This window comes from Diaphorobacter sp. J5-51, assembly GCF_001023515.1.
GTDB classification, from domain to species: domain Bacteria; phylum Pseudomonadota; class Gammaproteobacteria; order Burkholderiales; family Burkholderiaceae_C; genus Diaphorobacter; species Diaphorobacter nitroreducens.
Genome location: NZ_JSYI01000058.1, coordinates 1 through 54,570, shown reverse-complemented (window position 1 = coordinate 54,570; position 54,570 = coordinate 1). Strand labels below are relative to the sequence as shown.

Below are 54,570 nucleotides of genomic sequence, written 5' to 3'. Positions count from 1 at the left end.
GCCTATGACAGCGCGGTCAAGGCCCTGGTGTTCGGCGCGGAGTCCGACGTCGTCAAGGCCGGCCGCGTGGCCACGGTGCAGGCCATTGGCGGCACGGGCGGCCTGAAGATCGGCGCAGACTTCCTCAAGAAGATCAGCCCGAACGCGAAGGTGCTGATCTCCGACCCGAGCTGGGAAAACCACCGCGCCATCTTCACCAATGCCGGCTTCGAGGTGGGCAGCTACCGCTACTACGACGCCGCCAACCGCAAGGTGGACTTCGACGGCATGCTGGCCGACTTGAACGCCGCCGCGCCCGGCACCATCGTGGTGCTGCATGCCTGCTGCCACAACCCCACGGGCTACGACATCACCGCCGCGCAGTGGGAACAGGTGATCGCCGCCGTGAAGGCCAAGGGCCTGGTGGCTTTCCTCGACATGGCCTACCAGGGCTTCGGCTACGGTATTGCCGAGGACGGCGCCGTGATCGGCAAGTTCGTCGCGGCCGGCCTGAACATCTTCGTGTCCACCTCGTTCTCCAAGAGCTTCAGCCTGTACGGCGAGCGCGTGGGCGCGCTGTCCGTGGTGGCCAACGACAAGGACGAGGCCGCGCGCGTGCTCTCGCAGCTCAAGATCGTGATCCGCACCAACTACAGCAACCCGCCCACGCACGGCGGCGCCGTGGTGGCGGCGGTACTGAACAACCCCGAGCTGCGTGCCCTGTGGGAAAAGGAGCTGGGCGAAATGCGCGTGCGCATCAAGGAAATGCGCCAGAAGCTGGTGGACGGCCTGAAGGCCGCCGGTGTGAAGCAGGACATGGGCTTCATCACCACGCAGATCGGCATGTTCAGCTACTCCGGCCTGTCCAAAGACCAGATGGTGCGCCTGCGCAATGAGTTCGGCGTGTACGGCACCGACACCGGCCGCATGTGCGTGGCCGCGCTCAACAGCAAGAACATCGACTACGTCTGCCAGGCCATTGCCAAGGTGATGTAAGTATCACGTGCACAAAAACCGCCCTCCCGGGCGGTTTTTTTTTTGGCATATCCGAAGCCATCTCGCACGGATCTCACACTTCGTTACAAGCCTTGCATAATTCGGACGCCCTGCGCATCTGAACAAATCCATAGACGCCCGCCACTGCACATCATGAATCACTTCAAGATCTCGACCCGCCTTGTGTTCCTCATCGGACTGATGTCCGTCCTGCAGCTCATCGTGGGAGGCATAGGCCTCTATGGCACAGACCAGACCAAAGAAGGCCTGCGCACCGTGTACGAAGACCGTGCCGTGCCCCTGGGTCAGCTGTCGCAAATCCAGTCCAACCTGCTGGAAAACCGTCTGGCGCTGACCAGCGCCCTTGCCAACTTCACACCCGAAGAAGTCACACGCACTGCTACAGAAATCGACCGAATCCTGGCGGAAACCAGCAAGATCTGGGTAGCGTACGCTGCCACCAGCATGACTGCCGCCGAGAAGGTGCTGGCCAACAAGTTCGAGGCCGACCACACCAGATTTGTGAATGAAGCCCTCAAACCTGCAGTCGCCGCGTTGCAGGCGGGTGATTTTGACAAAGGCAAAAGCCTCAACGACACCATGGTGCGCCCGGGCTATGCCCCCCTGCGGGAAGGCATACAGGCCCTGGTCGATCTGCAGCTGAATGAAACCAAAGCCGAGTTCAATGCCGCCACCAGCCGCTACAACACGCTGCGCGCTCTCTCGATCGGCTCCATTGTCCTCGGGATCGCCTTTGGTGTGCTTTTTGGGCTGGCCGTGATGCGCAACATCACCCGCTCCCTGAAAGAAGCCGTGGAAGCCGCCGACGCCGTTGCCCATGGTGACCTGAGCCGCAGCATCCCAGTCCATGGCAAGGACGAAATATCGCTGCTCTTGCGCTCGCTCGCTGCCATGCAGGAATCGCTGGCACATGTCGTGCAGCGGGTACGCAGCGGTTCCGAATCTGTGGCGATGGCCAGTGCCGAAATTGCCCAGGGCAATCAGGACCTGTCGGGCCGCACCGAAAGCCAGGCCAGCGCACTGGAAGAAACCGCCGCCAGCATGGAGCAACTGGGCTCCACCGTGCGCCAGAACGCCGACAACGCGCGTGCGGCCAACCAGTTGGCCCAAAGTGCCAGCATCGTGGCTGTTCAGGGTGGGCAGGTCGTTGCCCAGGTGGTGGACACCATGAAGGGCATCAACGACAGCAGCAAGCGGATTGCCGACATCATCAGCGTCATTGATGGCATCGCCTTCCAGACCAACATCCTGGCCCTCAATGCGGCCGTGGAAGCCGCCCGGGCCGGCGAGCAGGGCCGGGGCTTTGCCGTGGTGGCCAGCGAGGTGCGCAGCCTGGCCGGGCGCAGCGCCGAAGCGGCCAAGGAAATCAAGAGCCTCATCACCGACAGCGTCAACCGTGTCGAGGCCGGCAGCGCCCTGGTGGATCAGGCGGGCACCACCATGCAGGAGGTGGTGGGCTCCATTCGCCGCGTGACCGACATCGTGGGCGAGATCAGCGCGGCCAGCAGCGAGCAGAGCGCCGCCGTGACGCAGGTCGGCGAAGCCGTGACACAGATGGATCAGGTCACGCAGCAGAACGCAGCACTGGTCGAGGAAATGGCCGCCGCGGCCAGCAGCCTGCGCAGCCAGGCGGCCGATCTGGTCAACACCGTGGCCGTCTTCAAGCTCGGTGCGCAGGGCGGCAACACGCCCGTGCGCCCGGCAGCCCCGCAGGCTCCCGCAGCACAGGCCCCGGCGCCCATGCCCGCACCAGCCCCCCGCCCCGCTCTGCGCACGGCGGCACCCGCAGCCAAACGCGCGCCCGCCCCCGCCAAAGCCAAGGCGGTGGCCGCACTTCCGCCCAGCACGCCCAAGGCGCCACCCGCCAGCGCGGGCAAGGACGATGAATGGGAGTCCTTCTGAGCATGAACGCACCGCTTGCGCATACCCGCGTCCTCAGCCTGGCACTCAACCTGCCGGGCCCTGCGGCCCTGTTGCGCTGCGCCCAAATGGGTGCACAGTGCACCAAGCTTGAACCGCCCCCGGCCCCGGGCCAGCCCAGCGCCGACCCCATGGGCATCTACAGCCCGGCTGCCTACGGTGAACTGCACCAGGGCGTGCGCGTGCTGCATGCCCACCTCAAGACAGACGAAGGCCAGGCCGCGCTGCATGCCGAACTGGCGCACACCGACGTGCTGATCACATCCTTTCGCCCCTCGGCGCTGACCAAAATCGGGTTGGGCTGGGAGGCGCTGCAGGCGCGCTACCCGCGCCTGTCGCTGGTGCGCATCGTCGGCGCCCTGGGCGAGCGCGCCGAGGAACCGGGCCACGATCTCACTTACGAGGCCGAGACCGGGCTGCTGGCCAGCCTGCAGGTGCCCCCCACGCTGTTTGCCGACATGGCTGGTGCCCTCATGGCCAGCGAGGCCGTTCTGCAGGCCCTGCTGGCACGCGCGCAGCAGGGCACGGGGGTCTGCATCGAGGTGGGACTGGCCGAGGCCGCGCAGTGGCTGGCGATGCCCCTGCACTGGGGCCTGACCACACCGCAGGGCGATGTGGGCGGTGCCCACGCGGGCTACCGCGTCTACCCTTGCGCCGACGGTCGTGTGGCCGTGGCTGCTCTCGAGCCGCACTTTGCCACGCGCCTGTGCGAGGCCGCAGGCCTCGCGGCCCGGGGCGACATGGAGCACATGCGCGACCAGGCCACCCACGCAGCCATCGCCCGCTTCCTCCTGGGGCATACCCGTGACGAACTGACCGCGCTGGCGCAGTCGCGCGACATTCCGCTGCACACCCTGCGCTGAACTGGCCATGCAAGGCACTGAGCGGCGCAGGGATGGCGACAAAAACCCGCGCACCACGCAGGTGCGGCCCCGGTCTGCGCGCCAGCAGAACACGTCCCCTGCGGGCGCCCGCCTGGCCATGCTGCTGATGCTGGGCTGGCTGGCCCTGCTCGCCTGGGGTGCCTGGGCACAGCGCCTGCCACTGTGGCTGCTGGTGGCCGTAGCGGGACTCAATCTGGTGACTTTTTTCGCCTATGTCCTCGACAAAAGCGCTGCCCAGCGCGGCGCCTGGCGCACCCGGGAGAGCCACCTGCACCTGCTCGCCCTGCTGGGCGGCTGGCCTGCCGCATGGTGGGCCCAGCAGTGGCTGCGCCATAAATCGCGTAAACAGGACTTCCGCGCGGTGTATTGGGGCACGGTGGTGTTGAACTGCGCCGCACTGGCGGTGTGGACGCTGCGGCCGCAGACGCTGCGCGAAGTGCTTTCTTTTTTATAGCTGCTCGCGCTTACCAGCATTGCGGCGGGGCCGGTTTTTATCGGGATCTGCGGCATGCCCTGCGGCCACGTCCGACAGCGCGGCCTTCCATCACCCGACAGCCAGGCGATGCTGCTGCGCCTCCAATGGGTCCAGTTTTTTGCCGCATTGGAGAACGACGCCATGAAGCCTTTCGCCCTCGACCCGAGCATGACCACGGCGACCGGGACTTTCTACCCCACGGGCCATGTGTTCGCGCTGTTTGCGAACGAGGAGGCGGCGCGCTCCGCAGGCCAGGCGCTGCAGGCCCAGGGTCGCGATGACGTGGCGCACGCCACGCCGCCGATGATCCTGGAACATGTGGTGCGCACGCTGGGCAATGCCGATGCACCCCTGCCCTCGGTCGGTGCGGAGGGCGTGATCGTGCGCCGCATCGCGCAACTGGCCAGCGACGGCGCCCACGGCCTGTTGCTGCGTGCCACGGATTCCGACGCTCCGGAGACGCTGCGCGACCTGCTGCAGCCGCTGGGCCCGCTGGCGGCGTTCTACTACCGCCGCCTGGTCATTGAGGAGCTGGTGTCCGCCCCCGCCGGTCCCGCGCGCTGACGGCCGGGTGCCGCCCCGTCAGCGCCGCCGGCCCGTACCCTTGCCCGACGCCGGGGTCCCGGCCCCGCCCTGGCGGCGCCCCAGGGCGCCCGCAACGTTGCCGCCGGCATTGCCACGGCTGCCAGTGCGGGCACCGGTGCCGGCACGTGGCGGCAGGCCGGTGTTCTGCGTGAGCATGCGGCCCGGCTGCGGCGCACTGCTACGAAAACGCACGTCTCCCTGCGGCTCCTCCGGCTCCTGCGGGCGGCGGCGCAGCGCCACGGCCTTGCCGTCCTTGTTGATGGTGTAGCCCACGCCGGCCCCGCCACCCTTGGGCCCGGTGCTGTTCTTCTTGCGGGCACTTTGGTAGCTGCCGTCGACCAGCGGCTGGAAGGTGGGGATCAGGTGGTGCTTGCCGTTGCCGATCAGGTCGGCCCGGCCCATGCTTTTCAGCGCCTCGCGCAGCAGCGGCCAGTTGTTGGGGTCGTGGTAGCGCAGGAAGGCCTTGTGCAGGCGGCGGCGCTTTTCGCCACGCACCACGTCCACCTGTTCCTCGGCCACGTCGCGCATCTGCCGTCGCACGCGCGTGAGCGGGTTGCGGCCCGAGTGGTACATGGCCGTGGCGCTGGCCATGGGGCTGGGGTAGAAGGCCTGCACCTGGTCGGCGCGAAAGCCGTTCTTCTTGAGCCAGATGGCCAGGTTCAGCATGTCCTCGTCGGTGGTGCCGGGGTGGGCGGCGATGAAGTACGGGATCAGGAACTGTTTCTTGCCCGCCTCTTCGGTGTACTGCTCGAACATCTGCTTGAAGCGGTCATAGTTGCCGATGCCTGGCTTCATCATCTTGGACAGCGGCCCCGCCTCGGTGTGCTCGGGCGCGATCTTGAGGTACCCGCCCACGTGGTGCTGCACCAGCTCCTTCACGTATTCGGGGGACTTCACCGCCAGGTCGTAGCGCAGGCCGGAGCCGATGAGGATCTTCTTGATGCCCGGCAGCTTGCGCGCACGGCGGTAGATGTTGACCAACGGCGCATGGTCCGTGTGCAGGTTCTGGCAGATGCCGGGAAACACGCAGCTGGGCTTGCGGCAGGCGGCTTCGATCTCTGGGCTCTTGCAGCCCAGGCGGTACATGTTGGCCGTGGGGCCGCCCAGGTCGGAGATGGTGCCGGTGAAGCCCTTGACCTTGTCCCGGATGTCCTCCACCTCGGCAATGATGGAATCTTCCGAGCGGCTCTGGATGATGCGTCCCTCGTGCTCGGTGATGGAGCAGAAGGTGCAGCCGCCAAAGCAGCCGCGCATGATGTTGATCGACGCGCGGATCATCTCCCACGCCGGGATCTTGGTCGGCCCCTCGTAGCTGCCCTGCGCGTCCAGGTACTGCGGGTGCGGGTTGCGCGCATACGGCAGGCCGAACACCCAGTCCATCTCGGCCGTGGTGAGCGGGACGGGCGGCGGATTCAGCCACACGTCGCGCGCCGTCGCGCCCTCGCCATGCGCCTGCACCAGCGCGCGGGCGTTGCCGGGGTTGGTCTCCAGGTGCAGCACGCGGTTGGCGTGGGCGTAGAGCACCGGGTCGGCCTTCACCTGCTCGTAGCTGGGCAGGCGGATCACGGTGCGCTCGCGCGGCGGCAGCGCCCGCCCGCTGCGCCCCTTGGAGGGCAGCGCCGGGTTGGGCACGATCTGCACGGTCTGCAAGGGTTTTTGGCCTCCAGCGCTTTGTGGGTCAGCGCTGGCAGCTATTGAATTTGCAGCATCTTCCTGCGAACACGTCTGGCCCTGGGCCGCAGCCTGCTCGCTCGTGGTCATGTAGGGGTTGATCAGCTCATCCACGCGGCCGGGCTCGTCCACCTCGGTGGAGTCGATCTCGAACCATCCGGGCTCGGACGCGCGCCGCACAAAGGCCGTGCCGCGCACGTCGGTGATGGTCTCCACCGGGTCGCGCCGCGCAATGCGGTGGGCCACTTCAACCAGGGCACGCTCGGCGTTGCCGAACAGCAGGATGTCGCACTTGCTGTCCACCACGATGGAGCGGCGCACCTTGTCGCTCCAGTAGTCATAGTGGGCAATGCGGCGCAGGGAGCCTTCGATGCCGCCCAGCACGATGGGCACGTCCTTGTACGCCTCGCGGCAGCGCTGGCTGTAGACCACGGCGGCGCGGTCGGGCCGCTTGCCACCCACGTCGCCGGGCGTGTAGGCGTCGTCGCTGCGGATCTTGCGGTCCGCCGTGTAGCGGTTGATCATCGAATCCATGTTGCCCGCGGTCACGCCCCAGAACAGGTTGGGCTTGCCCAGCACCTTGAACGCGTCGGCGCTCTGCCAGTCCGGCTGCGCGATGATCCCCACGCGAAAGCCCTGCGCCTCCAGCACCCGCCCGATCACCGCCATGCCGAAGCTCGGGTGGTCCACATAGGCATCGCCCGTCACCAACACCACGTCGCAGCTGTCCCAGCCCAGCTGCTCCATCTCGGCACGGCTCATGGGCAGGTACGGCGCCACGCCAAAGCGCTTGGCCCAGTAGGGGCGGTAGCTGGTCAACGGCTTGGCGTTGCGCGGGAAGAAGGAAACATCGATCGGGGCGTTCATGGGCGGGCCTGCAGGGGGGGCCGGGCATTTTAGAAGCCATGCCCCCTTTGCGCCTAACCGCCCCCGCATGGCCCTTGTCGCCGTCGGCCCATGGGGTAAGCTCGGCCGCCCCCATGCCCTACACCCTCAGCGCCCCCGTTCACAGCGAACTCATCATCAAGAAAAGCCGCTTCATCGGCTGCGTGCAGCCCATGGCCGACCGCGCGAGCGCGCAGGCCGTGGTGGATGCGCTGTGGCGCGAACACCCGGGCGCGGCCCATGTGTGCTGGGCGCTGCTGGCGGGCGGCCAGTCCGCCGCGGTAGACAACGGCGAGCCCAGCGGCACCGCCGGGCGGCCCATGCTGGATGTGCTGCGCCACCAGGACCTGGAGGGCGTGCTGGCCACCGTGGTGCGCTATTTCGGCGGGGTGAAGCTGGGCGCGGGTGGCCTGGTGCGCGCCTATACCGATACCGTGGCCCAGGCGCTGCTGCAGGCCGACAAGGTGCCGCTGCAGCGCATGCGCACCCTGGAATGCAGCGTGCCCTACGCCCTGGAAGGACTGCTGCGCCGCATGATCGACGGTGCTGGCGCGCAGTTGCTGCAGGTGCAGCATGGCACGCTGGTCACGCTGCAACTGCGCCTGCCCGAGGCCGAGGCCGAGGCTTTCGTCCACCAGGTGAACGAAGCAGGCCAGGGCCGCGTGGCCTGGGGCGAATCCACGGACTGAAGACCGGGGGCGGGCCGCGCCCACGCAAGCCCAACAATGCCTGCGCGCCTACATGCCGCGCCGGCGCGCGCGGCGACACTGGCGGCCCGCATTGACAAGGAGCCCCCTCCATGAGCCAGCCGCTGGACGTGATCATCCTGGGCGCCGGGTCCGCCGGACTGGCGGCGCTGCGCGAGGTGCGCAAGCGCACCGACCACTGGCGCATCGTGAACGACGGCCCCTGGGGCACCACCTGCGCGCGCGTGGGGTGCATGCCCTCCAAGATGCTCATCGAGGCCGCCAACGCCTACCATGCGCGGCGCGCACTGCACACCTTCGGCATCGAGGGCGCGGATGCGCTGCGGGTGGACCTGCCCGCCGTGCTGCGCCGCGTGCGCGCGCTGCGCGATGACTTCGTGGCCGGCACGCTGGCCGCCACCGACGCGGGCGAGCGCGCCATCAGCGGCCACGCCCGGCTGCTGGACGCGCAGCGCGTGGAAGTGAACGGCCAGGTGTACACCGCGCGGCGCATCATCATCGCCACGGGCTCGCGCCCCATCGTGCCGGAGGACTGGCTGGCTTTTGGTGACCGCATCCTGACCACCGATACGCTGTTCGAGCAACCCACGCTCGGCCCGCGCGTGGCCGTCATCGGGCTGGGGCCGCTGGGGGTGGAAATCGCGCAGGCGCTCGCGCGGCTGGGGGTGGAGGTGATGGCCTTCGCGACGGGCAAGACCGTGGCCGGCCTGAGCGACCCCGCCATCAACGACGCGCTGCTGGCGCGGCTGAAGGACGAATTCATCGTCAACGTGGGCGACAAGGCCGAGCTGCGCGAGGTGGCCGGCGGCATACAGGTCACCAACGGCAGCGCGACCGTGGTGGTGGACCAGGTGGTGGCCGCCATGGGCCGGCGCCCGAATCTGGAGCACCTGGGGCTGGACACGCTGGGCGTGGCGCTGGACGACAAGGGCCGCCCGCCCATCGATCCGTGCACCCTGCAGGTGAGCGATCTGCCCGTCTTCATCGCGGGCGATGCCGATGGCGACCGCCCCCTGCTGCATGAGGCCGCGGACGAGGGCCACATTGCGGGGTTGAACGCCCTGGCGCCCACGCCGCGCGGCTTCGCCCGGCGCACGCCGCTGGCCATCACCTTCAGCCAGCCCCATGCAGCCGTGGTGGGACAGCGCCATGCCGATCTGCCCCAGGGGCAATGGGTGGTGGGCACGGTGGACTTTGCACGCCAGGGCCGCGCGCGCGTGGCGCAGTGCAACCACGGGCGCCTGAACGTGTACGCCGAACACGGCAGCGGCCGCCTGCTGGGCGCCGAGCTGTGCACGCCAGCGGGCGAACACATGGCTCACCTGCTGGCGCTGGCCGTCGAGCAGCGGCTGACGGTGCACGACCTGCTGCGCATGCCCTTCTACCATCCGGTGCTGGAGGAAGGCCTGCGCACGGCGCTGCGCGACGCGGCCTCGCGCCTGCCCAAGGCCAGCGATTCCGACCTCGCCGCCTGCGAGGCCTACGGCGCGAGCGCGCTGGACTGATACAAAAACAATAGCTGGCTGCGCTTGCCAGGATGGATTTTCAGCACCAAAACAGCTTGAAATTCTTACGTATCAAGCGCCAACAGCTATGTTTATAGAAGCACCCTTGAATCCGCGGTGAACTGGCCGATAACAAGAGGTACACCGGAGATCACCATGGACGTCGCCCTCACCCAATCCATCGTCAGCACCGCCAGCGCCCTCGCCAGCCGCGAGACGGCCGATGCCGTCCAGGTCACCGTGCTGAAGAAGGCCCTGGATACGCAGGAAACGGCCGCCGCCACCCTGCTCGCCGCCCTGCCCCAGCCGCCGCTGGCGACCGAAGGCCCGCTGGGCACGCAGCTCAACACCTACGCCTGACGCGCACGGCGCGCTGGCTTTTTTCGGCGGCTCAGGGCAGCTTCAGCTCTGGCCTTGCTCAGCGCAGCCGCGCAGGCGACAGGCCCGCCACGTCCACACCCTCGCGCGCCAACTCGGGGGCCAGCGGCTCGCCCAGTGCCAACTGCCGCGTCAGCAGCGCCGCGCCCGCCGCGCTCTGGATGCCATAGCCGCCTTGCGCGGCCAGCCAGAAGAAGCCGGGTACATGGTTGTCCCGGCCAATGACCAGGTCGCCATCGGCCACGAACGAGCGCAACCCCGCCCAGGTGTGCGAGGGGCGGCGGATCTGAAAGCACGTCACCTGCTCGATGCGGTGGATACCCAGCGCCACGTCCAGTTCCTCAGGCACCACGTCGTGCGGCGCCACGGCATCGGCATTGGCGGGGGAGCCCAGCATCTGCCCCGCGTCGGGCTTGAAATAGTAGTCCTCCGCAATGCCGATGACAGCCGGCCAGTGGGCCGCTTGCATGCCGGCCGGCACGGGGAAGGTAAAGGCCGTGCGCCGGCGCGGCTCCAGCCCGATGGGCGGCACGCCCGCCTGGGCTGCCACCACGTCGGCCCAGGCGCCTGCGGCATTGACCACGGCGCGCGCGTGCAGCACCTCGCCATCGGCCAGGGTGATGTGCCAGCCCTCCTCGCCCCGCTGCAGGGCCGTCACCTCGGCATGGGTGCGGATCTCGCCGCCACGCTGGCGCAGGCCGCGCAGGTAGCCCTGGTGCAGCGCATGCACGTCGATGTCGGCGGCGCCGGGCTCGCTCATGCCCGCGGCCACGGCCTCGGGGCGCAGGCACGGGGCCTGCTCCAGCAGCTCCTCGCGCGTCAGGCGGCGCACCTGCGGGTTGCGCGGCAGCGCCTCGGCGTAGGCGGCTTCCAGCAGGTCGAGCTGGTCGGGCCCCGCCAGGTACACCACGCCGCGCGGCGTGAGGATGGGGGCGCTGCCGAATTCGGGCGGCGGCGCATCGTAGAACGCGCGGCTGGCCCGTGTGAGTGCGCAGATGTTGGGCGTGCCATAGGTGGCCGAGTACAGCGCAGCCGACCGGCCGGTGGTGTGGTAGCCGGGCTGGGCCTCGCGCTCCAGCAGCAGCACGCGGCGGTGCGCGGCCAGTTCCCAACCGGCGGAGGCGCCGGCAATGCCCGCGCCGATGATCACAAAGTCATAGGGTTGCATGAGTTCCCTCGCCAATCACTGTCAGACCGCCGACGCCTGCTCCGCGGTACCGCGTGCGCCCAGCCGCGGCACGCCGCGCGCGTCATCGGGGTCCGGCGCGTGGGTGACGATGGAGGTGAGCGCGGGTTGCACCGGCCCCAGCCGGGCCAGGTCGGGCCGCGGGCGCTGCAGGCCATCGATGCGGGCAAAGGCTTGCTCCAGCCCCAGGCCGATGGACAGTAGGCGATGGTCGTCGCGAAAGCGCCCCACCACCTGCAGGCCGAACGGCATGCCGGCCGTGTCGCGCCCGCAGGGCACGCTGAGCGCGGGGTGCGTGGTCAGCGTGGTCACATAGGTCAGTGCCAGCCAGCGGTAGTAGTTGGCCTGGGGTTCACCGTTGATATGGCTGGCGTACAGCGCGGTCCACGGGAAGGGCGAGACCGGCGTGGTGGGTGCCAGGATCACGTCGAAGTTGGCAAACGCCTCCTGGAAGCGCGCCAGGATGCGCGTCTGCTCGGCCTGTGCCCAGGCGCTGTCCAGCAGCGACATGGCCGCACCCATCTCGTAGTTGGCGCGCGTGTTGGGCCCCAGGCTGGCGGGGTCGCGCTCGTAGGCCTCGCGCATGCCGGCCACGAAGCTCTCGGCCCGCAGCACGTCGAAGCAGCGGTGCACGTCGCCCAGTTCCAGCCGGACTTCCTCGCAGGAGCGGAACAGGTGGCGCATGGCGCCGATCTTGGCGCGGAACACCGCGCGGATGCCGTCGTCCACCGCGCAGGCGCCGAAGTCTTCGGTGTAGCCCACGCGCAGGCCGCCCAGGTCGGCCGGCTCCAGGTGCAGGAAGCTGTGGGGGTCCAGGGGGTAGGTCAGCGGGTCGCCCGCCGACAGGCCGGCCGATGCGGCCAGCTGCAGGCAGGCCTCGGCCATCGTGCGGCCCATGGGGCCGACCACGGAGATCGGCGTCCAGCCCAACAGCTTGCGCGAGCTGGGCACCACGCCGGGCGACGGCCGAAAACCCACCACGCCGCACTTGGCCGCGGGGATGCGCAGCGAGCCGCCCGTGTCCGAGCCCGTGCACACCGGCAACATGTCACAGGCCAGCGCCGCGGCCGACCCGCCGGACGAGCCGCCCGCGTTCAGGCGCGGATCGAACGGGTTACCCGTAGCGCCCCAGACCACGTTGCGCGAATTGGCGCCCGCGCCCATCTCGGGAATATTGGTCTTGCCCGTGACGATGGCGCCGGCCGCGCGCAGGCGCGCCACCAGCACGTTGTCCTGCGCAGGGATGTTCTCGCGGTAGATGGGCGAGCCGTAGGTGGTCAGCAGGCCGGCGGTGGCCTCCAGATCCTTCACGCCCATGGGCAGCCCGTGCAGCAGGCCGAGGGGCTCGCCGGCGCGCACCGCCCGCTCGGCGGCATGCGCCTCGGCGCGGGCGCGGTCGTAGCAGGTGGCGGTGACGGCGTTCACATAGGGGTTCACCGCCTCGATGCGGTCGATGCAGGCTTGCAGCAGCTCGACGGGCGAGATTTCGCCCGTGCCGATGCGGTGGCGCAGTTCATTGGCGGACAGTTCCACCAGCGTGGGATCAGCAGTCATGGTCGTGAAGAAGGTCCAGGGGCCATTGTGGATGAGCCGCGCCTCAGTCGGCGGTGATGCCCGCGCGCTGCGCAATGGCACGCATCAGCGGCAGCTCCCGCTCGATCAGCGCGGCCAGCTCGGCCGACGAGGCGAATGCGGGCTCAAAGCCCAGCGCGAGCAGGCGCTCGCGCGTGTCCGGGTCGGCCACGACCTCGGCCAGCGTCTTCTCCAGCCGCGTCTTTACCGCGGCAGGCAGGCCTGCGGGCGCCACCAGGGCCAGCCAGGTGTCCATGTTCAGGCCGGGGTAACCGCTCTCGGCCAGCGAGGGTACCTGGGGCAGCAGGGTCGAGCGCTTCTCGGTGGTGACGGCAATCGCCTTGACCTTGCCCTCCTTGAGCTGGGGCAGCGCGGCCGACACCGTGTCCACGGTGAACGGAATCTGCCCGCCGATCAGGTCCACCATGGCCGGCGCGCTACCCTTGTAGGGCACATGCTGGATCTTCAGGCCCGCGGCATGAAAGAACATCTCGCCCGCGAACTGCGAGGTCGTGCCCGCGCCGAATGAGCCGTAGGAATACTTGTCGGGCGCGGCCTTCACGGCGCTGACGAATTGCTTCACGTCGTTGACCGGCACGCTCTTGCTGGCCAGCAGGATCAGCCCCGTGCGCCCGGTGATGCCGATGGGATCGAAGCTCTTGACGGGGTCATACGGCAGCCGGGGCCGCACCGCCGGGTTCACCGTGAAGGTGGTGCCTGAGCTCAGCAGCAGCGTGTAGCCGTCCGGCGCGGCCTTGGCCACGTAGCTCGCGCCAATCACCGTGCCCGCGCCGGCGCGGTTGTCGATGACCACGCTTTGCCCCAGCTTGTCGCCGAGCTTCTTGCCGATCAAGCGGCCCAGCACGTCGGTGGCTCCACCCGCGGGGAATGGAATCACCAGCGTGATGGGCCGGGAGGGAAACGCCTCCTGCGCATGCGCGGGGGCGAAAGCGGCGGCGCCCAGTGCGCAGGCCAGCATGGACAACATCGTCTTGCGGTTCATGGCGTTCTCTCCAGTCAAGCCAGTCAAAAAACAGATCCTTTCGCGGGGCCAGGACTCGGCGAAGGCGCGTCAACCCAGGGCCCGGCCACGTTCCTCGAAGCGCGCGTAGGCCTCGGGCGGCACGTACAGCCCGCCGGTGGTCCACACCAGGTGCGTGGCCTGCGCCAGGTGGGGCCACAGCCCTTGCGCGTGCAGCCAGGTGCGGCCCGTCTCGGTGCCCGTCAGGAAACCGGGGCCGCTCAGGCCCGCCGCTGCGGACGGCTCGATGCGCTCGCCCGTGGCATCCAGCACCTGTACCAGTTGGCGAAACAGGGTGTCGTCGCACACGGTGAAGCAGCCCGACAGCAGCGGCTCCATCAGCTCGGCCGCGGGCAGGGACGCGCGTGGCACGGCCAGGCCGTCGGCTTCCGTCCGGTTGGTGAGGCCCCAGTCGTACACCGAGGGGTGTGCGCCCTGTCCGGCCATCATTTGCACCATGAAACACGGCGACTGCACGGGCTCCGCGAAGAAGCAGTGCACATGCGCCCCCAGCACCTGCCGCAGGCCGAAGGTGATGCCCGCCGGCGCCCCCCCACCCCGCAGGGCAGGTAGACGAACAGGGGGTGCTGCGCGTCCACGGCGATGCCCGCGTCCTGCAACTGCTGGCGCAGGTGTAGCGCCGCGGCGCTGTAACCCAGCAGCAGCGACAGCGAGCGTTCGTCGTCCACGAAATGGCTGAACGGGTCCTGCGCCGCCTGCGCACGCCCCGCGGCCACAGCGCCCTCGTAGTCACCCGCGTGCTCCACCACCTGCACGCCGCGCTGGCGCAGACGCTGCTTCTTCCATTCCTTGGCATCGGCCGACATGTGCACCACGGCACGAAAGCCCAGCGCCGATGCCGCCACGCCGATGCTCAGGCCCAGGTTGCCCGTGGAGCCTACGGCCACGGTGTAGCGCGCAAACACGGCGCGCGCAGCGGGGTTTGCCAGGGCGCGGTAGTCGTCGGCACCGGACTGCGGCGTCAGCAGGCCGTGCTGCAGTGCCAGGTGCTCGGCCAGCTCCAGCACTTCATGGATGCCTCCGCGTGCCTTGATGGACCCGGCCACGGGCAACCGGTGGTCCGCCTTGATCCACAGCGCGCCCTGGCCCGCGACGAGCCCCGCCGCGGCATGCAGGCTGGATGCGGGTAACAGGGGCGACTCGATCACGCCACCCGTCGCCTGCAACTCGGGGAACACGCCCTCCAGCAGCGGCGCAAAGCGCGCGAAGCGTGCCGCTGCCTTCTCCGTATCATCCAAACTAATGTGATCACCGGCCACGGCCTGCCGGGCGGCGGGTATGGGCTGCCTGTGCGGGTTGAGCCATAGGCAGGGCTCGGCGCGGCGCAGTTGTGCAGCCGGGGCGTCGTCCTGCAAGTGGTACTGTGGGGAAACAACGGAGGGCATGGGCTGCGGTCGGTGGAAGGTGGGTATAGACGGCATTCTTGGCATGCCCCGGCACCGGTACAACGCATTTATATTGACGAGTGCATTAGTTTGAATAATGAATTCACGGCTTTTTCCTTCCCTGCTCGCGTGGCTGCGCTGCTTTGAAGCAGCCGCACGCCACGGCAGCTTCACGCGCGCGGCGGCGGAGTTGTGCATTACCCAGGGCGCGGTGAGCCAGCAAGTCAAGCAACTGGAAACCTGGCTGGGGCGCCCCCTCTTCGTGCGCACGCCCCGCACCCTCATGCCCACGCCCGAGGGCAAGTGGCTGGCCGTGGTGCTGCGTGAGAGCTTCGGCGCCATCGAGGACGCCCTGTCGCAGATGCGTGTGACCGACGATACGCCGGTGGCCACGCTGAGCTGCTCCCCCTCGTTTGCCATGCAGTGGCTCACGCCGCGGCTGGGGGATTTCTTTCGTGAGCACCCGGACGTGGGCCTGCGCGTGTTTGGCGAGTTCCACCGGCTGGACCGCACCCGCATGGTGCGCGACGGGGTCGAGGCGGCAGTGCGCTTCGACCTGGGCGGCTACACCGACCTGCGCGCCAGCGTGTTCCTGGATGAGTGGCTGATTCCCGTGGCCAGCCCCGCCTTCCTGGCCGCCCATCCTGACCTGCAGTCACCCTCGCAATTGCGCGGTGAATGGCTGCTGCACGACAGCAGTGCCTGGGAGGGAGCCGAGCCGTTCGAGGAATGGCAACACTGGTGCGCCTGCACGGACACAGCGCCGCCCGCCTGGGGCGCCGGGCAGCAGTTCAACCTGTCGCAATTGGCGCTGAGCGCCGCCCTGGCGGGCCAAGGCATTGCCATCGGGCGCGCGGCCCTCGTGCTGGAAGACGTACGGCACGGGCGGCTGGTACCGCTGTTCGGGTGCAGCGTGCGCTCGCGGGCGTCGTACTCTTTCGTCACCACGGCGCATCCCAGCCCGCCGATGCTGCTGGTCAAGGAATGGCTGGCGCTGCAGGCACAGCGCTTTGCGGAGTTGCGCGGGGCTCTGCTGCCGTTTCCCGCTTGAAAAAAGGAACTTATAAAGCGCTTTTTAATAAAAAAGCGTATAAAGGATGGCATGACGCATTCGTTGATCACCACATTGGCAGAAGTGCGCAAAGCCCGGCGCATCACGCAGGCCGATCTGGCCGCACAAGCCGGCCTGTCGCGCATGGCCGTGCAACGCACCGAGACGGGGGACGTGGACCCGCGCTTTTCCACCCTGGCCGAGATGGCCCGCGTGCTCGGCATGGAACTGATTGCAGTGCCGGCCGAACTGGGCCCCGCGCTGCAGGCCTTCATCCAGTCGGGGGGCAAGTTCCTGGGCCAGCCCTCGGGGGCGGATGCGCCCCCCTCGGTGGTGGAGAGCCTGGGTCGCTGATCAAGACGCACGATGAGCACTGCTATCCGCTACCTGCGCCTGTACCTGCACCGCCCAGCGGCCCAGGGGGGCGGGCGGCGCGGCATCGGCTACCTGTCCCAGTACGGCGACATCCTGCGCGTGTCCTTCGATGAGGACTACATCGCCGACCCGCAGCGCCCCACCCTGTCGCTGAGCTACCGCGGCGCGAACGAGGCGGACACGCAGCAGATCCTGCGCTCGGCGCGTGACGCCCGCTTGGTGCGCACCGACGGGCGTTGGCCGGCGTACTTCCAGAACCTGCTGCCCGAGGGCCACAACCGCGACCGCCTGGCGCGCGAACGCGGCTGCGCGCCCGACGACGAATTCGAGCTGCTGGCCGCCGCCGGCCACGACCTGATGGGCGCGCTGGAGGTCGAACCCGTGCCCGCCCAGGAGGGCGTGCCCGACGTGGTGCGCTACTGGCACACCACGCAGGGCCTGGACGTGCTGGAGCCCGGGTTTGTCGAATACCCGGTGGAAGACGCCGCCTCACTGCCCGGTGTGGTCACCAAGTTCAGCGCCGTGCAGGACGGGCGCCGCTACCTCGTCAAGCGCCGCGGCGCCGCCGGCAGCGTGATCCTCAAGCTGCCCACCACCGCCCACCCGGACCTGGTGGCCAACGAGTTCACCTGCTACCAGCTGGCCGGTAGCCTGGGCCTGCATTGCGCCCAGGCGCGCATCATCACCCGCGCCGAGGCCGAGCTGCCCGAGGCCGTGCCGTTCGACGACATCCTGGCCGTGCAACGCTTCGACCATCTGGCCGACGGCACCCGCGTGCACATGGAGGAGTTCAACCAGGCCCTGGGCTACGCGCCGCGCCAGAAGTACGGCAAGGGCCTGTTGCAGGACTGGGCCACCATGCTGCGCGTGGTCGATCGCCTGAGCGACCAGCCGGTGCAGGACACCCGCGAGTTCCTGGCGCGCATGGTGGCGTTCATCCTCATGGGCAACACCGACGCTCACCTGAAGAACTGGGCACTGGTCTACCCCGACGGGCACACGCCGCGCCTGGCGCCGCTGTACGACCCGGTGTGCGTGGCTGCGTTCTTCGAGGGAGCGACCGAGCACCAGTACGCGGTGAATCGCGCCATCGACCGCAGCATGCGCGCGCTGGACTGGGACGCACTGCAGGCCCTCATCAAGACCGCCGGCCTGTTGCGCATACCGCGCCACCTGGCACTGCTGCGGGACCTGGTACGCCGCGCGCAGGCCGACTGGCCCGCACTGCTGGCTGACGCCCCCTCCACGCTGCAGCGCACCGTGCAGGCGCGGCTGGCGGGTGGCGTCGCACTCACGCACCCATAACAGTCGGGCCCGGTCCAGCCGGGTGCGGCAGCCGCCCCCGTCGGTGAAAAGCCTGTGGGGCCACGCCCCGCAGCAGCTCGGTGCCCGACAGCCTTTGCCACAGGGTGCTGCCTAGATGGACGTGCAAACCGGTGCCTGCCCCGAGTCTGGCCACCATCGTCAGTCACAGCCATGAGGCGGCGGCGACCGCGCCTTCATTGGCCAAGGGATAAGCCGCGCGCCGCCGCAGCCCTCAGCGGCTCTGCATCCATCCAGCAGCCTCATCCATCAAATGCCCGCGAAACACTTCGGCAATGGGCGACAGCCGCTTGCCCTTGGGCCAGACCAGGTGCCACTGCGATTGGATGGGAAAACCCTGCACGTTCAGAATGGCCAGGCCATCGAGGTGCGGACCCAGCGCGTGTCGCGAAACGATGGAAACGCCCAGCTGCCCTTGCACCGACTCCTTGATGGCCTCGTTGCTGCCCAGCTCCAGTACCGCAGCGGGCGCAAAGCCCAACTGGCGCAGATGGGCGTCCGTCGCCATTCGTGTGCCTGAGCCTTTCTCGCGCAGGATGAACCGCTCGCTCTGCAACTGCGGCAAGGCCACCCGTTTCTTGGCGGCCAGCCGGTGCCCCGCGGGAGCGATGACCACCAGCGGGTTGGGCATGAGCACATGGTCCTCCAGCGGCAAATCGCCCGGCGGCATGGACATCACGTAAAGGTCGTCCTGGTTGGCACGCAGACGGGTGATGACATGGTCGCGGTTGAGCACTTCCAGCGAAATGTCGATCTGTGGGTGCAGCTTGCAAAAGCTGCCCAGCAGGCGGGGAACGAAGTACTTGGCGGTGCTCACCACCGCCACCTTGAGCCGGCCGCTGGTCAGGCCCTTGGCGCCCGAAATGCCCTGCTCAAACGCATCCCACTCGCTGGCGATGGCGCGGGCGGTGCGGGCCAGGGCCTGGCCCGCCTCGGTCAGGTACACGCGGCGCGACACCACCTCGTACAGCGGCACGCCCACCGCTTGCGCTACCTCGCGCAACTGCATCGAAGCCGTGGGCTGGGTCACGTGCATGAGCTTGGCGGCGGCGCTCACGCTGCCGGTCTCGGCCAGCGCAAGAAACAGGCGCAGTTGGCGAAAAGTGATATTCATAGATTTTTATCTATAGATAACCGCATTCGAATCGATTTTACTTTGCCCCCTGCCCTCTCTAGCATCGCCTCCCATCACCCATGTGGAGTTGAAGAATGCAAAGTTTGCTGGACCCTGCCGTCCTTTTTTTTGCGCTGGGCGCTTTTGCGGGCCTGGTGCGGTCCAACCTGGAGATGCCTGCGGCCATCTCGAAGTTCTTGTCGATTTACCTGCTCACGGCGCTGGGCCTGAAGGGCGGCTTTGCGCTGGCGGCCTCGGGCTTCACGGCCAGCGTGGCCAGCAGCCTGGGGCTGGCGGTGCTGCTGGCCGTGGTGGTGCCCCTGGTGGGTTACGCGCTGCTGCGACGGGTGCTGTCGGGCTTCAACGCGGCGGCCGTGGCGGCCACGTACGGATCGGTCAGCGCAGTGACATTCGTGACCGCCACGCAGTACCTGGAATCGCAATCCATCTCCTACGGCGGCTACATGGCCGCGGCCATGGCGCTGATGGAGTCGCCCGCCATCCTCCTGGCCGTGATGCTGGCCAATGCGCTGCGCCAGCGCCAGGCGGTGCCCGCAGCTGCTGCGCCCGTGCTGGCCGTTTCTCCTTCAGGCGCCGCGGCCCTGGCCGGCCCCGGCGGGCTGGGTGCCGCGGGCCCCACCCCAGCGGGCAAGGCCGGTCCGGCCTTGTCGGTGGGGAAGATCCTGCGCGAATCGTTCACCGATGGCACCCAGCTGCTGTTGCTGGGCGCCATGCTCATCGGCCTTGTCACGGGCGAGGCAGGCAAGGCTGCCATGCAGCCGTTTTCGGGTGACCTGTTCAAGGGCATGCTCTGCCTGTTCCTGCTGGACATGGGCCTGTCTGCCGCGCGCAATCTGCCCGCCGTGCGCAAACAGTCGCCCTGGCTGTTGGCCTACGCAGTGTGGGGTCCGCTGGTGCATGCCAGCGTGGCGGTCGGCCTGGCGTGGCTTGCCCAGGTGCCCGCGGGCGACGCCGTGCTGCTGATGGTGCTGGCCGCCAGTGCGTCGTATATCGCCGTGCCCGCCGTGGTGCGCTATGCGATACCCGAGGCAGATCCTTCGCTGTACGTCAGCCTGTCGCTGGGTGTGACGTTTCCGCTCAACATCCTGCTGGGCATCCCGCTGTATACGCAGGTGGTGTTGCAGTTGTGGGGTGGTTAACGGCTTGGGCACCAAAGCGCATTGCCCCAGCGGTGGCATCCGCTGCCGGGCATATGCCACCCATTTTGCTATCAATAAAGTAGCTTCAACCGCTTATCCAACCCGCGCCAGCTCGTCTTTCCACTCAAAACTTTCGGCCCCTGCCGAGCGCAGCAGGGCGGCTGCCGCGTCGGCTTTCATCGCGAGGGCGCAGCCCAAGGCGGTGTTGCCTTGCAGGTCGGCCGCGCGCGGGTTGGCGCCGCGTGACAGCAGCAGCTCGACCACGGCCGGGTGGTTGAACAGGGCGGCGAACATCAGCGGCGTACGGCCATCGGGCGAAGGCCCGTCCACGGCCGCACCACCGTCCAGCAGCAGGCGCACCATGTCCACGTCGCCCTTGAAGGCGGCGCCGGCCAGCGGCGTCTGCCCGCGGCCGTTCACCAGCCCCGCGTCGGCTCCGCGCGCCAGCAACAGCCGCGCGGCCTCGGCATGGCCGTGGTAGCTGGCCAGCATCAGCAGGCTGTCGCCCTGGGCATTGCGCAGGTCGGGCGGCAGGCCGTTGTCCAGCCACAGCGCCAGACGCGCGGCGTCGCCCTGGCGCGCGGCGTCGAACACCTTCTCGGCAAAGGCCAGGGTGGCTTCATCCAGGGCGGGGCGTTCGGGCGTGGCGGTCATGGGGTTCTCCAGCGTCAAGGTGTGAGCCATTGTAGGAACCGGCACCCTGCCCCGCCGCGCATTTGCGCTATGGCTTCGATAGCTTGACAGGCCGCACGGGTCAATGCCCCGTGGCCTTGGAGAGCAGCTGGATCACCAGCACGCCGCCCACGATCATGGCCATGCCGACGACGGCCGGCAGGTCCAGCTTCTGCCCATAGAGCAGCCAGCCGACCAGCGATATCAGCACGATGCCCAGCCCCGACCACACGGCGTACACCACGCCCGTGGCCATGTGGTTCATCACCTTGGAGACGAGGTAGAACGCCACGCAGTAGCCCAGCACCGCCAGCGCGCTGGGCCCCAGCCGCGTGAGCCCCTGCGAGGACTTGAGCGCCGAGGTGGCCACCACCTCCGCCACGATGGAGATGCCGAGCAGAAGGTACGGATGCATGGGTAAGAAAGTGCGGTGCGTGCGAGATTTATCAAAATGATAGCTGCTCGCGCTTGATGGGAAAGCGCTCCAGGCATATTTGGCTTGAAATTCCCACGCTACACCCTACCCGCCCGTGCAGACCAGCCGCTGCTCGCCCAGCCCCGTCGCGCCCAGCCGCATCACGTCGCCCGCGCGCAAGAAGCGCGGCGTGGGCTTCTGTCCCAGGCCTACGCCGGCGGGCGTGCCGGTGAGCACCAGATCGCCCGGCTCCAGCGTCATGAACTGGCTGATGTAGGCCAGCACCCGGGGCACGCCGAAGATGAAATTGCGCGTGTGGCCGTCCTGCATGCGCTGGCCGTTCACCTCCAGCCACAGCCCGATGGCGTGCGGGTCGGGAATCTCGTCGGTGGTCACCAGCCAGGGGCCCACGGGCGCGAAGGTGTCGCAGCCTTTGCCCTTGTCCCACTGCCCGCCACGCTCCATCTGGTAGCTGCGCTCGGACACGTCGTTGGCCAGCACGTAGCCGGCCACATGGGCCAGCGCATCGGCCTCGGCCACCTGCTGCATGCGCGTGCCGATGACGATGCCCAGCTCCACCTCCCAGTCGGTCTTGAGCGCGCCGGGCGGGATGCGCACGGCGTCCGTGGGGCCGCTGAGCGCGCTGGTCGCCTTCATGAACAGCACGGGCTCTGCCGGCGCGGGCAAGCCGGCCTCGGCCGCATGGTCGGCGTAGTTCAGGCCCACGCAGACGATCTTGCCGACACCGCCCACGGGGCAGCCCAGGCGTGTGCCGGGTACCACCGCGGGCAGGCGCGCGGCGTCGATGGCGGCCAGCGCGGCCAACGTGCGTGGCGCCAACTGCGTGGGGCCGATGTCCGGCAGCAGCATGGACAGGTCGCGCAGCACGCCCTGGGCGTCGATCAGGCCGGCGCGCTCCGCGCCGGGTTGTCCGTGGCGGACGAGTTTCATGGGTGTCTCCGTGGGTTTGATCGGGACGATCTTATGCACGCCATCCCGTTCATCCATCGCATCGACTGATGGCCACATCGCGTTTGGCGATGGCGAGGCCGGCACGGCCGCCGCGCGGCACGCGTACGATGCGCAGCTTCGCCGCCCCGCCATGCACCCCCACATCCCCGAATCACCCGCCAGAACCGCCGAGGAGGACCACCCACGCCCGCACAGCCTGCGGGAGCTGTTCTGGGCCTTCACCTGGCTGGCGCTGCAGGGCTTTGGCGGCGTGCTGGCCGTGGTGCAGCGCGAGCTGGTGGAACGCCGCCGCTGGATGAGCAACGAGCAGTTCGTCGAGGACTGGGCCGCCGCGCAGATCCTGCCGGGCCCGAATGTGGTGAACCTGTCCATCATGGTGGGCGACCGCTACTTCGGCCTGCGCGGCGCGCTGGTGGCCGTGGCGGGCATGCTGTTGCTGCCCATGCTGCTGGTGGTGGTGCTGGCCGTGGTCTACGCCGGCTTTGCCGACCAGCCCATGGTGGCAGGCGCTCTGCGCGGCATGGGCGCCGTGGCCGCAGGCCTGGTGGCGGGCGTGGGCTGCCGCCTGGCCGCGTCGCTGCGCAAGCACCCGCTGGGGCCCTGGGCCTGCGGCGCGATCGCGGCCGCCACCTTCGTCGCCATGAGCGTGCTGCGCCTGCCGCTGGCCTGGGTGCTGCCCGTGGTGGGCGGCGCGGCCTGCGCCCTCACCTGGCGCAAGCTCGCTTCCGCGGGGCACTGACGCAGCCATGGCCGCACCGCTGAACTTGCACCTGCAGCCGCTGGACTGGCTGAACCTGTTCCTGTACTACCTGTCGCTGTCGCTGCTGGCCGTGGGCGGCGCCATCGCCACCGCACCTGACATGCACCGCTTCCTGGTGGAGCGCCAGGGTTGGCTGACCGAGGTGCAGTTCAACACCTCCATCGTCATCGCACAGTCGGCTCCCGGGCCCAACGTACTGTTCATCGCCCTGCTGGGCTGGAACGTGGGCCTGAACGCAGCCGGCACCGGCACGCATGCGGCCTGGGCCTTCGGCGCGCTGGGCGTGGCGGTCTGCATGCTGGGGGTGCTGCTGCCCAGCAGCCTGCTGACCTGGGCCGCCACGCGCTGGGCACACCGCAACCGCGAACGCCGCTCGGTGCGCGCCTTCAAGCAAGGCATGGCACCACTGGTGATCGGCCTGCTGCTGGCCACGGCCTGGGTGCTGGGCAGCGCCCATGGCGAGCCCGCGCAAGACTGGCCACTGTGGCTGCTGAGCGCGGCCACCACCCTGCTGGTGTGGCGCACGCGCATCCACCTGCTATGGCTGCTGGGCGCGGGGGCGTTGCTGGGCGCGTTCGGCTGGGTCTAGCGCGGTGTCAGGGCTGGCGCGCGCGACGGTAGTCCGCCAGCGCCCGCACCGTGGTGCACAGCAAGCCATGCGCACGGGCAAAGCGGGCCACCTGTGCGCCGCGCGCCATGCTGCCGTCGGGGTTCATGAGCTCGCACAGCACGCCCGCAGGCGGCAGGCCGGCCAGCACGGCCAGGTCCACGGCCGACTCGGTATGGCCGTCACGCTCCAGCACGCCGCCCGCGCGTGCCACCAGTGGGAACACGTGGCCCGGGCTTACGACCTCGGGCGCGCACCCCGGCGCCGGAATGCGCAGGGCGCATCGCACGGTCTGCAGGCGGTCGCCCGCCGACACGCCGGTACTCACGCCATGCGCGGCCTCGATGGACTGGGTGAACGCGGTGGAGAACGCCGAGCGGTTCACCTCCACCATGGGCCGCAGCCCCAGCGCCTTGGCATGCGCGGGCGTCAGGCACAGGCAAACGATGCCGCTGCCCTCACGGATCATGAGTGCCATGGTGGCCTCGGTCATGTTGGCGGCAGCGCAGACCAGGTCGGCCTCGTTTTCGCGGTCGGCGTCATCGAGCACCAGCACAGGGCGGCCGGCCGCGATCGCGGCGATCACCGCGGGCATGGGCGCGAGCGTGACCTCCTGTGGGAGATCGCCAGGGGCGGACAAGAAAGTGGCGGGAAAAGACATGAAACGCTCCTCGGTTGAAATGAAGAAACGCCTCAAGGCATGCAAGAAGCACCCACGCGCGCCATGGGCCCGGGGCCCGGCACGCGCGAAGCACACGGCCGCGCCCAGGGCGCTGGGCCCCGGTCGCGGCACGTCTTCTTTCATCCGGACTATGACCGTCGGCCCCGGACTGGGAGTGGCCTGCGCCGCCCCGCACCGGGTCTGCTGACCCCCGGTTGCACTGATGGCAACCGGGGCGCTCGCGGGCTCGCGGTGCAAGAAAACCTCCATGCGCCGCCTACCGCCGGTGGGGAATTCCACCCCGCCCTGAAGACCTGCCGATTATGGCGCCTCAACCATCGGCGGCCCGTCCAGCAGCAACGGCAACAGCCGCGCCGCCGGGCCGCGCAGCACGGCGTGGGCGATACCGTCCAGCTCGCTGGCCGCGGTGTTGACCACCACCACGCGCGCACCGGCATGGCGCGCCTGGTGCGCCAGCCCTGCGGCCGGGTACACGGCGCCCGCGGTGCCCACCACCAGCATCAGCTCGCAGGACTGCGCCGCCTGCTGCGCCGCGGCCAGCACCGGCAGCGGCAAGGCCTCGCCGAACCAGACCACGCCAGGGCGTACCAGGTTGCCGCAGGTGGGACAGCGCGGCGGGTGGCCGGGCGCGGCGTGGGCCAGATCGCAGCAGGCACGCGGACGGTCGAGCCAGCGGTCGGCCGTCAGGTCACCATGCAGGCACAGCACATCCGGGCTGCCGGCGCGCTGGTGCAGGCCGTCCACGTTCTGGGTGATGAGCGTCAGCCGCCCGCGCCCGCGCCCGTGCTGCGCAAACGCCGCCAGCGCCCGGTGGCCCGCGTTGGGCTGCACGCCCGCGAGCAAGCCGCGGCGGTGGGCGTACCAGTCCCACACCCGCGCGGGCTGGGCCCTGAAACCGGTCTCGCTGGCCATCTCCATGGGGTTGAACTGCGCCCAATAGCCCGTCTGCGCATCCCGGAACGTGGGGACGCCCGACTCGGCGCTGATGCCTGCGCCTGTCAGCACCACGATGCGGCGCGCATCGCGCACCCACGCCCGCACCTCGTCCAGCGGGGTGCAGGGGCCGGAGGTTCCGGCATCGTCCGTCATGCCGCGGCCTCGGCCAGCAGGCCCTGCTCGACCATGGCGACCAGTCGCTCGGCCAGCGCCTGGCAGCCGGCCTCGTCCACGCCGCGCAAGGGGCCGTCCAGCATCAGCATCGCCATGCCATGCACGGCGGACCAGGCCATGAACTCGGCGCCCGGGCGGCGCGCGGGTGGCAGCAGACCGGCCTGCACCATGCCGTCCAGCGTGTGCCCCAGCAGTTCGAACGGATCCATGCCGCTGGCCCCGCGCGCCGCACCATCGTCCGGCGCGCGCTCGTCCACATCAAAGGGCCGCGCCACGAAAGCGGTGCGAAACAGGCCCGGCTCGTGCCGCGCAAAGCGCAGATAGCCCAGGCCCACGCCGCGGAACGCGGCGCGTGCACGCTGGCGCGGGTCGCGCAGCCGGCGCGTGGCATGGATCTCGGCCTCGATCGCGCGCGCCAGTTCCGAAAGTGCCACCGCGCGCACGGCTTCCAGCAGCGCCTGGTGGTTCTGAAAGTGCCGGTACGCCGCATTGGGCACGACACCGGCACGGCGCGTGGCTTCGCGCAGCACCACCGCGGCAGGGCCGCCTTCGCGCGCCAGCGCCACACCGGCGTCCAGCAGCGCGCGCTTCAAATCCCCATGGCGGTACGTGGCACGCGCGGGGCTCAGGTCTTCATTCGGCATTTACGAGTTTTTACAGATACACCGTCCACATTTATCGACGCAGCCCGCATACACTGCAAGTGTACATTGTCCACAAAGGAGTGCGCCATGGAACCCGACAGCTACATCGACGGCTTCGTGCTTGCCGTCCCCACTGCCAACAAGGAGACCTTTCGCCAGCACGCCAGCGAGGCCGCGCAGATCTTCAAGAAGCACGGCGCCCTGGAGATCGTGGAATGCTGGGGCGACGACGTGCCCGAGGGCAAGCTCACCTCCATGCCCCTGGCCGTGCAGCGCAAGGACGACGAGACCGTGGTCTTTTCCTGGGTCGTGTGGCCCTCGCGCGCGGTGCGCGATGCCGGCATGCAGGCCGTCATGGACGACCCGCTCTGCCCCAAGGACATGCTTTTCGACGGCCAGCGTGTGATTTACGGCGGTTTTCGCGTGCTGGTACACGCGTAAACGGCGCGCACCTCTTCCCCTCTTCTACTCCACTCAAACCACCCGCAAGGAGACACCATGCAGTTCACGCCTTACCTCAACTTCGACGGCAACTGTGCCGAGGCATTTGCCTTCTACGCCAAGCTGTTCGGCGGCACCATCGTCCACCAGAGCACCTTTGGGGAGATACCTCCCTCCGAAAACATGCCCCCGCTGCCCGAGGCAGCCAAGAGCCGCATCATGCATGTGCAGCTGCAGATCAAGGACCAGTCGTTGATGGGATCGGACGCCATGCCGGCCATTCCTGGGCAGGACCCGAATGCCTGTGGTGGCGGCTACCAACTGCCGCAGGGTCTGTGGGTGTCGATCCAGGCCGCCGACGCGGCCGAGGGGCGCCGCCTGTTCGATGCGCTCAGCGCCGGCGGCGAGACCGTCATGCCATTTGCCGCGACTTTCTGGTCACCCGGCTTCGGCATGGCGCGCGACCGCTTCGGCACGCCGTGGATGGTCAACGTGACGGCACAGGCCTGATGCCCCACACCCAAGGAGGCCATATGTCCGACCGCACCGTTCGTTTGCACCGGGTCCTGCGCACCACGCCGCACAAGCTGTATCGCGCCTTCCTGGAGGGCGACGCCATGGCCAAATGGCTGCCGCCCCACGGCTTTACCTGCAGGGTGCAAGAACTCGACGCCCGCGTGGGGGGCTCCTTCCGCATGTCGTTCCACAACTTCGGCTCGGGCCAGTCGCACGCCTTCGGCGGCGAATACCTGGAGCTGGTGCCGGGGGAGCTCATCCGCTACACCGACCGGTTCGACGACCCGAACCTGCCCGGCACGCTGGAGGTCACCGTCCGGCTCACGCCCGTGAGCTGCGGCACCGAGCTGAGCATCACCCAGGCCGGCATTCCGCAGGCCATTCCGCTGGAAATGTGCTACCTGGGCTGGCAGGACTCTCTCACCCAGCTGGCCGCACTGGTGGAGCCCGACATCCCGGGTTAAAGGCCCAGCAGTCCCGACTCAGCAGGAGCACTCCATGACGCAACCCGCCAAAAACACCGTCTGCCTGTGGTTCGACGGCACTGCCGAAGAAGCCGCGCGGTTCTACGCGAAAACCTTTCCCGACTCATCCGTGAGCGCGCTGCACCGCGCGCCGGGGGACTTTCCGTCAGGCCACGAGGGCGATGTGCTGATGGTCGAGTTCACGGTGCTGGGCATCCCCTGCCTGGGGCTCAACGGCGGCCCGGCCTTCAAGCACAGCGAGGCTTTCTCGTTCCAGGTGGCGACCGCCGACCAGGCAGAAACCGACCGCTACTGGAATGCCATCGTGAACAACGGCGGCCAGGAAAGCGACTGCGGCTGGTGCAAGGACCGATGGGGCCTGTCCTGGCAGATCACGCCCGTGGCCCTGACCCGCGCGGTGACCGACCCCGACCGCGCCGCCGCCAAGCGCGCGTTCGACGCGATGATGCAGATGCGCAAGATCGACATTGCCGCCATCGAGGCGGCGCACCGCGGCTAGGGGCCGGGCGCCTTCGGCGTTCAGGCGCGCTGGCGCAGCGCCTCGTACAGGCACACTGCGCTGGCCACCGACACGTTCAGGCTCTCGACAGCGCCCTGCATAGGGATCTTCACCAGCTCATCGCAGGTCTTGCGCGTGAGTTGGCGCATGCCCGGGCCCTCGGCGCCCAGCACCAAGGCGACCGGGCCTTTCAGGTCCACCTGGTACAGCGTCTTGTCGGCATCGCCACTGGTGCCGATGACCCAGATGTTGCGCTCCTTGAGCTCGTTCAGCGTGCGCGCCAGGTTCGTGACCATGAAATACGGCACCGTCTCGGCCGCGCCGCTGGCCACCTTGGCCACGGTGGCGTTGATGCCCACCGCATGGTCCTTGGGAGCGATCACCGCATGCGCGCCCGCGCCATCGGCCACGCGCAGGCAGGCGCCCAGGTTGTGCGGGTCGGTCACGCCGTCCAGCACCAGCAGCAGCGGGTTCTTCACGCCGCGGGCCTCCAGCTCGTCCAGCAGCTCGTCCAGCGTGCGCACCTGCGCCANCCCGCGCCGCCACGCCCTGGTGGCCATGGCTGCCGGCCAGCTTGGCCAGGCGCAGGCCGTCGGCTTCAATCAGGCGCGCCCCCGCCTCGCGTGCGCGCTCCAGGAACTGGCGCATGCGCGCGTCGCGGCGCGTGGGCTCGTAATAGATCTCGATGATGCTTTGCGGCGCGGTCTTCAGGCGCACGCCCACGGCGTGAAAGCCGAAGAGGACTTTGGGGGAGGACATGGGTGGCGATTATCCCGCCAGCGACCCCACTGGCACCGTGGCGCGGCGCAGGCCACCGCCGGGCAGCCGCTAAAATCCGCGTTTCTTCCCTTGACAAACGGGCCGCTGCCACAAGCGGCGCCGCNTGGCGGCCGCGCCTGCCACAAGGCGCCGCGCTGCGCGGCCTGCGCAGCGGCTCAGGCCTTCCTTCTGTTCAGATCATGATCCTCTCTCCCCTGTTGCGCTGGGTGCAGCGCACGAGCCTGGTCACCCAGATCGCCATCGCCGTGGTCATCGGCATTGTGCTGGCGGCTGTATGGCCCGCCGCAACGCCCCACCTGTCCATTCTGGGCGCGTTGTTCATCTCGGCCCTGAAGGCGGTGGCGCCGGTGCTGGTGTTCGTGCTGGTGATGGCCGCCATCAGCAACCACACACCGGGCGAGACGACGCACATCCGCCCGGTGCTGGTGCTGTACGCGGTGGGCACGCTGGCCGCGGCCACCGTGGGTGTGGTGGCCAGCATGTGGTTTCCCAGCACGCTCACGCTGCAGGCGCCAGCACAGGCCGCCGCGGGGCCGGGGTCGGTGTCCGAGGTGCTGATGAACGTGCTCAAGAGCGTGGTCGAAAACCCGGTCAAGGCGCTGCTGGAGGCCAACTACATCGGCATCCTGGCCTGGGCCATTGCGCTGGGCCTGGCGCTGCGCCACGCCAGCGCGGGCACGCGCGCCATGCTGCAGGACGGCGCCACGGCCGTGCCGCAGGTGATCCAGTTGGTGATCCGCCTGGCGCCTCTGGGTATCCTGGGCCTGGTGGCCAGCACGTTCGCCGAAGCCGGCGCCCAGGCGCTGTGGGGTTATGCCCAACTGCTGGCCGTGCTGCTGGGCTGCATGCTGTTCGTGGCGCTGGTGGTCAACCCGCTGATCGTGTACGTGGCGATCCGCCGCAACCCCTATCCGCTGGTGTTGATGTGCCTGCGCGAGAGCGGCGTGACGGCGTTCTTCACGCGCAGCTCTGCCGCCAACATCCCGATCAACCTGGCCCTGGCCAAGCGCCTGCGCCTGAACGAGGACACCTACAGCATCGCCATTCCGCTGGGCGCCACCATCAACATGGCCGGCGCGGCCATCACCATCAGCGTGCTGTCGCTCGCCGCGGCCAACACCCTGGGCATCCAGGTAGACCTGCCGACCGCGCTGCTGCTGTGCGTGGTTGCGTCGCTGTGCGCCTGCGGCGCATCGGGCGTGGCCGGCGGCTCGCTGCTCCTGATTCCGCTGGCGTGCAGCCTGTTCGGCATCGGCAACGACGTGGCGATGCAGGTGGTGGCCATCGGCTTCATCATTGGCATCCTGCAGGATTCGGCCGAGACGGCGCTGAATTCCTCCACCGACGTGATCTTCACCGCCGCCGCCTGCCTGGCACAGGAGCGCAAGGCGCAGCTCTGATTCACCACCGGCCCGCTATCGATACGAGAGCTGTCAGCGCATGCTATGCAAGGGTTTCAATATGAAATTCATTGAAAACCAGCTACCATCAAGCGCTGGCAGCTATTCTTTCAGGAGTTATCGACCAGCCGTCCGGCCTCAATGGTGATGCGCCGGTCGCAGCGCGCGGCAATGCCGCGGTCGTGCGTGACCAGCACCAGCGTGGTGCCCTGCTCGCGGTTGAGGGCCAGCATCAGTTCCATGATGGTCTCTCCCGTGGCGAAGTCCAGGCTGCCCGTGGGCTCGTCGGCCAGCAGCACGGCGGGCTCCACCACGAAGGCGCGCGCCAGCGCCACGCGCTGCTGCTCGCCGCCCGACAGCACCTTGGGATAGTGCGTCAGGCGCTGGCCCAGGCCAACGCGCTCCAGCATGTCGGTCGCGCGGCGGCGGGCATCGCGGATGCCCGCCAACTCGAGCGGCAGCATCACGTTCTCCAGCGCCGTGAGGTTGCCCATGAGCTGAAAGCTCTGGAACACGAAGCCCACCTGCCGCGCGCGCAGTGCGGCGCGGTCGTCCTCGTCCAGTGCGAACAGGTCCTGCCCGCCCAGACGCACCGTGCCGCGCGTGGGCGTGTCCAGCCCGGCGATGATGGACAGCAGCGTGCTCTTGCCCGATCCCGAGGCGCCCACGATGGCCGCAGTCTCCCGCGGCGCCAGGCGGAAATCGATATCCCGCAAAATCTCCAGCGTACCCGTGGAGTCCGTGACGGACTTGGACACATGCTCCACCGCGATGATGGATTCGGGCGGCATGCGGTCGTTGGAGGCAGCAGGGGCCGTGGCGGCGGAGGTTTCGGACATGAAAGGTTCTCGGCAGTGAAGCATATGGTTCGGCGTGACTTTATCGTGGCGGGCGCCCTGGCCCTGTGGGGCGCGGCGCCCGCCCTTGCGCAGTCCGGTGGCAAGAAGCCCACCCGCGCCCCCGTGATCCTGGTGGTGGGCGACTCGCTCAGCGCCGAATACGGCCTTCCGCGCGGCACCGGCTGGGTGGCGCTGCTGGACAAGCGGCTGGCGCAGGAGAAGATCCCCGCCACGGTGGTCAACGCCAGCGTGAGCGGCGACACCACCGCCGGCGGCCGTGCGCGGCTGGCCGCACTGCTCCGGCAGCACCAGCCCACGCATGTGGTGATCGAACTCGGCGGAAACGACGCCTTGCGCGGCCTGCCGCTGGCCAGCACCCAGGGCAACCTGGCGTGGATGACCGAACAGGCCCAGGCCGCGGGCGCGCGCGTGCTGCTGGTGGGTGTGCAGGTGCCGCCTAACTACGGTGCCAACTACACCCGGCAGTTCGCCGAGGTCTTCGAGAACGTGGCCCAGGAGCGCAAGGCAGCGCTCGTGCCCTTCTTGCTCAAGGGCGTGGCCGATGGGCCCGATCCCACGGCGCTGTTCCAGCCCGACCGCATCCACCCCACGGCCCAGGCGCACCCGCGCATGCTGGACAACGTGTGGCCCGCGCTGCGCGCGTTGCTGTAAACCATCGTCAGAGAATCAGCCGGCGCTCTGCGGCGCCTGCGCGGGCGCAAGGGGCGCAGTGGGCGCCGCCACCGCCGCGCGGTAGGCATGCCAACTGGCATGCCCCAGCACCGGCCCCACCACCAGCAAGCCCGCGCCCCAGGCGAACAGCGACAACGCCACCAGCGCCGTGATGAGCAGGCCCCACACCAGCATCACGCCGGGGTTTTCCACCACCACCCGCATGCTCGCAATGCCGGCCGTGAGCGCATCGGTGTCGCGGTCCAGAATCATCGGAATGGACACCACCATGCTGGAGAACACCAGGGCCGCGAACACACTGCCCACCAGCAGGTACACGGCGACGAACTGCCAGTTGCCCGGGTTGAACACCGCCTGCACCACCCCCGTGGTGGACGGCATGCCGGTGTTGAAGAACACGGCAAACACCACGAGCGACGCGCGGCCCCACAGCAGTTCCAGCACCACAAGTACGAGTACCAGCATGCCCATGCTGCCCAGGTGGCGGTCCCAACAGGTCAGCGATTCGCCCAGGTCGGGTGCCAATCCCTGTTCGCGCCGGCGGCTGGTGTCGTACAGCCCCATGGCCAGGAAGGGGCCCACCAGCAGGCAGCCGCTGGCAAACGACATGGTGTATTCCGGCCGCGCCTGGAACACCCAGCCCAGCAGGAGTGCCATGCCCCAGAACCACGTACCGTAGAACAGCGCCACGCCGGGCGCGGCCATCATGTCGCGCGCCCCCAGCACGAGCCAACGCAGCGGGTCCCGCCAGCGCAAGGGGTTGAGAGTCACCGGTGCGGACACCGGCGCGGAGGTGACTGGCGCGGAAGAATCAGACATGGTGGTCGGCATCGCTGCGGCAGTGGCGTTGCTGCCACCTTAACCACCTGACTGCCTGACCACCATCAAGGAAACTACCACCCTCGCCGCGCCAGCCGCCAACGCATCAGGCAGCTCCAAAGGCCTGGTGCATAGCCTGCGCCAGGTCGGCACGCAGGTCGTCCACGGCCTCCAGCCCCACGGAGAAGCGCACCACGGTGCCGGGCCGCAGATGCGCGGTGGCGCCCGTGCGCATGCTGGGCAGGTCGTAGGGCACCACCAGGCTCATCGGCCCGCCCCAGCTGTAGCCCAGCTTGAACAGGCGCAGGCCGTCGCAAAAGGCATCCACCTGCGCCTGGCTGTGGCGTGCGTCAATGACCACGCTGAACAGGCCGGCGGCAGCGCCCTGCCCGCCATTGGCTGCGCCGCACAGCGCCTTCCACTGCGCATGGCCGGGCGATCCGGGCAGCGCCGGGTGCAGCACCTGGGCCACCGCGGGCTGCAAGCCCATCCACTGCGCCAGGTCGCGCGCGGCCGCATCGTGCGCGTGGTAGCGCAGCGCCATGCTGGGCAGCGCCCGCAAGACCGCTTCCACGTCGTTCGCCCCCACCCCCAGCCCGAGCCGCATGTGCGTGAGCTTGATGCGCAGGTGCAGCCCCTCGTCGCGGGTGGTGATGCTGCCCATCAGCACGTCGCCGCCGCCGCTGGGGTACTTGGTGAGCGCATGCACGGATACGTCCACGCCCAGCGCGCCCTCGGCACCCGCGCCACGGCCCAGCAGGTCGAAGGGTGCGAAAGCCAGGCCCGCGCCCCAGGTGTTGTCCAGCACCGTAGCCACGCCGCGTGCGCGGCAGATGCGCACTTGCTCCACCAGGTCGGGAAACTCCAACGTCACGGAGCCCGGCGCCTCCAGCCACACCAGCCGCGTGGCGTCGGTGATCTTGGATGCGAGGTCCGCCGGGTCCAAGGGGTCATAGATACGGTGGCGGATGCCGTAGTGGCGCAGCTCTACCTCGGCCAGTGCCTTGTTAGGACCATAGGCGTTGTCCGGGATCAGCACCTCGTCACCCTGGCGCAGCAGCGCCAGCGATACGGTGGAAATGGCGGCCAATCCGCTGGGCACCAGCAGGCACTGCAGCCCGCCTTCCAGCGTGGCCAGGCGCTCTTCCAGCTGGTAGGTGGTAGGCGTGCCGTGCAGCCCGTAGGTGTAGCTGCTCTTGTCCTTCCACTCGCGCGCGCGCATCGCGGCGACGTTGGGGAAGATGACGGTGGACGCCTTGTGCACCGCTGGCTGCGGGGCATGGAAACCCTGCGGCGGTGTGTACTCGTGGTGAATGAGGCGGGTGGACAGGTCGGGTATGGAGGGCTGCTTCATGCGCCGATGGTAGAGCCTGTCCCCCGCCCAGGCTCAGCCGCCGCTGGAGATGGTGAGGTTGTTGACCACCGAGGTCACGCCCGGTACGGCCTGCGCGATCTGGCTGGCGCGGTCACGGGCCTGCTCGCTTTTCACGGGGCCATTGAGCGTGACGACGCCCGCGCGGGTGTCCACGTCGATCTTGATGGCGCTGAGGTCCGGGTCTTGCGCCAGGCCCGCGTTCACCTTGGCGGTGATGCCGGCATCGTCCATAAGGGCGGCTGCGTCGGCCGTGGCGTTGCGTGAAGCCTGCCCGGCTTCCTGCGCCGCGGATTCCATTTTTTGCTTGGCATCCTGGGCCGCCTGCTCGGTCTTGTTGATGGCGGAATCCAGGCGTTGCCCGGCCGTGGGTTCCTCGGCCTTGTTGCAAGCACTCAGCCCGGCGGCCAGGGCAGCGGCAGCGGCGAAAACGGTCCAGCGCGACGCTCGAAAAAGAGGGGTTGTCATGGGCATATCTCCTTCCAGTGGGTACGGGGTCCACTGTAGAAAGCACTGGCCGCCGAGCCGGTCGGAGAGGACCGAAACCGCAGTAGGACAACAGCGGCTCTCAGGCAACAGCGGCTCTCAGGCACGTGCCGACGCAAGCCTGGACAATCGGCCCATGTCCTCATCCTTGCTGCATCGCTGGTTTCCCTTTCTCTCCTGGCCCCGCCCGACAACCGCGCTGCTGCAGGGTGAGTTCTGGGCCGGCATGACCGTCGGGCTGATGCTGGTGCCGCAGGGCGTGGCGTATGCCGCGCTGGCCGGCATGCCGCTGGTGACGGGGATCTACGCATCGCTGGTGCCGGCACTGGTGGCCGTGCTGTGGAGCTCATCCACCCGCCTCGGCGTCGGGCCCACGGCGCTCACCAGCCTGCTCATCGGCGCGTCGATCACCGGGCTGGCCGAGCCCGGCAGCGCCCATTGGGTCACGCTGGCGGTGTGGATGGCCCTGCTGTCGGGCCTGCTGCAGCTGCTGCTGGGCGTGGTGCGTTTCGGCTGGCTGCTCAACCTGGTAACTTCACCGGTGCTGGGCGGCTTCACGCAGGCTGCGGCGTTGCTGATCCTGGCCTCGCAACTGCCCGACCTGTTGGGCCTTCGCACCAGCTGGAGCGCACTGGCGGTCAGCCCGTCGCTGCACCACTTCGACCTGCGCGCGCTGGCGTTCGGCCTGGGCAGCCTGGGCTGCCTGGTGCTGGCGCGGCGCTGGCGCTCCAGCTTCCCGGCCGCCATCGTGGTGATCGCGCTGGCGGCGCTCATCAGCTGGGCCATGGGCTATGCCGATGCCGACGGCGCCGTGATCGGCCACTTGCCCTCCGGCTTGCCGACGCTGTACTGGCCGGGATGGCTCTCGTGGGAAGAAATGGGCGCGCTGGTGATGCCGGTGATGGTCGTCACGCTGGTCAGCTTCCTGGAGACCGCCTCCAGCGCCAAGGTGGAGCATCACCAAGGCGGCACCCGCTGGAACGAGAACCAGGACCTGATCGCCCATGGCATGGCCAAGATCAGTTCGGGCCTGTGCGGCAGCTTTGCCACCAGCGCGTCGTTCTCGCGCTCCGCCATCAACCTGTATGCGGGCGCCAAGAGCGGCTGGGCGACGCTGTTCGCGCTGGTGCTGGTGCTGGCAACGCTGCTGTGGCTCACGCCGGCCCTGTACCACGTACCACAGCCGGTGCTGGCCGCCGTGGTGGTGACGGCGGTCACCAGCCTCATCAAGCCCGCCGGCATGTTCCGCCTGTGGCGCGTCTCGCGCGTGGAGACGGCCATCGGCCTCGTCACCTTCGGCCTCACGCTGGCCACGGCACCGCGCATGTACTGGGGCGTGCTGGTGGGCCTGCTGATGAACCTGAGCCACTTTCTCTACCAGCGGCTGCACCCGCGCATCATCGAGGTGGGCCTGCACCCCGACGGCAGCCTGCGCGACCGCCACCTGTGGCAGCTGCCCCCGCTGGCGCCAGAGCTGCTGGCCCTGCGCATGGATGCCGAGCTGGACTTCGCCTCCGCCAATGCGCTGGAGCGCCGCGTGACCGACGAGCTGGCCCAGCGCCCGTCCATCCGCCACCTGTGCCTGTTCGCGCTGCCCATCAACCGCATCGACGTGACGGGGGTGGAGGCCTTCATCCGCCTGCGCGCGCTGCTGCAAAGCCACGGCGGCACGCTGCATGTGACCGGCATCAAGCTGCCGGTACAGCACACGCTGGACAATGCAGGCGCGCTGGCGCCGGGACCCAACTTCGCGCTGTACCGCACCGACGCCGAGGCCATCGCGGCACTGCAGAGACTGGCTCCTCCCGACGCCGGGAAGCCTGCCTCGGCCCCGCAGTCCGACACAAGTGGCCCAGCTCAGCCGCTACCGAAGCTATAGCTGCTACACTGCCGATAGATATTTGTTTCTGGTTATGACAAACACCGCGTCCCCCGCTTCCGTCTCTCTGCGCGACCTGCGTCTGGCCACGGCCCATGCCCTGGTGGCGCAGTCGTTGGGTTCCGAAGTGTCCCTGCAGGGCCAGACGCCGCTGCTGTACCTGCAGAACCTCATCGACGGCTTGTGCGAACTCTCGCTGAAGGACCCGCTCACCGGGCTGGCCAACCGCCGCCACGTGCGTGCGGTGCTGGAGCGCGAGATCGACCGGGTCGCGCGCTCGGGCGAAGCCGCGCTGCTGCTGATGCTGGACATCGACCATTTCAAGCAGGTCAACGACCGCCATGGCCACCTGGCCGGCGACATCGTGCTGCAGTCCGTCGCGCGTACGCTGGAGAGCTGCGTACGGCCCATGGACACCGTGGCCCGCTACGGCGGCGAGGAATTCGCCATCGTGCTGCCCGCCTGCCAGTTCGGCTTTGGCCGGGTGATCGCCGAACGCGTGCGCCGCGCGATCGAAGCCACGCCCGTGCGCATCTCGCCATCGCTCACGTTGAACGTCACCGTGAGCATCGGCGGCGCCTTCGCGCTGCAATGGATCCGCAGCACCACCGCCCTGTGGGCCGACCGGGCCGATGCCGAGCTGTACAAGGCCAAGCTCGGCGGCCGCAACTGCATCAGCATCGAAGAACAACCCGACAGCACGGTCACTGCGGAAGAAAAGAGTCTGCTGTTCGGCCCGCTATACACTCCGTCGGGATGGGGCGAGCTGCCCCCGCCTTTGGATCCATCCACAGGCAGCGCCTATTGAAAGCCCAGTAGTGATGAACGACGCGCTGTCCCCCAACCCGACGACTCCACCGGCCGGCGCCGCTGCGCCGGCTTCTGCTTCCGTGCCCTCCACCACACCTGCCAACGCACGCATCATCGCCATCACCAGCGGCAAGGGCGGCGTGGGCAAGACCTTCGTGTCCGCCAATCTGGCGGCCGCCCTCACCCGCCGCGGGCACCGCGTGCTGGTGCTGGACGCCGACCTGGGCCTGGCCAACCTGGACGTGGTGCTGAACCTGCCCCCCAAGGTCACGCTGCACGACGTCTTTACCGGCAAGGCCCAATTGGAAGACGCCGTGATCAAGGCGCCCGGCGGCTTTTCGGTCCTGCTGGCCGGCTCCGGCATGGTCGAGTACTCGCGCCTCACGCCCGAGGTGCGCAACGAATTCCTCAACGTCATCCACACGCTGGCACCCCGCTTTGACGTGGTGCTGCTGGACACCGGCGCGGGCATCTCCGACGTGGTGCTGTTTTCCGTCTCGCTGGCGCACGAGGTGCTCATCGTCGCGACGCCCGAGCCCACGTCGCTCACCGACGCCTACGCCGCCATCAAGGTGCTGGCCACCCAGCAAAAGCGCCAGCACGTGCGCATGGTGGTGAACCAGGCCGCACGTCCGGGGGACGGACGCGCCATCACCGGGCAGTTGCAGCAGGTGCTGGACCGCTTCGTGACCACCGACACCGGCCGTCCCATGCGGCTGATCCACGTGGGGGACATTCCCGCCGACACCTCGGTGCGCGACGCCGTGATGCGCCGCCAGTTGCTGATGCTGCAGATGCCCGGCTGCCCCGCCGCGCTGGCCGTGGCCCAGTTGGCGAACAAGGTGGAGTCCACGATGCTCACGCCATCCCCCGAAGGACCGGGCGCAAATCGCTCCTGAAAAAATAGCTGCTAGCGCTTACCTAACAAGCGCTACAGCCAATTTTTCTCTCAATAACTTACCCCAGGAACCTCCGCGGCGGCAGGGGAATGCGTTCGCTCTCGCCCGGGATGTGGCCCATGGCGTCGCGCTCCCAGTCATCGGCGGCCTGCACGATGCGCTCCTTGCGGCTGGAAACGAAGTTCCACCAGATGTGGCGCGGGCCGTCCAGCGCGGCGCCGCCGATCACCACACACCGCGCCCCCGCCTTACCCGCGCGCACGCTGGTGGAGCGGCCGGGCTCCAGCAGCGCCAGCGTCTGCGCGGGCAACGCCTCGGCGTCCAGCCACAGCCCGTCGCTCACGGTGTAGAGCGCCATCTCGTCGGCGAGCGCGGGCAGGTCCAGCGCAGAACCCGGCTTCAGCCGCACATCCAGCAGCAGCGTGGGCGCAAACGTGGCCACGGGCGACTGGCAGCCGAAGGCCGCGCCAATCAGCACCCGCACTGCTGCGCCGCCATGCTGGTAGGCCGGGATCTGGTCCGCAGGGGTATGGGCGAAATGCGGCGCCGCTTCCTCATGCGCCTGCGGCAGCGCCGCCCAGAGCTGGATGCCGTGGTTCACATAAGTGCTGTGCGCCAGCGCGGGCGGGCGCCGCTCGGAATGCACGATGCCGCGCCCCGCCGTCATCCAGTTGATGGCGCCGGGCTCAATCTGCTGCAGCGAACCCAAACTGTCGCGGTGCAGGATCGCGCCCTCGAACAGGTAGGTGACCGTGGCCAGCCCGATGTGCGGGTGGGGCCGTACGTCATAGGCGGATGCAGGCGCCACCGTCGCGGGGCCGAAGTGGTCGAAGAACACGAAGGGCCCCACCGACCGGCGCTGCAGCGCCGGCAGCAGGCGGCGCACAGTGAAGCCGCCGCCCAGGTCCTTGAAGTGCCCGCTCAGGCGCAGAGGGCCCTGCGCAGGAATGGCGTCGGCGCTCATGCGCGCTCCACCACGGTGGTGATCTCGGTGGTCACCTGGGTCATGAGCTTGTGCACGGGGCATTTGCCGATCGCGGCCTGCAGCTCGGCGATCTGCGCATCGCTCAAGTCGCCCTGCACTTGCAGCCGTGTGGCCAGGCGATAGGTACCGCTGCGCTCCTGCGAGGCATCACGCTCCACCACGGTGCGCACGTCCTGCACGTCCCAGCCCTTGCGCCGCGCGTACCACAGCAGCGTGAGCGCCTTGCAGCCGCCCAGCGCGGCGTCGTACAGGTCGTGCGGGTTGGGGCCGGTGTCGTCGCCGCCTTCGGCGGCCGTGCCGTCCACCACCCATTCGTGGCTGCGGATGGTGAGGCGCTGGGCCATGGGGGTGCCCTCGATGCGCTGCAACTGGATGGTCATGGACGGCTCTCCTTCAGGGTTGTCCGTGCCACTGTAATGCGACAGGCGTGACAGGCGTGACAAGCGGCACCGCGGCGTGCGCCCGCCCGGTGTCTAGGGCCTGTTCACACTATTTTTGCCAGATGCGTTGCGATCAAAAAGGGCCAGGCGCAAGGCGCCAAACGAAGCTGGGGTGCTACCCCAGCGAGGCTTGGCAACGCCGCGAATGGCCCTTTTTGATCGCAACCCGGAGGGAACGGAGTGAGAACCGCGCCATTCGTCGTTGCCCTCCTAGCCAAGGCCCCGGCCTTGGCGTCGTCACGCGCCTAGATTGGCGCGGTTTTCACGCCATTCGCACTGGCAAAAATAGTGTGAACAGGCCCTAGGGGCGCAGCTGCAACTGGTGCACGTAGCGGCGCGGCTGGCGCTGCAGGGGACGGTAGCCGCCGCCGGCCCAGGCCTGGGCCATGTCGGCGTGGCGCGGCGAGAACACCAGCCCGCTCTGACCCGTCTGGTAAATGAACAGCGAACGCTCCGGGTCCTGCAGGTCGTACAGCGCGCGCAGCGAGGGCGCGTGCCGGCTGGCGAAGGGCTCCACGGGCTGCGCAGCGTTGTACTGGCCCACGTTGACGCTGTACGCATCGCCCCCCGAGGGCACGCCCACGTTGAACCAGCGCGACAGCACGGGCACGCTGCCCAGCGGCTTGTGCACGGAAAGCGCCGGATGCGCCGCGCCCCACGCCCAGCGCTCCGGCTGGTTGCCATAGCGCGCGGCCAGGCGCTGCACGGTGCGCTCCAGCGCCGCGCCGGCATGGGCGGCGCAGCCGTGGGGCGCGCACCACCAGGTGTCACCGCGCTCCAGCATGCCTTCCAGGCCCGCGCGGAAGTCCCGCCGGCCGTAGGTGGCGGCAAAGCGCTCCTCACCCACGCGGGGCACGACCAGTGCGCACGTGAGCTCGTCGGCCCACACCGACAGGATGAGCGGCGCCGCGCGGTCGGCGCGCATGTCGCCGTCAAAGCCGCGCAGCAGCGCCTGGGCCTGCCGCGCCAGCGGCTGCGAAACCGGAGCCGCCAGCAAATGGGGCAACAGGCGCAGCGCGGCGGGGGACACCGTGTCGCCCTGCAGCGCGCGCAGGGACGGCAGGTCGTGCAGGCGCCGTGCCTCCAGCTGCTGCTCTATGCGTTGGTAGCGGTAGGGCAAGGCCCAGTCCTGCGTCAGGAAGTGCGGATAGCCCGGCGCCGTGATGCGCTGGTTGGCCGTGGCGATCCAGCCGCGCGCGCCGCCGTCGTCCTGCGGCGTCTGCGCCAGGGGCAGCCAGCCCTGCCAGTCGTAGCGCGCCTCCCAGCCCGGCGCCGGGGCCACGCCGCGCAGGTCGTTGCCGGCCGCACGCAGGGGCACGCGCCCAAAGGCCTGGAAGCGGATCGCGCCATGCACGTCCGCCGCCACCACGCTCTGCATGGGCGAGTGGTAGTGCGCCATGCCGGCGAAGAGTTCCTCCACCGAGCGCGCCTGGTTGCTCAGCAGGCCCGCCAGCACGGTGTAATTGTCGGCATCCAGTGCGCTCCAGCGCAGCGCGATGACATGGCGGCGCAGGTCCAGCACGCTGCCGTGCAGCGCGGGCTGCGCATCGCTGATCACCGGCCCATGGCGCGTACCGCGCACGGCGTGGCGCACGTCGGGCCGCCCCTTCACGCGGATCACGTGCTCACGCTGCTCGAAGCCCTGCCAACCCTCGGGCGTGCGGTAGCGCGTGGGGTCGTCGGGGTGGATGGCCTCGATGTACAGGTCCTGCACATCGGGCGCGGTGTTGGTGAAGCCCCAGGCCACCTCGGCCGTGCGGCCCAGCACCACGAAGGGCAGGCCCGGCAAGGTGGCGCCGATCACGTCAATGGCCGCGACGGGCGTGCCGTCGGACGCCCTGCCCTGCGGCGCCTTCAGGTGCGCGAAGTACCACAGCGCCGGCGCGCCCAGGCCCAGGTGCGGGTCGTTGGCCAGCAGCGGCCGGCCGCTGGCCGTGCGCGTGCCGTCCAGCACCCAGTTGTTGCTGCCGCGCCCGCCGGGCGTGCCCAGGCCCGCCACGAAGTCCTGCGACCAGGCCTGCAGCGTCTGCGCCGCGCCTTCGCCTGCGGGCTCGGCATCGGCCTGAGGGGCCGGTGCAGACGCCTGCGGCGTGCGGTACACGCCCAGCGACCGGTACAGCGCCTGCAGGTCCACCGCCGTCGCGGGCGCCTCGCCAGGATAGGGCGGCATGAGCTGCCACAGCCGCTCGGTGGGCAGCGTGGCCGCCAGCGACAGGCGCGCGAACTCGTTGCCCCAGTTGCCGCCCAGGTCCAGCGCCATCATCAGCGCCCAGGCCACACTGTCCTCAGGCGCCCAGGCCACACCCTGCGCACCGCCAGGCCGCGCACCCAGCAGCAAAAACTCCGGCGGCAGCGCCTGGGTCCGCGCCGCGTGGAAGGACTGGATGCCACGGCTGTAGGCCTGCAGCGCCTCGCGCGCGAACGCGGGCAGCGCGGCGTACTGGCGGCGCGCCGCACCCATGATGTCCAGCGTGCGCATGAGCTTGTCGGTATCCAGCGTGGCGGGGCCGAGGATCTCGGACAGCTCGCCGTGCATCAGCCGGCGGTTGAACTCCAGTTGCCAGGTGCGCTCCTGCGCATGCACGTAGCCCATGGCAAACCACGCGTCCCAGGGGGTCTGCGCCTCGATGTGCGTCACGTCGGCTTCGTCGCGGCGCACCGCCACGGCGTACTGCAGCCCGGCGGAGCGCAGCGCCCCGTCCAGTTGCGGGAAGCTGCGCAGCGCATACACCGCGGCCACGCTGCCGGCCAGCAGCAGCGCTGCCACCAGCGCCACCACGGCGCCCGCGCCGATGCGCTGCAATCTGCCCATGCCGCCTCCCCCGCCGTCGCGGCGTTTCAAGCCAAAACCTACCATCGCGCCCACCCTTCAAGCGCTGGCAGCTCTTAAATCAATAGCATCTCAGTGGGCATGGCCCCAGTAGATGAGCGCGTCGCGCCCTTCGACCGACAGCGACACCTCCGCGCCCACGGGCAGCAGCACCTTGGTGGGCACATGGCCGAACGGCAGGTTGGTGAGCACGGGCGCCTTGATCTGCGTGCGCAGCCAGTCCAACACGCTCTGCAGCTTGAAGCCCTTGTCGTGCGGCGTGAGCTTGTATTCATTGAACTGGCCCAACACCACGGCCTTTTGCTGACCCAGCACGCCGGCGTGCAGCAGCTGGGTGAGCAGGCGTTCGACGCGGTAAGGGTGCTCGCCCACGTCCTCCAGGAACAGCACGCCCCCCTTGATCTGCGGGAAATACGGCGTGCCCACGAGCGAGCACAGCACGGCCAGGTTGCCGCCCCACAGGGTGGCCTTCTTCACGTAGATGTCGCGCACGGCGGGCTGGCCGTCGGCGCGGGGTTTCTCGGCGTTCATGCGCCAGCCGCTGCCCTCGCCGTGGCCGGTGAGCAGATCGTCCAGGCAGGCCAGCATGATGTCGTCGGGCTCGCCCGGCACGCCCAGGTCTCCCACCAGCGCCGGGCCGGCCCAGGTGGTGGCGCCGGTCTTGGCCAGCAGCGCGGACTGGAAGGCCGTGAAGTCGCTCACGCCCACGAACTGGGTTCCGCGCTCCACCGCCTTGGCCACGGCCTTGTACTGGATGCCCGGCAGGATGCGCGTGAGGCCGTAGCCGCCGCGGCTGATCAGCGCCACGTCGGCGCCGCTGGCGGCCGCGCGGTGGATGGCGGCCAGGCGCGTGGCATCGTCGCCGGCAAACCGCGTGTGGGACGCGAGCGCGTCCGGGTCCACCTCCACCTCGTGGCCCATGGCCTGCAGGCGGGCAATGCCGCGCTTGAACGCGGCCTTGTCGCGCACCGCGCCGGAAGGGGAGTAGATGTAGATGTGCCGGGGGCCGTGAGGGTGATCGCAGTGATCGTGGCCGCAGTCGTGGGGGTGGTTAGGCATAGCGGGTGAAGTATTCCATAGCGCGCAGCGCCGAGGCGGCGCTGGCGTCCGGCACGGTGAGGAGCGGCGCGGCATCGGCATCGGCAAAACGGGCGAAGGCGCGCGGCCCGGCGCGATGGCCGGCATCAGGGAACGGCGCGGCATCGCAGGGCGCGCCCCCCCGCACATGCAGCACGCGCACCAGGGGCGCCGACGCCGCATCGGGCAGCAGCGGCGCGCCGGGCTGCGCCACCTGCACCACGCCGCGCAGGGCCAGGCGCTGCACCAGCTCGGCCAGCACCTGTCGATGCCAGTCGAGGCGGTGGGCGGCTTCTTTCTTGGGTTTGTCGCTGCGGCCGAAGCCGATCAGGTCCGGCGCCACCACGCGGTGGCCGGCCTGCGCGAAGGCCGCCAGCATGGGCTGCCAGCCATGGCTCCAGCCAGGGCTGGCATGCAGCAGCAGCCAGGTGCGGGCGGCGTCGCGTGGGCCTTCGTCCAGGTAGTGCAGGCGCAGGCCGGCCAGCGCGGGCAGATCGCTCACGTAATGCGGCGCGGGGCCGTCCAGATGGGCGAACGCGGTGTCGGGCGTGCGCAGCGCGTCCTGGCGCAGCGGGTGGGCGGCCAGTTGCTGCGCCCGCTGGGCGCGGCGGCGGTCGCGGAAGAAGTCGCTGAGCAGCGCGCCACATTCATCGGCCAGCACGCCGCCTTGCACCGCGGTCTGGTGGTTGAGACGCGGCTCGGCGAACAGGTTGACCACCGAGCCCGCAGCGCCGGTCTTGGCGTCCGCCGCGCCGTAGACCACGCGCGGCAGGCGCGCGTGCAGCATGGCGCCGCTGCACATGGCGCACGGCTCCAGCGTGACGTAGAGCGTGCAGCCGTCGAGCCGGTAGTTGGAGAGCTGCGCCGCGCCGGCGCGCAGCGCGGCCATCTCGGCATGCGCCGTGGGGTCGTGCCCGGCGATGGGGGCATTGCGCCCGGTGGCGATCACCTGCCCATCGCGCACCAGCACGGCGCCCACGGGCACCTCGCCCGCCTGCTGCGCGGCGCGCGCCTGGGCGATGGCCTCGCGCATCCAGTGGGCGTCGTCGGATTCGCTCATCTTTCAATAGCTGCTCGCGCTTGATGGGTAAGCGCTAGAGGCCATTTTGGCCATCAATCTTCGGGCAGGGTGCGTGGCTGCTGCATCAGTGCGTCCATCTGCTGCTTCACCTGCTGCTGCACCTGCTGGCTTTGCGCGCGCACCGTGGAGGCGGCGCCCTCCGCCGGCGCCGGCAGCCCCTGCACGGCGGGCGGCACGGCGACGCGCGTGGCGCCCATCTGCTTCTTGACCAGCACGGCCACGAGGGCCAGGGCCAGCAGCAGCCCGATCAGTCCGAATCCTGTACGCACCGCCTGCCCTCCGCGCCGTGGTGGGCGCTTAGCCGAACACGTTGATGAAGACCTGGATGGCCACGGCATTGACCAGGTCGATGAAGAACGCGCCCACCATGGGCACGATCAGGAAAGCCTTGTGCGACGCGCCGTACTGGTTGGTAATGGCCTGCATGTTGGCCACCGCCGTGGGCGTGGCGCCCATGCCGAAGCCGCAATGCCCCGCACAGAGCACGGCCGCATCGTAGTTGCTTCCCATCAGGCGGAAGGTGACGAAGCCCGCGTAGGCCGCCATGACCAGCGTCTGCGCGCCCAGGATGATGACCAGCGGACCCGCCAGCCCGGCCAGCTCCCACAGCTTGAGCGACAGCAGCGCGATCGCCAGGTAGACGGACAGCCCGGTGTTGCCGAACACGTCGATGGCGCGGTCGAACACCTCGAAGTTGAAGACGTAGTCCAGCACGTTGCGGATCAGCACGCCCCCGCCCAGCGCCCACACGAAGGTGGGCAGTTGCAGCGCCGTGCCCTTCGTCAACTGGCTCATGAACTCGGCAAAGGCCAGGCAGCCGGCAAACAGGGCCATGGTTTCGATGGCCGCGTCCGCCGTGATCAGGCGTGTCTTGTGCGGGAACTCGAAGTTGGGCGTGCCCGCCTCCAGCGCGCCGGCATCGCCCGTGCCCTGCGGGTGCTTCAGCCCGTGGCGCTGGATCAGCCATTTGGCCAGCGGCCCGCCGATCAGCCCGCCGATGACCAGGCCGAAGGTGGCACAGGCAATGCCCAAGGTGATGGCGCCAGGGATGCCATGGTCGTTTTCCAGCACCGAGCCCCAGGCCCCGGCCGTGCCGTGCCCGCCCACCAGAGTGATGGAGCCCGCGATCAGGCCGATCAGCGGGTCCAGCCCCAGCGCGGTGGCCAGCGCCACGCCCACGCTGTTCTGCACGCCGATGAACACCACCACGACCAGCAGGAAGACGATCAGCCCCATGCCGCCCTCGCGCAGCTTGAGGAAGTTGGCGCTCAGCCCGATGGAGGAGAAGAACACCAGCATGAAGGCGGTCTGCAGGCCGGTGTCGAACGACGCACGCACATCGAACGCGGCGTTCAGCCCCCAGGAGATGAGCGCCGCCACCAGGCCGCCCGCCACGGGTTCCGGAATGTTGAATTCGCGCAGCCAGCGGATGCGCTGCACGAGGAACTTGCCCACCAGTAGCACGATGGCCGCGAAGATCAGGGTGTAGTAGGTGCTGAACTGTATATCCATGTGATCTCAAAGGAAGAACCACGCCGGCGGACGCAACCCAGCCGTGCCGCTGGCGGTGGAAGCGGCAGGCGCACAAACCACACGCGCGCTAAGCGCCCTGTCCATGAACCATCCGGGAAAACCCGCAATTTTGCCAGACGGGTACCTGCCGCCGGGTACCCCCGCCCCGGCACGGCCGGGCGCAGACCGGGATAATTCACGCCCTATGTCCCTCCTGCCCCACCAGCTCGAACTGCTCTCCCCCGCGCGCGATGCCGATATCGGCATCGAGGCCGTGAACCACGGCGCCGACGCCGTCTACATCGGCGGCCCCGCCTTTGGCGCGCGGGCCACGGCGGGCAACGACATCCGCGACCTGGAGCGGCTCATTCAGCACGCGCACCGTTTCAACAGCCGCATCTTCATCACGCTGAATACCATCCTGCGCGACGACGAGCTGGAGGGTGCCCGCCAGATGGCCTGGCAGGTGTACGAGGCCGGCGCCGACGCGCTCATCATCCAGGACATGGGCCTGCTGGAGCTGGACCTGCCGCCCATCCAGCTGCACGCGAGCACGCAGACCGACATCCGTACGCCCGAGAAGGCGCGCTTTCTGCAGGACGTGGGCCTGTCGCAGATCGTGCTGGCGCGCGAGCTGGACCTGGCGCAGATCGCCGCCATCCGCGCGGCCACCGACCCGGCGCGCACCACCATCGAGTTCTTCATCCACGGCGCGCTGTGCGTGGCGTACTCGGGCCAGTGCTACATCAGCCATGCCCACACCGGGCGCAGCGCCAACCGGGGCGACTGCAACCAGGCCTGCCGCCTGCCCTACGAGGTGCTGGACGGCCAGGGCCGCATCATCGCGCACGAGAAGCACGTGCTCTCGATGAAGGACAACAACCAGTCGGGCAACCTGCGCGCCCTCATCGACGCGGGCGTGCGCAGCTTCAAGATCGAGGGCCGCTACAAGGACATGGGCTACGTGAAGAACATCACCGCCCACTATCGGCACCTGCTCGACGAGATCGTCGAGGAAGGGGGCTTCGCGCGCTCGTCGAGCGGGCGCACCGCGTTCAGCTTCACGCCCGACCCCGACCAGAACTTCAACCGCGAGTTCACCGACTACTTCGTCAATGGCCGCCAGCAGGACATAGGCGCGTTCGACACGCCCAAGACGCCGGGCCGCGCCATCGGCTGGGTCACACAAGTCGGCGACAAGTGGTTCGAACTGGAAACGAGCGACCATGCCACCCAACTGCACAACGGCGACGGCCTGTGCTACTACGACCTGCAAAAGGAACTGGTGGGCGTGCACATCAACCGCGCCGAATGCGTGGCGCCCAAGAAGGGCATCTGGCGCGTGTTCCCCAAGAACGAGATCACCGAGTTCAAGGACCTGCGCAAGGGCCTGGAGATCAACCGCAACCGCGACATGGACTGGGTGCGCACGCTGGAGAAGAAATCCAGCGACCGTCGCATCGGCCTGTGGGCCCATCTGGCCGAGACCGCCGACGGCTTTGCGCTCACGCTCACCGACGAAGACGGCTTCGTGGGCAGTGCGTCGGTCATCCAGCCCCACCAGCCAGCCACCGATGCGGTCAAGGCCGAGGCCACGCTGCGCGATCAGCTCGGGCGCTTTGGCGCCACCCGCTTCGCCGTGCACGCCATTGCGCTGCAGCTCTCGCAGCCGTGGTTCGTGCCCGCATCGGCACTGAACCAGTTGCGCCGTGACGCCGTGGTCGCGCTGGAGGACGCGCGCACCGCCGGCTTCGTGCGCCTGCCGCGCGCCGTGCCGGTGCAGCCACCCGTGCCCTTCCCCGAAGACACGCTGACCTACCTGGCCAATGTGTTCAACCACAAGGCGCACGACTTCTACGTGAAGCATGGCGTGAAGGTGATCGACGCCGCGTACGAATCGAAAGAGGAAGAAGGTGAAGTCAGCCTGATGATCACCAAGCACTGCGTGCGCTTCTCCATGAGCCTGTGCCCCAAGCAGGCCAAGGGTGTGATCGGCGTGAAGGGCACCATCAAGGCCGAGCCGCTGCAGCTCATCAACGGCAAGGAAAAACTCACCCTGCGCTTTGACTGCAAGCCCTGCGAGATGCACGTGGTGGGCAAGATGAAGAAGTCGGTGATGAACCAGCACCTCAAGGACATGCAGGCCCAGCCGCTGCAGTTCTACCGCACGCGACCGGCGCCCACCTCCGCCTGATCCTGGCCTGCTGCCCAAAACATGGGCATCGCGTGCCAGGCCATGACTAGCGCGGCTTCGCGCAGTTGCCCACGGGGTTTTCCACAGCACAGCCCACAGGCTGCGGGGATAACGCGGCGCGCCGCCCGCCCGGCGCCGCGCGGGCGCATATCGACATTGCCAATGCATCGTTGGCCTGTGGAGGGTGGGCCGCCACAATCGCGCGGCTATCTCCGCCCCAAGGGCGCCCAGGGGCTCGCACTAGGAAGCGCCCCAGGACGCCGGGCCCCGCCCTCCCCTTCACCCGCAAAGGAAGCACATGCGCATCGAGACATTGGCCGTCCACGCCGGCTATTCGCCCGACCCCACCACCAAGTCCGTGGCCGTGCCCATCTACCAGACGGTGGCCTACGCCTTCGACAGCGCCCAGCACGGCGCGGACCTGTTCGACCTGAAGGTGCCCGGCAACATCTACACGCGCATCATGAACCCCACCACCGACGTGCTGGAAAAGCGCGTCGCGGCGCTGGAGGGCGGCATTGCCGCCGTGGCCGTGGCCTCGGGCATGGCGGCCATCACCTACGCCATCCAGGCCATCGCCGAGGCGGGCGACAACATCGTCAGCGCCAGCACGCTCTATGGCGGCACCTACAACCTGTTTGCCCACACCTTTCCCCAGCAGGGCATCGAGGTGCGTTTTGCCGACGCGCGCGACCCGGCCAGCTTCGGCCAGCTGATCGACGCGCGCACCAAGGCCATCTTTGTCGAATCCATCGGCAACCCGCTGGGCAACGTGACCGACATTCGCGCCCTCGCCGACGTGGCCCATGCGCATGGCGTGCCGCTGATCGTGGACAACACCGTGCCCAGCCCCTACCTGCTGCGCCCCATCGAGCACGGCGCCGACATCGTGGTGCACGCCCTGACCAAATACCTGGCCGGCCACGGCAACAGCATGGGTGGCGCCATCGTGGACAGCGGCAAGTTCCCCTGGGCTGAGCACAAGGCACGCTTCAAGCGCCTGAACGAGCCCGACGTGAGCTACCACGGCGTGGTCTACACCGAGGCCCTGGGCCCGGCCGCCTATATCGGCCGCGTACGCGTGGTGCCGCTGCGCAACACGGGCGCTGCCATCTCGCCGCACAACGCCTTCCTGATCCTGCAGGGCATCGAGACGCTGGCGCTGCGCATGGACCGCATTTGCGAGAACACGCAGAAGATCGCCGAGGCGCTGCAGGGCCACCCCAAGGTGGAGTGGGTGCGCTACGCCGGTCTGACGAACCACCCGGACCATGCCCTGGTGCAGCGCCAGATGAAGGGCCGCGCCTCGGGCATCCTGTCGTTCAGCCTGAAGGCCAGCGGCGACCCGCGCGCCGCCGGTGCGCGCTTCCTGGACGCGCTGCAGCTGTTCACACGCCTGGTGAACATCGGCGACGCCAAGTCGCTGGCCACGCACCCGGCCTCCACCACGCACCGCCAGCTCAATCCCGAAGAACTGGCCCAGGCGGGCGTGACCGAGGGCATGGTGCGCCTGTCCATCGGCATCGAGCATATCGACGACCTGCTGGCCGACCTGCACCAGGCGCTGGACGCGGTTTAAGCGATTTTCGGCTCTAGCGCTTTCCTGGAAAGCGCTAGTAGCTCCTGATTCAGGAGCATACCCACTGCTCAGCGGGCATCGCGTGCCAGCCGCAGGCCCGTGAACTGCCAGCGCGCCGTGGCGGGAAAGAAGTTGCGGTAGCTGGCACGCACATGGCCGGGCGGCGTGGCGCAGGAGCCGCCGCGCAGGACGTACTGGTTCACCATGAACTTGCCGTTGTACTCGCCCACGGCGCCGGGCGCGGGCGCGAAGCCGGGGTACGGGGCGTAGCTCGACTGCGTCCATTCCCAGACCTCGCCGCCCATCGGTGGGGGGGTGTCGGCACCGCCCGCCGGCGCCGCGGGGCGGGGATGCAGCCGGCCGCCATCGTCCATGACCATTACATCGCCGGGATGGCCCACGCAGCCCGCGGGCCCGGCACAGGCCGCCGCGGCGGCCACCTCCCACTCGGCTTCCGTGGGCAGGCGCGCGCCGGCCCAGCGGGCAAAGGCATCGGCCTCGTAATAGGACAGGTGCACCACCGGTTGCGCAGGATGCAGCGGGCGCTCGCCTGTTAGCGTGAATTCGCTCCAGCCGCCCGGCCCGCCGCCTTGGCCGCACTCCCCGTCACCGCGCCAGTAGATGGGATGCTCCAGCCCTTGTGCACGCCGCCAGTCCCAGCCCTCGGCCAACCAGTGGGCCGGCTCGCGGTAGCCGCCGGCCTGCACGAAAGCCAGGTACTGCGCGTTGGTCACCGGTCGGGTGGCGATCTCGAAGGGTTGCAGGAAGACGGTGTGGCGCGGCGTCTCGTTGTCGAAGGCGAAGCCCTCGCCATCGTGGCCGATCTGCGCCAGGCCGCCTTCCAGGCGCCGCCACGCGGTGTCTTGTGCCGCAATGGCGTCCGCCACCACGGCCGCGGCTGTGCCCTGGTAGGCCGGCCACAGCGGGTTGCACCAGAGCAGGTGCTTGACGTCGGTGAGGATCAGCTCCTGGTGCTGCTGCTCATGCTGCAGGCCCAGTTCCACCAGCGCCAGCACGTCACCCGGAACTTCGGGCTGCGACAGGAGCTGCTGCATGCGCGCATCCACGTCGGCGCGGTAGGCCCGCACGGTGGCCAGGTCGGGCCGGGTGATCAACCCACGCTGCGGGCGCGGGTGCTGCCGCCCCACGCCGTGGTAGTACGAGTTGAACAGCACGCGGAACGCCGGATCGAACGCTCGGAAGCCGCTCTCGTGCGCCTCCAGGACGAAGGTCTCGAAGAACCAGCTCGTGTGCGCCAGGTGCCATTTGACGGGGCTGGCGTCGGGCATGGACTGGGCGCAGCAGTCCTCGGCCGAGAGGGGCCGCGCCAGCGCCTCGGTGGCCGCGCGCACCGCGGCGTAGCGCAGCGCCATCGAGGGCTGCGACTGCTGCGGCGACGACGGCAGCGTGGGAGTCGAGGGTGGCAAGCGCATGTGGTATCCCCTGGCGGCATCACGCCTGGGCATGCACCATGGCGAACCAGCCGCGATCGTCCGTCCAGGCCTGCGTGCGCGTGAAACCTGCCTCGTGCAGCAACGCGGTGAAATCCGGCAGCGGGTACTTGTAGCTGTTCTCGGTATGGATGCGCTCGCCCGCCGCAAAGTCGCGCCCGCCGCCTGGCCAGCGCACGCGCTGCGGCCCCGCGGCCTCCAGGTGCATCTCGATGCGCGAGGCATGGGGGTTGAAGAAGGCGCGGTGGCGCCACTGCGCGGGCACGAAGTCGCTGCCGACCAGGCGGTTCACGTGGGCCAGCGCGTTGCGGTTGAAGGCTGCGGTCACGCCGGCGGCGTCGTCGTACGCGGCCTCCAGCACGGCCACGTCCTTGGGCAGGTCGAACCCGATCAGCAGGCCGCCATCGTCCAGCGCCAGTTCGCGCATGTGCCGCAGCAGGGCCAGTGCCTGGGGCGGGTCGAAGTTGCCGATGGACGAGCCGGGGTAGAAGACGAGGCGGCGCGCACCGGGAACGTCCGGCGGCAGGTGCACACCCCGGGTGATGTCCGCGCCCACGGCGCGGGCATGCAGGCCCGGCAGTGCCACGCGCAGGCGCGCGATAGCATCCCGCAGGTAGTCGGCGGAGATGTCCACGCCCACGAAGTGCGTGGCCCGCACCAGCGCGCAGAGCTCGCGCGCCTTGTCGCAATTGCCCGCCCCGGGCTCGATCACCACACGCGCCGGGCCTACGGCCTGGGCAATGGCGTGCCCGTGGCGCCGCAGCANGGCCACATCCGCGGGCGGTTGCGGCCGTGCCAGGCCGAGGTGGTGAAGGACGCCGTCAAGCCGAGCAAGGGGAGAAACTGCAGACATAGCGCTGCAGCGTAGGCCACGCGCGATCTGCAGGGCAATCCACAGTGCACCTCTTGTGCCGGATTGCCCGCTGTGGTTGGCTTTTTCGCCGCCCAGCCAATAAAGGATCAAATCAGGCGGAAGCGCTTGCCCACCAAGCGCAAATAGCTCCTTCAATGAGAGCATCAATTTACCGTCCGCCGAGGATAAAAAAAGGGCCGGCGCATGCGCCGGCCCACCCCACCATGAAGAACGGAACTTGCGTGCTTAGAAGCGGTAGCCCACGCCCACGCCGAACAGCACCGGGTCGACCTTGAAAGTGCCCACGCCGCGCACGTCGGTGTCGATGTACACCTTCTTCACGTCCACGTTCAGGGACCAGTTCTTGTCCAGCGCATAGTCGAAGCCCACTTGCAGGGCACCGCCCCAGCTGTTGCGCTTCACGTCCAGGCCCGCGGGCAGCTTCACGCTGGAAAAGCGCGTGTAGTTGACACCAGCGCCGACGTACGGCTTGAACGCGCCGAAGTTCGTGAAGTGGTACTGCAGCAGCAGCGAGGGCGGCAGGTGCTTGAGCGAGCCGATCTTGTCGCCGTTCAGGCGCACGTCGTGCTTTTGCGGATAGGTCAGGACCAGTTCGGCAGCGAGGTTGGGCGTGAAGAAGTACGAGACGTCGACTTCAGGAATCCACTTGTCGTTGATGCTCACGCCCGCGTCGCCGGCGGCACCGTTGTTGGCGCTGTCCAGATGCACCGCGCGTGCACGCACCAGCCAGGAACCTTCCGCAACCTGCTGCGCGAAGGCAGCGCCGGAGGTCATCGCACACAGAACGGCCAGGGCCAGAAGATTCTTTTTCATGTTGACTCGATACGTTGGGTTGACCGGGGACGACCCCCGTGCACGTATTAAGCCCACGAGTAATATGGTCAATATTGCTGCAGATCAAACCCAGAATCTGTGTGTCTATTCGTATGTGTCTATTCCGTCACAAACGGCGGCATATGGCCTCACTCAATGCGTGCCATTGGCAGCCGCCTTGCCGCGCAGCCGTCCCACCAGCGTCCACCCCGCCAGCACCACGGCGCCCGCCACCAAGCCCACCACGGCATTGAGCAGGTTGGTCACCAGCACTGACCACAGTCCGCCCAGCGGCCAACCCTGCACCGCCGCGCCCACGCCCTCGACGGCATGGTGCAGCGCCGGCATGCCATGCACCAGGATGCCCCCGCCGACGAGGAACATGGCTGCGGTGCCGACCACCGACAGCGTCTTCATGAGCCAGGGTGCGGCCGCGACGATGCCGCGGCCCAGGGCCTGTGCCGCGTTGCTGGCCTGGCGGCTGAGCCACAGGCCCAGGTCGTCCAGCTTCACGATGCCCGCCACGAGGCCATAGACCCCCACCGTCATCAGGACGGCAATGCCCGCCAGTACCGCCACTTGCTGCGCAAAAGGCGCGCCCGCGACGGCGCCCAGGGTGATGGCGATGATTTCGGCAGAGAGGATGAAGTCGGTGCGCACGGCCGCCTTGATCTTGTCCTTCTCCACCCGCGCCAGGTCCACGTTGGGATTGGCGTTGGCCTGCGCATGGATCGCGTGTTGCACGGCGTCTTCCTCGGGCGTGTGCAAAAGCTTGTGCGCGAGCTTTTCGCAGCCTTCGAAGCACAAGAAGGCACCGCCCACCATGAGCAGCGGCGTCACGGCCCACGGCGCGAACGCGCTGATGAGCAGCGCCGCCGGCACGAGGATGGCCTTGTTCACCAGGGACCCCCGGGCCACGGCCCACACGACGGGGATCTCGCGCTCTGCCCGCACGCCGGTGACCTGCTGGGCATTGAGCGCCAGGTCGTCGCCCAGCACCCCTGCGGTCTTTTGCGCCGCCACCTTGGTCATGACGGACACGTCGTCGGCCATGGCGGCGCTTTTCTTGGCGGCCACCTTGGTCATGAGGGCCACGTCGTCCAGGATGGTGGCGATGTCGTCAAGCAGGGTCAGAAGGCTGGCGCCGGCCATGGGTGAGTTCCTTTCAAGAAGCCGCCATTCTGAATGAAAACACCCCTAACGCATGTGGGACAAGCGCTGACAGCTATTGATTTTGCAATACGGTGGGCAGGCGTACCATGGCGGCATGCCCTCTCGCACTGCGTCCTCGCGCCCCGTGCGCACCGCCGCCGCGCTGGCCGCGTTGGTGCTGTCCGCCTGCGCCGGCCCGTCGGCGCGCCTGGGCGTGGGCGTGCCGGTGGGGCCGTTCAGCGTGGGCGTCGGCGTGGGCTCGGGCGGCGTATCAGCCGGGGTGGGCACCGGCGTGGGGCCGGTGGGCGTCGGAGTGGGAGTACACCCAAGCGGCCAGGTGACTGGCGGCGTGGGCGTGGGTGCCTCGGTTCCCATGGGCGGCGCACACGTCGGAGCCGGCGTGGGCTCATCCACCGTGCTGCACGATCCGTACCGGCCGCCGCAGCCACCCGCGCCGGCGGCGCCGTCTTCCGACGGCCCGCCGATGCAGTGGCGCGATGCGCATGGGCGCATCGTGCCCGAGTGCCAGGTGCGCGGCGGCTGCTAGGGCCTGTTCACACTATTTTTGCCAGTGCGAATGGCGTGAAA

52 protein-coding genes, 3 pseudogenes and 1 riboswitch (1 of these 56 only partly in view) are annotated in these 54,570 nt (G+C 68.9%); of the genes and pseudogenes, 26 read left to right on the top strand and 29 right to left on the bottom strand.

Annotated features, from left to right (window positions below; all coding sequences use genetic code 11):
• The 5 genes from OX89_RS08795 to OX89_RS08775 all read left to right on the top strand — a co-directional run.
• Positions 1–975 carry the 3' portion of an amino acid aminotransferase gene (locus tag OX89_RS08795; protein WP_047350337.1) on the top strand. 222 nt of this gene lie to the left of the window's left edge, so 975 of the gene's 1,197 nt are visible here — the last part of the coding sequence; the start codon falls outside the window, past its left edge; the stop codon is at positions 973–975.
• Positions 976–1,128: 153 nt separating this feature from the next.
• Positions 1,129–2,898: a methyl-accepting chemotaxis protein gene (locus tag OX89_RS08790; protein WP_011805380.1), complete on the top strand. Its 1,770-nt coding sequence runs from the start codon at positions 1,129–1,131 to the stop codon at positions 2,896–2,898.
• A gap of 2 nt (positions 2,899–2,900) precedes the next feature.
• Positions 2,901–3,779: a CaiB/BaiF CoA-transferase family protein gene (locus OX89_RS08785; protein WP_047350336.1), complete on the top strand. Its 879-nt coding sequence runs from the start codon at positions 2,901–2,903 to the stop codon at positions 3,777–3,779.
• A gap of 118 nt (positions 3,780–3,897) precedes the next feature.
• The gene (locus OX89_RS08780; RefSeq protein ID WP_231403404.1) at positions 3,898–4,254 is read left to right on the top strand and encodes a DUF1294 domain-containing protein; all 357 of its coding nucleotides are present in this window, start codon (positions 3,898–3,900) and stop codon (positions 4,252–4,254) included.
• Between the two features lie 162 nt (positions 4,255–4,416).
• Entirely contained in the window at positions 4,417–4,839 is a 423-nt protein-coding gene (locus OX89_RS08775; protein ID WP_047350354.1) for a hypothetical protein, read from the top strand.
• An 18-nt stretch (positions 4,840–4,857) separates the two neighbouring features.
• Here OX89_RS08775 and OX89_RS08770 read toward each other — a convergent pair whose 3' ends face one another.
• Entirely contained in the window at positions 4,858–7,398 is a 2,541-nt protein-coding gene (locus tag OX89_RS08770; RefSeq protein ID WP_047350334.1) for a YgiQ family radical SAM protein, read from the bottom strand.
• Positions 7,399–7,511: 113 nt separating this feature from the next.
• Between OX89_RS08770 and OX89_RS08765 the strand changes: the two genes are divergently transcribed.
• The 3 genes from OX89_RS08765 to OX89_RS08755 all read left to right on the top strand — a co-directional run bounded on the left by OX89_RS08765 (position 7,512) and on the right by OX89_RS08755 (position 9,988).
• Positions 7,512–8,105, top strand: a complete 594-nt coding sequence (locus OX89_RS08765) for a YigZ family protein (RefSeq protein ID WP_047350333.1) — start codon at positions 7,512–7,514, stop codon at positions 8,103–8,105.
• A 110-nt stretch (positions 8,106–8,215) separates the two neighbouring features.
• Positions 8,216–9,628 (top strand): dihydrolipoyl dehydrogenase, encoded by a 1,413-nt coding sequence (locus OX89_RS08760; protein WP_047350332.1) that lies wholly within the window; start codon positions 8,216–8,218, stop codon positions 9,626–9,628.
• Between the two features lie 156 nt (positions 9,629–9,784).
• Positions 9,785–9,988 carry a YjfB family protein gene (locus OX89_RS08755; protein ID WP_047350331.1) on the top strand — a complete coding sequence of 68 codons (204 nt, stop codon included), beginning with the start codon at positions 9,785–9,787 and terminating at the stop codon, positions 9,986–9,988.
• 58 nt (positions 9,989–10,046) lie between these two features.
• Here OX89_RS08755 and OX89_RS08750 read toward each other — a convergent pair whose 3' ends face one another.
• From OX89_RS08750 to OX89_RS08735, 4 genes and pseudogenes are all read right to left on the bottom strand, one after another.
• Entirely contained in the window at positions 10,047–11,174 is a 1,128-nt protein-coding gene (locus tag OX89_RS08750) for an FAD-binding oxidoreductase (protein WP_047350330.1), read from the bottom strand.
• Positions 11,175–11,195: 21 nt separating this feature from the next.
• Positions 11,196–12,746, bottom strand: a complete 1,551-nt coding sequence (locus OX89_RS08745; protein ID WP_047350329.1) for an amidase — start codon at positions 12,744–12,746, stop codon at positions 11,196–11,198.
• 43 nt (positions 12,747–12,789) lie between these two features.
• Positions 12,790–13,767, bottom strand: a complete 978-nt coding sequence (locus OX89_RS08740) for a tripartite tricarboxylate transporter substrate binding protein (protein WP_015913179.1) — start codon at positions 13,765–13,767, stop codon at positions 12,790–12,792.
• A gap of 69 nt (positions 13,768–13,836) precedes the next feature.
• Positions 13,837–15,191: pseudogene (locus OX89_RS08735) on the bottom strand (D-serine ammonia-lyase).
• A gap of 97 nt (positions 15,192–15,288) precedes the next feature.
• Here OX89_RS08735 and OX89_RS08730 point away from each other — a divergent pair.
• The 3 genes from OX89_RS08730 to OX89_RS08720 are packed head-to-tail and all read left to right on the top strand — an operon-like array spanning position 15,289 to position 17,922.
• Positions 15,289–16,242: a LysR family transcriptional regulator gene (locus OX89_RS08730; RefSeq protein ID WP_047350328.1), complete on the top strand. Its 954-nt coding sequence runs from the start codon at positions 15,289–15,291 to the stop codon at positions 16,240–16,242.
• Between the two features lie 12 nt (positions 16,243–16,254).
• Positions 16,255–16,596: a helix-turn-helix transcriptional regulator gene (locus OX89_RS08725; RefSeq protein WP_348639067.1), complete on the top strand. Its 342-nt coding sequence runs from the start codon at positions 16,255–16,257 to the stop codon at positions 16,594–16,596.
• A gap of 12 nt (positions 16,597–16,608) precedes the next feature.
• The gene (locus OX89_RS08720; RefSeq protein ID WP_047350327.1) at positions 16,609–17,922 is read left to right on the top strand and encodes a type II toxin-antitoxin system HipA family toxin; all 1,314 of its coding nucleotides are present in this window, start codon (positions 16,609–16,611) and stop codon (positions 17,920–17,922) included.
• Between the two features lie 232 nt (positions 17,923–18,154).
• Here OX89_RS08720 and OX89_RS08715 read toward each other — a convergent pair whose 3' ends face one another.
• A complete protein-coding gene (locus tag OX89_RS08715) occupies positions 18,155–19,054 on the bottom strand; it encodes a LysR family transcriptional regulator (RefSeq protein WP_015913175.1) in 900 nt (299 codons plus the stop codon).
• 95 nt (positions 19,055–19,149) lie between these two features.
• Between OX89_RS08715 and OX89_RS08710 the strand changes: the two genes are divergently transcribed.
• Positions 19,150–20,214 (top strand): sodium-dependent bicarbonate transport family permease, encoded by a 1,065-nt coding sequence (locus OX89_RS08710; protein WP_047350326.1) that lies wholly within the window; start codon positions 19,150–19,152, stop codon positions 20,212–20,214.
• 93 nt (positions 20,215–20,307) lie between these two features.
• On the opposite strand, the gene OX89_RS08705 is transcribed toward OX89_RS08710, so the two are convergent.
• The 3 genes from OX89_RS08705 to OX89_RS08695 all read right to left on the bottom strand — a co-directional run bounded on the left by OX89_RS08705 (position 20,308) and on the right by OX89_RS08695 (position 22,252).
• Positions 20,308–20,898, bottom strand: coding sequence for an ankyrin repeat domain-containing protein (locus OX89_RS08705; RefSeq protein WP_047350325.1), 591 nt, complete (start codon positions 20,896–20,898; stop codon positions 20,308–20,310).
• 70 nt (positions 20,899–20,968) lie between these two features.
• Entirely contained in the window at positions 20,969–21,301 is a 333-nt protein-coding gene (locus OX89_RS08700) for an SMR family transporter (RefSeq protein WP_047350324.1), read from the bottom strand.
• Between the two features lie 105 nt (positions 21,302–21,406).
• Entirely contained in the window at positions 21,407–22,252 is an 846-nt protein-coding gene (locus tag OX89_RS08695) for a fumarylacetoacetate hydrolase family protein (protein WP_011805466.1), read from the bottom strand.
• Between the two features lie 151 nt (positions 22,253–22,403).
• Here OX89_RS08695 and OX89_RS08690 point away from each other — a divergent pair, with 151 nt between their 5' ends.
• Entirely contained in the window at positions 22,404–23,012 is a 609-nt protein-coding gene (locus tag OX89_RS08690; RefSeq protein ID WP_047350323.1) for a chromate transporter, read from the top strand.
• A gap of 7 nt (positions 23,013–23,019) precedes the next feature.
• Positions 23,020–23,622: a chromate transporter gene (locus tag OX89_RS08685; protein WP_047350322.1), complete on the top strand. Its 603-nt coding sequence runs from the start codon at positions 23,020–23,022 to the stop codon at positions 23,620–23,622.
• A 7-nt stretch (positions 23,623–23,629) separates the two neighbouring features.
• Here the strand turns inward: OX89_RS08685 and ribB are convergent, their stop codons facing one another.
• The 3 genes from ribB to OX89_RS08670 all read right to left on the bottom strand — a co-directional run bounded on the left by ribB (position 23,630) and on the right by OX89_RS08670 (position 26,076).
• Entirely contained in the window at positions 23,630–24,301 is a 672-nt protein-coding gene (ribB, locus tag OX89_RS08680; RefSeq protein WP_047350321.1) for a 3,4-dihydroxy-2-butanone-4-phosphate synthase, read from the bottom strand.
• A 128-nt stretch (positions 24,302–24,429) separates the two neighbouring features.
• Positions 24,430–24,619, bottom strand: a riboswitch (FMN riboswitch).
• A gap of 3 nt (positions 24,620–24,622) precedes the next feature.
• Positions 24,623–25,411 carry an NAD-dependent deacylase gene (locus tag OX89_RS08675; protein ID WP_047350320.1) on the bottom strand — a complete coding sequence of 263 codons (789 nt, stop codon included), beginning with the start codon at positions 25,409–25,411 and terminating at the stop codon, positions 24,623–24,625.
• Entirely contained in the window at positions 25,408–26,076 is a 669-nt protein-coding gene (locus OX89_RS08670) for a TetR/AcrR family transcriptional regulator (RefSeq protein ID WP_047350319.1), read from the bottom strand. Before OX89_RS08670 ends, OX89_RS08675 begins: the two co-directional genes overlap by 4 nt.
• Before the next feature lie 87 nt (positions 26,077–26,163).
• Between OX89_RS08670 and OX89_RS08665 the strand changes: the two genes are divergently transcribed.
• The 4 genes from OX89_RS08665 to OX89_RS08650 are packed head-to-tail and all read left to right on the top strand — an operon-like array spanning position 26,164 to position 28,017.
• Positions 26,164–26,517, top strand: coding sequence for a DUF1428 domain-containing protein (locus OX89_RS08665; protein WP_047350318.1), 354 nt, complete (start codon positions 26,164–26,166; stop codon positions 26,515–26,517).
• 57 nt (positions 26,518–26,574) lie between these two features.
• Positions 26,575–27,027, top strand: a complete 453-nt coding sequence (locus tag OX89_RS08660; RefSeq protein ID WP_011805473.1) for a VOC family protein — start codon at positions 26,575–26,577, stop codon at positions 27,025–27,027.
• 23 nt (positions 27,028–27,050) lie between these two features.
• On the top strand, positions 27,051–27,497 hold the full coding sequence (locus tag OX89_RS08655) for an SRPBCC family protein (RefSeq protein WP_047350317.1): 447 nt from the start codon (positions 27,051–27,053) through the stop codon (positions 27,495–27,497).
• 34 nt (positions 27,498–27,531) lie between these two features.
• Positions 27,532–28,017 (top strand): VOC family protein, encoded by a 486-nt coding sequence (locus tag OX89_RS08650; protein ID WP_047350316.1) that lies wholly within the window; start codon positions 27,532–27,534, stop codon positions 28,015–28,017.
• Positions 28,018–28,037: 20 nt separating this feature from the next.
• Here the strand turns inward: OX89_RS08650 and rlmB are convergent.
• Positions 28,038–28,549: pseudogene (gene rlmB / locus OX89_RS08645) on the bottom strand (23S rRNA (guanosine(2251)-2'-O)-methyltransferase RlmB); the annotation flags it as partial.
• A 1-nt stretch (position 28,550) separates the two neighbouring features.
• A partial coding sequence (locus OX89_RS19080) for an RNA methyltransferase substrate-binding domain-containing protein (protein WP_369799268.1) occupies positions 28,551–28,776 on the bottom strand: 226 nt, incomplete at its 3' end.
• 200 nt (positions 28,777–28,976) lie between these two features.
• Here OX89_RS19080 and sstT point away from each other — a divergent pair.
• Positions 28,977–30,197 carry a serine/threonine transporter SstT gene (gene sstT / locus OX89_RS08640; protein ID WP_047350315.1) on the top strand — a complete coding sequence of 407 codons (1,221 nt, stop codon included), beginning with the start codon at positions 28,977–28,979 and terminating at the stop codon, positions 30,195–30,197.
• A 110-nt stretch (positions 30,198–30,307) separates the two neighbouring features.
• On the opposite strand, the gene OX89_RS08635 is transcribed toward sstT, so the two are convergent.
• The gene (locus OX89_RS08635; RefSeq protein WP_047350314.1) at positions 30,308–31,036 is read right to left on the bottom strand and encodes an ABC transporter ATP-binding protein; all 729 of its coding nucleotides are present in this window, start codon (positions 31,034–31,036) and stop codon (positions 30,308–30,310) included.
• 24 nt (positions 31,037–31,060) lie between these two features.
• Between OX89_RS08635 and OX89_RS08630 the strand changes: the two genes are divergently transcribed.
• A complete protein-coding gene (locus OX89_RS08630; protein WP_047350313.1) occupies positions 31,061–31,708 on the top strand; it encodes an arylesterase in 648 nt (215 codons plus the stop codon).
• Between the two features lie 15 nt (positions 31,709–31,723).
• Here the strand turns inward: OX89_RS08630 and OX89_RS08625 are convergent, their stop codons facing one another.
• The 3 genes from OX89_RS08625 to OX89_RS08615 form a co-directional block, all read right to left on the bottom strand.
• Positions 31,724–32,560, bottom strand: a complete 837-nt coding sequence (locus OX89_RS08625) for a DUF2189 domain-containing protein (protein ID WP_047350312.1) — start codon at positions 32,558–32,560, stop codon at positions 31,724–31,726.
• A 94-nt stretch (positions 32,561–32,654) separates the two neighbouring features.
• Entirely contained in the window at positions 32,655–33,902 is a 1,248-nt protein-coding gene (locus OX89_RS08620; RefSeq protein ID WP_047350311.1) for a PLP-dependent transferase, read from the bottom strand.
• Between the two features lie 33 nt (positions 33,903–33,935).
• The gene (locus OX89_RS08615; RefSeq protein ID WP_047350353.1) at positions 33,936–34,388 is read right to left on the bottom strand and encodes a BON domain-containing protein; all 453 of its coding nucleotides are present in this window, start codon (positions 34,386–34,388) and stop codon (positions 33,936–33,938) included.
• A 154-nt stretch (positions 34,389–34,542) separates the two neighbouring features.
• Here OX89_RS08615 and OX89_RS08610 point away from each other — a divergent pair, with 154 nt between their 5' ends.
• Genes OX89_RS08610 through OX89_RS08600 form a run of 3 tightly spaced genes read left to right on the top strand, consistent with a single transcriptional unit; the run spans position 34,543 to position 37,994 of the window.
• Positions 34,543–36,285 (top strand): SulP family inorganic anion transporter, encoded by a 1,743-nt coding sequence (locus OX89_RS08610; RefSeq protein WP_047350310.1) that lies wholly within the window; start codon positions 34,543–34,545, stop codon positions 36,283–36,285.
• Between the two features lie 34 nt (positions 36,286–36,319).
• A complete protein-coding gene (locus tag OX89_RS08605) occupies positions 36,320–37,093 on the top strand; it encodes a GGDEF domain-containing protein (RefSeq protein ID WP_011805484.1) in 774 nt (257 codons plus the stop codon).
• 13 nt (positions 37,094–37,106) lie between these two features.
• Positions 37,107–37,994 (top strand): MinD/ParA family protein, encoded by an 888-nt coding sequence (locus OX89_RS08600; protein ID WP_047350309.1) that lies wholly within the window; start codon positions 37,107–37,109, stop codon positions 37,992–37,994.
• A gap of 58 nt (positions 37,995–38,052) precedes the next feature.
• On the opposite strand, the gene OX89_RS08595 is transcribed toward OX89_RS08600, so the two are convergent.
• The 7 genes from OX89_RS08595 to gltS all read right to left on the bottom strand — a co-directional run bounded on the left by OX89_RS08595 (position 38,053) and on the right by gltS (position 45,919).
• Complete coding sequence (locus OX89_RS08595; protein WP_047350308.1) at positions 38,053–38,958, bottom strand: pirin family protein; 906 nt, start codon at positions 38,956–38,958, stop codon at positions 38,053–38,055.
• Positions 38,955–39,359, bottom strand: coding sequence for an OsmC family protein (locus OX89_RS08590; protein WP_015913154.1), 405 nt, complete (start codon positions 39,357–39,359; stop codon positions 38,955–38,957). Before OX89_RS08590 ends, OX89_RS08595 begins: the two co-directional genes overlap by 4 nt.
• A gap of 361 nt (positions 39,360–39,720) precedes the next feature.
• Positions 39,721–42,231: a penicillin acylase family protein gene (locus OX89_RS08585; protein ID WP_047350307.1), complete on the bottom strand. Its 2,511-nt coding sequence runs from the start codon at positions 42,229–42,231 to the stop codon at positions 39,721–39,723.
• A 90-nt stretch (positions 42,232–42,321) separates the two neighbouring features.
• Positions 42,322–43,308 (bottom strand): LD-carboxypeptidase, encoded by a 987-nt coding sequence (locus OX89_RS08580; RefSeq protein ID WP_047350306.1) that lies wholly within the window; start codon positions 43,306–43,308, stop codon positions 42,322–42,324.
• Positions 43,301–44,386 (bottom strand): tRNA adenosine(34) deaminase TadA, encoded by a 1,086-nt coding sequence (tadA, locus tag OX89_RS08575; protein ID WP_047350305.1) that lies wholly within the window; start codon positions 44,384–44,386, stop codon positions 43,301–43,303. The genes OX89_RS08580 and tadA overlap by 8 nt, the downstream gene beginning before the upstream one ends.
• 53 nt (positions 44,387–44,439) lie before the next feature.
• On the bottom strand, positions 44,440–44,676 hold the full coding sequence (locus OX89_RS08570) for a hypothetical protein (protein WP_015913150.1): 237 nt from the start codon (positions 44,674–44,676) through the stop codon (positions 44,440–44,442).
• Positions 44,677–44,704: 28 nt separating this feature from the next.
• Positions 44,705–45,919, bottom strand: a complete 1,215-nt coding sequence (gltS, locus tag OX89_RS08565; protein ID WP_047350304.1) for a sodium/glutamate symporter — start codon at positions 45,917–45,919, stop codon at positions 44,705–44,707.
• Positions 45,920–46,124: 205 nt separating this feature from the next.
• Here gltS and OX89_RS08560 point away from each other — a divergent pair, with 205 nt between their 5' ends.
• Both OX89_RS08560 and OX89_RS08555 read left to right on the top strand, forming a co-directional pair.
• Positions 46,125–48,113, top strand: a complete 1,989-nt coding sequence (locus OX89_RS08560) for a U32 family peptidase (RefSeq protein ID WP_047350303.1) — start codon at positions 46,125–46,127, stop codon at positions 48,111–48,113.
• Positions 48,114–48,411: 298 nt separating this feature from the next.
• The gene (locus OX89_RS08555) at positions 48,412–49,692 is read left to right on the top strand and encodes an O-acetylhomoserine aminocarboxypropyltransferase/cysteine synthase family protein (protein ID WP_047350302.1); all 1,281 of its coding nucleotides are present in this window, start codon (positions 48,412–48,414) and stop codon (positions 49,690–49,692) included.
• Positions 49,693–49,760: 68 nt separating this feature from the next.
• Here OX89_RS08555 and egtB read toward each other — a convergent pair whose 3' ends face one another.
• From egtB to OX89_RS08535, 4 genes and pseudogenes are all read right to left on the bottom strand, one after another.
• A complete protein-coding gene (gene egtB, locus OX89_RS08550) occupies positions 49,761–51,125 on the bottom strand; it encodes an ergothioneine biosynthesis protein EgtB (RefSeq protein ID WP_047350301.1) in 1,365 nt (454 codons plus the stop codon).
• 19 nt (positions 51,126–51,144) lie between these two features.
• Positions 51,145–51,908, bottom strand: a pseudogene (locus tag OX89_RS08545) (L-histidine N(alpha)-methyltransferase); the annotation flags it as partial.
• Positions 51,909–52,242: 334 nt separating this feature from the next.
• On the bottom strand, positions 52,243–52,830 hold the full coding sequence (locus tag OX89_RS08540; RefSeq protein ID WP_011805496.1) for an OmpW family protein: 588 nt from the start codon (positions 52,828–52,830) through the stop codon (positions 52,243–52,245).
• A gap of 153 nt (positions 52,831–52,983) precedes the next feature.
• Positions 52,984–53,982: a DUF808 domain-containing protein gene (locus OX89_RS08535; protein ID WP_047350299.1), complete on the bottom strand. Its 999-nt coding sequence runs from the start codon at positions 53,980–53,982 to the stop codon at positions 52,984–52,986.
• Between the two features lie 115 nt (positions 53,983–54,097).
• Here OX89_RS08535 and OX89_RS08530 point away from each other — a divergent pair, with 115 nt between their 5' ends.
• Entirely contained in the window at positions 54,098–54,529 is a 432-nt protein-coding gene (locus OX89_RS08530) for a hypothetical protein (RefSeq protein WP_047350298.1), read from the top strand.
• The last annotated feature ends 41 nt before the right edge of the window (positions 54,530–54,570 follow it).

What these genes read in the sequence shown, in the direction of transcription:
- OX89_RS08790 (WP_011805380.1), top strand. Translation starts at nt 1,129, where the DNA reads ATGAATCACTTCAAGATCTCGACCCGCCTTGTGTTCCTCATCGGACTG.
- OX89_RS08785 (WP_047350336.1), top strand. Translation starts at nt 2,901, where the DNA reads ATGAACGCACCGCTTGCGCATACCCGCGTCCTCAGCCTGGCACTCAAC.
- OX89_RS08780 (WP_231403404.1), top strand. Translation starts at nt 3,898, where the DNA reads ATGCTGCTGATGCTGGGCTGGCTGGCCCTGCTCGCCTGGGGTGCCTGG.
- OX89_RS08775 (WP_047350354.1), top strand. Translation starts at nt 4,417, where the DNA reads ATGAAGCCTTTCGCCCTCGACCCGAGCATGACCACGGCGACCGGGACT.
- OX89_RS08770 (WP_047350334.1), bottom strand. Translation starts at nt 7,398, where the DNA reads ATGAACGCCCCGATCGATGTTTCCTTCTTCCCGCGCAACGCCAAGCCG.
- OX89_RS08765 (WP_047350333.1), top strand. Translation starts at nt 7,512, where the DNA reads ATGCCCTACACCCTCAGCGCCCCCGTTCACAGCGAACTCATCATCAAG.
- OX89_RS08760 (WP_047350332.1), top strand. Translation starts at nt 8,216, where the DNA reads ATGAGCCAGCCGCTGGACGTGATCATCCTGGGCGCCGGGTCCGCCGGA.
- OX89_RS08755 (WP_047350331.1), top strand. Translation starts at nt 9,785, where the DNA reads ATGGACGTCGCCCTCACCCAATCCATCGTCAGCACCGCCAGCGCCCTC.
- OX89_RS08750 (WP_047350330.1), bottom strand. Translation starts at nt 11,174, where the DNA reads ATGCAACCCTATGACTTTGTGATCATCGGCGCGGGCATTGCCGGCGCC.
- OX89_RS08745 (WP_047350329.1), bottom strand. Translation starts at nt 12,746, where the DNA reads ATGACTGCTGATCCCACGCTGGTGGAACTGTCCGCCAATGAACTGCGC.
- OX89_RS08740 (WP_015913179.1), bottom strand. Translation starts at nt 13,767, where the DNA reads ATGAACCGCAAGACGATGTTGTCCATGCTGGCCTGCGCACTGGGCGCC.
- OX89_RS08730 (WP_047350328.1), top strand. Translation starts at nt 15,289, where the DNA reads ATGAATTCACGGCTTTTTCCTTCCCTGCTCGCGTGGCTGCGCTGCTTT.
- OX89_RS08720 (WP_047350327.1), top strand. Translation starts at nt 16,609, where the DNA reads ATGAGCACTGCTATCCGCTACCTGCGCCTGTACCTGCACCGCCCAGCG.
- OX89_RS08715 (WP_015913175.1), bottom strand. Translation starts at nt 19,054, where the DNA reads ATGAATATCACTTTTCGCCAACTGCGCCTGTTTCTTGCGCTGGCCGAG.
- OX89_RS08710 (WP_047350326.1), top strand. Translation starts at nt 19,150, where the DNA reads ATGCAAAGTTTGCTGGACCCTGCCGTCCTTTTTTTTGCGCTGGGCGCT.
- OX89_RS08705 (WP_047350325.1), bottom strand. Translation starts at nt 20,898, where the DNA reads ATGGCTCACACCTTGACGCTGGAGAACCCCATGACCGCCACGCCCGAA.
- OX89_RS08700 (WP_047350324.1), bottom strand. Translation starts at nt 21,301, where the DNA reads ATGCATCCGTACCTTCTGCTCGGCATCTCCATCGTGGCGGAGGTGGTG.
- OX89_RS08695 (WP_011805466.1), bottom strand. Translation starts at nt 22,252, where the DNA reads ATGAAACTCGTCCGCCACGGACAACCCGGCGCGGAGCGCGCCGGCCTG.
- OX89_RS08690 (WP_047350323.1), top strand. Translation starts at nt 22,404, where the DNA reads ATGCACCCCCACATCCCCGAATCACCCGCCAGAACCGCCGAGGAGGAC.
- OX89_RS08685 (WP_047350322.1), top strand. Translation starts at nt 23,020, where the DNA reads ATGGCCGCACCGCTGAACTTGCACCTGCAGCCGCTGGACTGGCTGAAC.
- ribB (WP_047350321.1), bottom strand. Translation starts at nt 24,301, where the DNA reads ATGTCTTTTCCCGCCACTTTCTTGTCCGCCCCTGGCGATCTCCCACAG.
- OX89_RS08675 (WP_047350320.1), bottom strand. Translation starts at nt 25,411, where the DNA reads ATGACGGACGATGCCGGAACCTCCGGCCCCTGCACCCCGCTGGACGAG.
- OX89_RS08670 (WP_047350319.1), bottom strand. Translation starts at nt 26,076, where the DNA reads ATGCCGAATGAAGACCTGAGCCCCGCGCGTGCCACGTACCGCCATGGG.
- OX89_RS08665 (WP_047350318.1), top strand. Translation starts at nt 26,164, where the DNA reads ATGGAACCCGACAGCTACATCGACGGCTTCGTGCTTGCCGTCCCCACT.
- OX89_RS08660 (WP_011805473.1), top strand. Translation starts at nt 26,575, where the DNA reads ATGCAGTTCACGCCTTACCTCAACTTCGACGGCAACTGTGCCGAGGCA.
- OX89_RS08655 (WP_047350317.1), top strand. Translation starts at nt 27,051, where the DNA reads ATGTCCGACCGCACCGTTCGTTTGCACCGGGTCCTGCGCACCACGCCG.
- OX89_RS08650 (WP_047350316.1), top strand. Translation starts at nt 27,532, where the DNA reads ATGACGCAACCCGCCAAAAACACCGTCTGCCTGTGGTTCGACGGCACT.
- sstT (WP_047350315.1), top strand. Translation starts at nt 28,977, where the DNA reads ATGATCCTCTCTCCCCTGTTGCGCTGGGTGCAGCGCACGAGCCTGGTC.
- OX89_RS08635 (WP_047350314.1), bottom strand. Translation starts at nt 31,036, where the DNA reads ATGTCCGAAACCTCCGCCGCCACGGCCCCTGCTGCCTCCAACGACCGC.
- OX89_RS08630 (WP_047350313.1), top strand. Translation starts at nt 31,061, where the DNA reads ATGGTTCGGCGTGACTTTATCGTGGCGGGCGCCCTGGCCCTGTGGGGC.
- OX89_RS08625 (WP_047350312.1), bottom strand. Translation starts at nt 32,560, where the DNA reads ATGCCGACCACCATGTCTGATTCTTCCGCGCCAGTCACCTCCGCGCCG.
- OX89_RS08620 (WP_047350311.1), bottom strand. Translation starts at nt 33,902, where the DNA reads ATGAAGCAGCCCTCCATACCCGACCTGTCCACCCGCCTCATTCACCAC.
- OX89_RS08615 (WP_047350353.1), bottom strand. Translation starts at nt 34,388, where the DNA reads ATGACAACCCCTCTTTTTCGAGCGTCGCGCTGGACCGTTTTCGCCGCT.
- OX89_RS08610 (WP_047350310.1), top strand. Translation starts at nt 34,543, where the DNA reads ATGTCCTCATCCTTGCTGCATCGCTGGTTTCCCTTTCTCTCCTGGCCC.
- OX89_RS08605 (WP_011805484.1), top strand. Translation starts at nt 36,320, where the DNA reads ATGACAAACACCGCGTCCCCCGCTTCCGTCTCTCTGCGCGACCTGCGT.
- OX89_RS08600 (WP_047350309.1), top strand. Translation starts at nt 37,107, where the DNA reads ATGAACGACGCGCTGTCCCCCAACCCGACGACTCCACCGGCCGGCGCC.
- OX89_RS08595 (WP_047350308.1), bottom strand. Translation starts at nt 38,958, where the DNA reads ATGAGCGCCGACGCCATTCCTGCGCAGGGCCCTCTGCGCCTGAGCGGG.
- OX89_RS08590 (WP_015913154.1), bottom strand. Translation starts at nt 39,359, where the DNA reads ATGACCATCCAGTTGCAGCGCATCGAGGGCACCCCCATGGCCCAGCGC.
- OX89_RS08585 (WP_047350307.1), bottom strand. Translation starts at nt 42,231, where the DNA reads ATGGGCAGATTGCAGCGCATCGGCGCGGGCGCCGTGGTGGCGCTGGTG.
- OX89_RS08580 (WP_047350306.1), bottom strand. Translation starts at nt 43,308, where the DNA reads ATGCCTAACCACCCCCACGACTGCGGCCACGATCACTGCGATCACCCT.
- tadA (WP_047350305.1), bottom strand. Translation starts at nt 44,386, where the DNA reads ATGAGCGAATCCGACGACGCCCACTGGATGCGCGAGGCCATCGCCCAG.
- gltS (WP_047350304.1), bottom strand. Translation starts at nt 45,919, where the DNA reads ATGGATATACAGTTCAGCACCTACTACACCCTGATCTTCGCGGCCATC.
- OX89_RS08560 (WP_047350303.1), top strand. Translation starts at nt 46,125, where the DNA reads ATGTCCCTCCTGCCCCACCAGCTCGAACTGCTCTCCCCCGCGCGCGAT.
- OX89_RS08555 (WP_047350302.1), top strand. Translation starts at nt 48,412, where the DNA reads ATGCGCATCGAGACATTGGCCGTCCACGCCGGCTATTCGCCCGACCCC.
- egtB (WP_047350301.1), bottom strand. Translation starts at nt 51,125, where the DNA reads ATGCGCTTGCCACCCTCGACTCCCACGCTGCCGTCGTCGCCGCAGCAG.
- OX89_RS08540 (WP_011805496.1), bottom strand. Translation starts at nt 52,830, where the DNA reads ATGAAAAAGAATCTTCTGGCCCTGGCCGTTCTGTGTGCGATGACCTCC.
- OX89_RS08535 (WP_047350299.1), bottom strand. Translation starts at nt 53,982, where the DNA reads ATGGCCGGCGCCAGCCTTCTGACCCTGCTTGACGACATCGCCACCATC.
- OX89_RS08530 (WP_047350298.1), top strand. Translation starts at nt 54,098, where the DNA reads ATGCCCTCTCGCACTGCGTCCTCGCGCCCCGTGCGCACCGCCGCCGCG.